Below are 57671 nucleotides of genomic sequence, written 5' to 3' on the forward strand. Positions count from 1 at the left end.
CTTATCTCGCAGAAAGACGCAAAACTCATGGCGCTGTGCGAATCTCAAAAGCTTTCATTAGACGCACTAGTTAATGAACTGACCAAGAAAATATCTATGTTGCCTAAAGGCAATGAAGGTCAGCCAACATTAAGCCATAGCTTAACTGAACTGATCAAAGATGCTTGGATGATTGCCTCTGTAAACTACGGTCACGGTGAGATTGTCAGCTTGCACCTTATTCAAGCGCTGATGCAACAAAACGTGCTCGGCGTAAGTACCCTGCAGCTTGAAACGTTAAGCAGTGTGTCATTAGAGTCTCTGCAAGGTCTGATCAAGAAAACTCCTATTGCACGTAACGCTGCCTCCTCCTCTGCCAGTGGAACTGTCGACACCACACCCGCTGGCAACGACGCATTAAGCAAATACACCGTCAACCTGACTCAACAAGCGATTGACGGTAATATCGACCCAATTTCTGGCCGTAATGCCGAAGTAAGAAAAGCGATTGATATCTTATGTCGTAAACGCCAAAACAACCCGATTATGGTAGGTGAACCTGGTGTAGGTAAAACTGCTGTTGTCGAAGGCTTAGCGCTAAGAATCGCGGCAGATGAAGTCCCGAGTGCGTTGCAAGGTGTACAAATTCACTCTTTAGATCTTGGGTTACTGCAAGCTGGCGCAAGCGTTAAAGGTGAGTTTGAAAACCGCCTCAAAGACGTCATCAACGAAGTGAAAAGCTCCGAAATTCCTATCATCGTTTTCATCGATGAGGCTCATACGCTCATTGGTGCAGGCGGTGCTGCCGGACAAAACGACGCAGCCAACCTTCTCAAACCTGCGCTAGCACGTGGTGAATTCAAAACCATTGCAGCGACAACTTGGGCTGAATACAAAAAGTACTTCGAAAAAGATCCGGCTCTAACACGTCGATTCCAAGTCGTAACCATTGAAGAGCCTAACGCTGAAGATGCAATGCAAATGCTGCGTGGCGTAGCCGCTTCATTGCAAGCTCACCATGGAGCGTTTATCGCTGAATCAGCAATCGAAGCAGCGGTTAACTTATCAATCCGTTACCTACCAAGTCGTCAATTACCCGATAAAGCAATCAGCCTGCTTGATACCGCCAGTGCTCGAATTGCACTGACACAAGGTGCGAAGCCTGAGGTATTGGAAACGCTAGAGCAGACAATTCGTTATCAAGAAAACGAGAAATCCGCGCTTGAGAAAGAAGACGCCTTGTTCTCGAACAGTGCCGAGTTAATCAAAGAACTCACTCTATCAATTGAAGAAAACCAAAAAGCATTGGCTGCTTATTACACGCGTTGGGAGAAAGAGATTGAGTTAGTCGACCAAGTCAAATCTGTTCAGCAAGAGATAACGGAAGAACAAGAGCAAAACGCGGTTGATTCCAACAAACAGAAGCAACTCGATACTCTAAGAATTGAATTAGCGGACTTACAAGGTGAAGAGCCTTTGGTTTATGCCATGGTTGACGACAACACCATCGCGCAAGTGATTGCCAATTGGACAGGTATCCCTGTGGGCAACATGATGAGTGATGAAATCGCTAAGCTGCTTACCTTGGAAGACGAGCTTAATACTCGAGTGATTGGCCAAGATGTCGCGAAGAATGAGCTCGCAAAAGCGATTCGTATATCACGTGCTGGTTTAACCGATAATCGTAAACCCATTGGTGTGTTCTTGATGTGTGGCCCAAGTGGTGTGGGTAAAACCGAGACCGCCATGGCGCTTGCGGAGCAACTTTACGGAGGTAGCAACGACCTTACCGTCATCAACATGACCGAGTTCAAAGAGGAACATAAGATCTCGATGCTACTCGGTTCGCCTGCCGGTTATGTCGGCTTTGGTGAAGGTGGTGTTCTAACAGAAGCTATCCGACGCAATCCTTACTCTGTGCTTCTATTGGATGAGATGGAGAAAGCTCACCCTGGCGTACATGACTTGTTCTATCAAATCTTCGATAAAGGCCATATCAAAGACAGTGAAGGTCGAACCGTCGATTTCAAAAATACCATCATCATCATGACATCGAACGCAGCCGATCAAGCTATCTGTGATGTGTGCGCTAAAACCACAGACCGTATCGACAACGATGAGTTACTTGAAGCAATTCGTCCAGATTTACAGCAGTACTTTAAGCCTGCTTTCTTAGGCAGAACAACGATTGTTCCTTACTACCCGCTAAATGATGAAGAGCTCGCGAAGATCACTGAGATCTCGCTCAATCGAATCAAGAAGAAACTTGCAGAGCAATATCAGGCTTCATTCACTTGGGACGCGGATTTCATTCAGTTCGTGGTTGACCGAAATACCGATCCTACGACGGGTGGACGTGCTGTTGAACAAATCATTAATCGTTCATTGATGCCTAGATTGGCTGAAGAATGTATTGGTCGACTCAGCCGTAGCGAACCGATAACTCAAGTCACTGTTAGCGCGACCAACAACAGTGCCGACTTCGATTTATCTATTAAGTAGGTCTTAACCAATGAACAGCAAAGCCAGCCAAAACTTGACCAAACCTTCATTACTTAACCTGTCTCTTCGGGTTAAGTTGATGTTGGCCATCATGGCGGTTTTGCTGTTTTCCATCACCTTAAATGCTACGTTAAACTATTTCAATTTCGAGAAGAGGCTGACTGAAACCTCAGATTCTATCTATGAGATTGTGTTGGAAGAAACACATAACGATATCAATCAAGCCATCAGTTTGGGCTTACCCCTTTCAGCGATATCCAACATCCAAGGTATGTTGGACCGCCGTTTAAAAATCGTCGACGGCATTACCGCCTTGGTGGTCGTCTCAACTTCAGGTGAACGACTATTTGGTACCGGAGAAGGAAATCAAGAAAATGACCGTCAGCTATCGCTCGATATCACTAACTCCTTTGGTTTAGTTGAGGGCCAAGTTAAGCTCTACTATTCGACAACGCTATTAGAGCAACAGAAAACCTTTATACTCAAGCTCCAGTTTCTCTATTCGGCGATTTGGATACTGCTCTCTTGCCTGTTTGCCTTTATCGCCTTGAAGTACCTATTGGAAGGTATTGTAAGCCGAGTAAAAGGCGCAACTGCAATATTTGAATCCTCTACCGATTCAGATGAGTTACTTCCAACCATTACCCAAGCTCACAAGGCGCTTCAATCCCAAAACTCATTGTCTAAGTTTGAGAAGTTGAAAAACAAGCACTTTCCGGTGTTTATCATCTCACTTGCTATCCTTTTAACGATAATTTCTAACCTAGGGGTTTCGTATCAATCGCTAGACAAGTTTTCCCAACTCTACGAAGTGAAACTAGAACAGAAATCCAACCTAATTGGCGACTCATTAAACCAAATGATCAAAGGGTTACTCGACAAAGGCGTTCCCGACAACAAACTGCATGGCTTAGAAGATGAATTTGCTTTCTTCGTTGACCACCATAGCGAGATTCTGTCGATAAACTTCGAAGGTCAGTCCGGCACTTCCTATCGTTATCCAGCAGAATACGTTGAGCACCCTTCAATTCGAGAATCGACGTTCTCACTCAACAACAGCCATACGATTCAATTAAACGTCACCACAGATAACAATTTGATCATCAATCTACTCAAAGAAAGCGTCATGGACATGATTACTGTCTTGGTCGCCTCTTGCCTTGTGGTGGCCGAAATCATTCTGTTCATGTGTAACTTCATGATCATTTCACCTTGGAACCAAGTAAAGAAAGTCTTCATGTTGGTGAATCGCGACATCGTTAATCATTTGGCAAAGATCTCTACGCGCGATGAAATTGGCAAACTACTCAACCTTACGAATCAAGCCATTACTAAACTGAACCCAAACCAGCCATCTCAAGATATCGACAAACAAGACTTTCGATTCATTCGCTTACCCCTATTTTTATTGGTGTTCTCAGAGGCGTCTTCGCTGGCTTTTTTCCCTAGATTTGTCTCTTCGCTGGAAAACACCACCGGCTGGATTCCTGAAAACCTTGTCACTAGCTTACCCATTTCCCTATTCATGCTTTGCTGGGCTATCTCGCTGCCGTTTGCAGGTTATTGGTCAGACAAAGTAGGCAGAAGACATTCGTTAATGACTGGAGGGCTGATCACTTGTTTTGGTTTAGTCGCGACGGCTTTCATTCAATCTTTAGAATTCTTGCTGATAGCGCGCGCTTTTACGGCAGTCGGCTACGGCATCGTATTCATTTCAGCGCAAGGCTATGTCTCAGATACCACCAATGATTCTAATCGCACTAAAGGCATGGCGACTTTCTTGTCATCATTTTTCTCTGGTTCTTTATGTGGTGCTGCTATCGGAGGCATCTTAGCGGAGAAACTTGGGTACTCAGAAACGTTTATGCTCGCCGGACTATTAGCAACACTCAGTGTGTTACTCGTCTATGTGTTTTTTGAAAAATCAAACACCGGAAACTCAAGCAAGCCAGTTAAGTTAAAAGACTTTAAACTGCTGTTGAGCAATAAGTATTTTGCCTTAATCACGATATTCAGTGCCATACCTGCGAAGATCGTGCTCACTGGTTTCCTCTACTACATCTGCCCTGTTTATCTGCAATTCCTTGGCGAAAGTAGCTCTGTTTCTGGGCGTGTGATTATGGCCTACGGCCTTGCCATCATATTAATTTCACCATTGAGTGCCATTTTGGTCGATAAGCTCAAAAACAAAATGGCCTTTATCTTCATTGGCGGACTACTTTCGTCCCTTGCCTTGCTCAACTTCTATTTTTTCCAAGGCACATTAGGGTTGCTACTTATCGTGATTATTATTGGTATCGCACACGGCATCTGTGTTTCTCCTCAAATACCTTTAGTCATCGACCTACTTTCTGGGCAAGGGATCGAGAAAGGTAAAATCATCGGTATCTTCAGGCTTACAGAGCGTATTGGTAATATCGCAGGGCCAATGCTCGCTGGAGTATGTTTAAGTATCTTCGGTTACGACCAAACCATTCTTATATTTGGCGCGTCACTACTCGCAAGTTCCTTTAGCTTAATTGTCTTTTTCTCAATATTTCTGAAGTCTGATAAACAGAAGCTAGGGGTTCAATCATGAGATTTATAGTGTTCGTCCTTAGCTTTATTTTAATAACTCCACTCTCCTTTGCTAAAAGTGACGAAAAACATGTCATTCTTTTATTATGGCGAGGGGTAACCGATGCCGAACAAGGGTTCATGGATTATTTATCCCAACACGTCGATGTAAGATTTACGATTCTTGATGCCAATAGAGATAAAGCACAGCTCAAACAACACATTCAAGATCTAGAATATAAAGATGCCGATCTCATTTACTCCTTCGGTACGACTATCACCTTGAATTTATTAGGGACTTATACAGAACCCAGCGAATTTAGAATGAATAATTCGACGCCTGTTGTATTCAGTATTGTGACCGACCCTGTGGGTTCTAAGTTGATTGCTGATTTATCTTCAGACGATAGGAATTTCACTGGTGTATCGCACATCGTACCCCATGAAATACAGTTTAAAGCGATAGAAAAACTCAATAACATTTCAAGCCTTGGGGTTATATATAACGCTGACGAAAATAATTCGATTATCACCGCAAATAAAATGATGGAGTTATCGGAAATTTATAACAAGCGTGTTATGTTGTACCCACTAAACATTGATAAAAGCAAGTCAAACAGCGACTTAATTAACCTCACGATAAACAATATGAAACGTGATGGTGTCGATATGGCTTATTTACCACCTGATTCATACATCATCACCCAAGGAGGGGAAGTCGTATCAGGGCTACATTCGAAAGGTATCCCCACATTCTCGGCAACTGAAAGCCCAATAAGAAACCATAAAGCCTTATTTGGTATTGTCAGCCGTTACTACAATGTTGGTCAATTTGCTGGATACAAAGCGAAAAACATATTGAAAGGAACTCAGAAAGCTTCAGACATTCCGATAGAGTCACTTAGCCAATATTCTTATATTGTTAATATCGAAGCCGCACATAAGCTCGACTATTACCCGCCAGTGTCAATATTGAAGATCTCTGAAGTGATAGGACACTCTAATGATGTTAACTAGAGCCTCTACCATCAAATTATCGCTAATCACCCTACTCATCTCGACGTTTTGGTCGGTGAGTGCTTCTGCTCAAGTGAAAATTGGGCCATCGCGCCTAATGCTTACCACACAAGATTGGCCGCCGTACCAAACCTATGAGAACGCTTCGATGCAAGGCATCGCATTAGACAAGGTTAAATGCGCGTTAGGCATGATGGGACAGCCTTATCAGCTGACTATGACCACTTGGTCTGATGCACAATTGCGTGTTCACAGTGGCAGCCAACACGGTTTCTTCGTTGCAACCCAAACCTCAGAACGTGATGAATACGCAACGCTCTCAGCACCTATCGCAAAACAAACCTTGAATTGGTATTTTGGCCCAGGAGTAGAGCCGAAGGTTGATGAATTGTCAAAATTAAACCTTAACTTTTCTGCCAAATTTGGCTCAAACAAATGGTTTTGGCTAAAACGTAATGGATTTAACGTCGTTAAGCAGCCACGAGATGCTAAAGTATTACTAAGACTTTTAAAACAAAGGGAAATTGATGTTGTTTTAGAGGATGAGTTGGTCTTTAAAAGAGAACTGGATAAAGCCTCTCTACCACTCGATTACTTCAATTCGACGAACTTAGATACCAAGGATATGGGGGTCTACTTCTCGAATCGATTCCTTAAAACCTATTCAGGTTTCTTAGACAGTTTTAACTCAGCCATATCCAAGTGCAAGGAGTAGCCATTGTCCATCAGTGTCCACATGATTTCTGTACCTGCTGAAGAGGTCGTTTCCTCTAGAGTTACGTATCTGCCCGAAAGTGGCGGAAGCTTAGGTCGTTCTCCATCATGTGATATTACGCTACCCGATCAAACGAAATGGATCTCAAGAACTCACTGCCAACTTTATCCAACAGATCGTGGTTACGTGATTAAAGACATCAGTAACAATGGCGTTTCGTTGAACGACAAGTCCCTGGCAAAAGAGAAAGAATACGTCATTACCGATGGTGACATCATCAAACTGGGTGGCTACACACTCTTGGTGAGCCTATTGAGTGACCCCAAAATGAGCACGGCCAATAACACCACACAGGATGAAACTTTTATAGAACCTTTCAACTTAAAGCTCGATGACAGCGACACAGACTTTTTAGATGACGCACCACAAGTCGCTCCAGTTAAGAAAACCTCTAACTTCTCTTCGAAGAATGTATTGAGTGACGACCCCTTCTCGTCTGATCCTTTTGAAGACTTAGACGACGACAAAGTTGTACCCAACATTGAAGTGGACGAAATCGCTCATCGCGATAGCAGCTCCCTATCTTCTGCTGAATTAGAATATTTACCGGTTAATGTTGAGAACAATACCCGTATTGAAGAGTCAATAGACAAACTCATTACGTTAACTGAGAAGAATCAGCAGTACTTACAGAACCCACAGCTACAACAAAAAGCACTGTTCGACGCATTAGAACAGACGGTTGATCAGTTCTTGAATGAGTTTGCGCCAAAGCAGCTTGAGAACCAGTTTAGTGAGTATGTAAGTAGCGGCATTTTTACCAACAAAGATAAGAAATATTGGAAGATCTACAGAAAACACTTCCAACACCGCCAAGACAACGGAGATTTCAGACGTCAGTTCAAAGCGCTGTTTATGGAGAACATGCAAAAGCAAAGTGAGGAGAGAGAATGAAACGTCTCATACTCTTATCGCTTTGTTTATTGATCTCAGCATGTTCGTCATCAGATCCAGCTCCTGTTGTCACTCAATACTCGTTGACCGTTAAAGCGGATGCGACAGTCAACCAATACAATGACGACCAAGCCAACCCTGTTGTGGTTAGGCTTTACCAATTGACGGATCAACAACTGTTTAAGCAATTACCGTTTATTGACTTATACAACAATGACCTACAGTTATTGGCAGCTAACTTGGTTTCAAAACAAGTGCTGCCGATTGTACTGCCTAGCTCAGAACAAAAACTGACGTTAGACATCAATAAGAACACTCAATACATTGCAGCATTGGTCGAATTCGCAGATTACCAGAACGGCACAACCAAGACCGTTTTGATGATGCCTTCCGACCCAGAGCAAACCTTATCGTTAACGATTACAGGGAAGAAAGCAGAGTTAGCCGTGATACAGCCTGACTCCAGCTGGTGGCAAATCTTTTAATAAAAAAGCCAAGATATAAAAATAATAGAAAAGGATTTTACGTGGACGCTTTCAAAAAAGTAGTTTGGCAAGAAGGGATGTTTATTGCGCCTCAGCACTTTCAGCAGCAAGACCGCTATGTGCAAAACTACATTCGTCAGAATATTGAAACACTGGCTGGTTTTGCCCCTTTCTTCGGCATCACCGAGTTAGTGCTTAACCACGATCTATTGAAGATCGGTAAGCTGTCGATTCCAAGTTGTTCTGGTGTGTTCCCCGACGGAACCCAATTCAATCTCAAGCAAGAGATCGTAGTCGACATTCCTCAAGGCACCATTGAAACCATCGTTTACCTTGCTCTGCCAATCTCCTTACAAGGCAACAATGATTACAGCGAAGATGGCCAGGAACAAAGCCGTTACATCACTCGTTCAATCAATGTCTTCGACACATCTACCTCTGAAAACGCCAGTGTTGAAGTTGATGTCGCCCAACTTAATATCGGTCTCAAATTCGCTGGTGAAGACACGTCTGGTTTTACCCTAATTCCCGTCGCTAAGATTTTAGAAATTAGTGATTCTGATGAAGTGATGCTCGATAGAGCCTTTATCCCTGCCTGCTTACATTACGGTGCCTCAACTCTCCTTAGCGAAAGAGTCAAAGAAATTCATGCGCTAGTCAGTAACCGAGCTCAAAATCTTCTGAAACGCATCGAAGCTGGCCAAGGACAAAAAAGTCCTCAGTCTATGATGCAAGATTTCTTGTGGCTTCAAACGCTCAACACTTGGCTACCGTGGTTTGAATTAACCATCAGTAACACCAAATACCCGACACATGAACTGTATTCAAAGCTGAAACAGTTTGAAGCTCAAGTCATGGCGTTAACACCGGCGATTCCTAATGAGTGCCAGCCTTTAAAATATGACAAGCTCTACGACAACTTTAACCCACTGTTTTCGAGCCTAAGAAACTTACTCACCCTGGTTCAACAAGACTCGGTTATCGAATTCAAGTGGGATATTTCACTGTTTGAGAAACGCCGTCTACTTCGCACATTAATCAAAGACCCTAGCAGCGTTTATAATCGTCGTTTCGTTCTCAGTGTTAAGTCCGATATCAGCAGCACAGAGCTGAATGAGCTGTTCCCTATTTCAGCCAAGTTAAGCAGTAACAACAAGATTGTTGAATTAGTCAGAAGCTCGCTGTCTGGCATTTCGTTAACGCCACTTCCGATCGCACCGAGTGAGCTCAAACCGATGCAAGGTGTCGCTTATTTTGAAGTCGACACCAAAGACCGAAATTGGTTAGATATGCTCGATACGCGTGATGCGATTGCGCTGCACGTCGATGCTCGCATACCCGCTCTCGAAGTCGTTCTATACGCGTTGAGATAATGGCCATGGATTATTTAGACGAAGAAACACTGGTCATAGATAAAGCATCAAAAGGCTCTGCGAATACAGAGTCTGACCACGCTTTCTCTAAATTGGTTGCGGTGCACTCCACCAGCACCCAAGAAGAGTTTCTGCGTCACTTTGATAAGGCAGAGAATCAACTGATCAACATCAGTAGTGATTTACTGACCAAAACACTCAAGATCTCAACGTTGTCTGAACCTGAAGATTTAACCGTTTTCCGAGAGCAGTTTATTCAGGGCATTAACGACATAAAGGCTCAAGCAACCGAGCTTACCTACCCTATTGCCGTTATCGATAAACTGTGCTTTTTGTACGCTGTAGTCATCGATGAATTCATCATCTACACCGAGTGGGGAGAGAAACGCGGCTGGGAAAATAAAACCTTACTTAGCGAACTGTTTGGCATGCGTAATGGCGGTGAGCTGTTCTTCTCTGTTGCTGAAAAAGCCGCAAGACAACCACACAAACTGATCGATCTGCTGGAGATCATCTACCTCTTCATCAATATTGGGTTCAAAGGCCAATATCGTGAAGGCGGCGCTGAACAGTTAAAAGCATTCGTTCATCAATTAGAACAAACCATCAGTCAATATCGTACCGCCAGTGGCGTTCACTGCCGCACGAAGGTAAAGCTACCTGACGTAAGAAAACCAACAAGACGTAAACGTTACTTCATTACTAGCTTGTTTTTCTTTTGTTTGATAGCAACCAGTATTGGTTTAACAGAGTTCTGGTACAACAAAACCCACGCACAGCGATCGCGTGATTTCACCTTTTTACCAAACTTTAGCCAACGCTACGTTCTTTCTGGAGAAATCAAAGACATTGTCTTCATCAGCCAAGATAATGACTTGGAAAACCCTCCTCGTCACGCGAGTAAAGCTGAGGCAGTAGAAGCCTCAAAAACAACTAACTTCACGCCAAGCTCAGCCAATTGGTTGGTGCAACTCGCGACGTTCTCAAGTAAAAAAAATGCCCAAGCTTTCATCAATAATCTATCTCCGTCAGCTTATGAGCCAATCATCTCACCTTACAAGAAATACTATCGAGTGATATTAAGAGCCAACACTTCAGAAGAAGCGAGAACAACCAAAGCTTGGTACGTAGAAAACGACCAAATAAACGCTATTATTGTTCGCACTTCTGCGCATGACTTAAACAAGGAAGAATCTAACTGATTATGCCGGATGCCAAATCAAACAAGTCAGGCAACGTTAAGAAAACAGTAGGCATTTCTGCCCTAGCCTCTGTCGCCTTTTTTACCGTCGCCTCTAGCGTCATTCTGTTAACACCGCTCAATGCTTATTTGGTTTGGGCGCTGACGACTATCGCCATCGTCTCTACGCTTATCGGCTTCATTTGCTATTGGGTGCTCATCAAACGCAGCGCAAAATCACAAGAAGAGTCTTTAGACAAAGAACTGATTCAGAAAAGACAAAAGCAATTAGCAAATCATTTTAAACGAATGATCAGCGGGCAAAAGCGTAAAACTCGCTTAACCAGCCGCTACGATCAACCGATCTATTTACTATTGAGTCAAAACCCAAACAAAGACAAAAGCATCATCACTCAAATGGGTTACGAAGCCTATAAGCTTGACGACTTCGGTAATGACATTGAATTCCCTGTTCTGTTTTGGGTCAGTGAGCATTCTATTTTAGTGTCGGTGAGTATGGGGGAAGACCAACATCCTGAATATCTAAAAACACTCAGTCAGTCTCTAACGGCATGGCGCCCAAGACAAGCAGCTAATGGCTTGTTGCTCACCACTGACGTCTCGTCACTACTGGAAAACAACGAACAGATAACACAACAAGCCGACGAGCTTAAATCGACAATCAAGACGTTCAATCAAGCTTTTGGTGTCAGCTTACCGATTTATAACGTCATCTCGAATATGGGCAGCATCAGCGACTTTTGTCAGTTCTTCTCTGCTTTTGACGAGTCGAAAAGAGATGAAGTATTCGGTGCTACTGCGCCTTACTCTGCACACGGTGGCATCGATGCGAACTGGTTCAATGATGAATACGATCATTTGATCAGTGAATTGATTGCGAACATGAGCAATGCATTAGCAGGTCAATTGAATCAAGATTATCGAAACTCTATTGCCAGTGCTCCTTTCCAGTTTGGACTATTGAAACAAAACCTTTGGCTGTTCCTCAATCGATTATACCGAGGTGAGCAACTTAGTGACGCACTGCAGTTCAGAGGCTTCTATTTCACTCATGATGGCCAAAGCGCTTCGCAATCCGACTTACTTGCGAGTGCGGTCTCTTATTCTGTAGGACATGAACACTACCAACAGAACGAGCAAATCCCTGTTAATCAGACCTTGTTTGCCCAATACCTCATGACACACGTGATCCTATCGGAACACGAGTTAGTCGGCGTAAACAAACGCAAAGAGAACACCTTGTTGGTTAACCAAGTTCTGTTCACGCTCTCTTGGATTGGTTTACTCGCAGCCGTGTTATTGGTGATTAAGTTCGACTTTGATTTCCAAAATCAACGTGAGACCAGAGCGGATGTAATGCTCGAACGTTATAAAGAAGCAATCTCGGCATCGCCTTACGACATCGAGAACATGGCTGACAATATTCCGAATCTGTTCTCGCTGCAGCGAATCTATAACCTCTACAAGCAGCCCGAGCCTTGGTATAGCTTGCCGTTTATGCCGAACCCTAGCATCAAGGAAGAAGTCGAAGAGGCCTATTTCACTGAGCTACAACAAGTGCTTATCCCTTCGATGGAAAATACGATCGAGAAAGACCTATTTGTGTACGTAAACCTTGAAGACCAATCTCAGACGCTGTCTCTGCTTAATAACTACCGTTTACTTTTCAGCAAAGACAGAACCAATGTCCAAGAGCTTAAAAACTACTACGTTCGTACGCTACAAGACCAAGGAGAGGCAGATAGCGTCAACATTGCTCAGCTAGAAGTACTGTTGAATGACATCTTTGCACGTAACCTGACGCCAATTAAATCGAACCATGATTTAGAGAGCTTAGCCAAGAAAGTCATCACCCAGACGGGCATTGAAACTCTGTTGTATGAACATATCCAAAGTTCTACGACCTACGCAAAGCGTGTCGATATTCGTGGTGAGTTAGGTGAGAACTTTGGTTCAGTACTCCAGTTCTCACCAAGTTACGCCGGCTACTTAGTTCCTTATATCTATACACCGACGGGTTTTAACGAGCTCGATTTATCGGTCAACTCCCCGACTCTTAAATCGGCTTTGCAGTCTTATGAGGGCGTTGCCGGTGCTTACCCTAGCGCACTCGAACTTCATCGAATCAGCCGAGAGTTGAAGCAAACCTACCAGAATGATTACATTAACTATTGGCGCGATTTAGTCCGTAATGTCGAAGTCAAAGAAGTGGCCGACCCTACGCAATTAAAGAATACGTTAACGACCCTGTCGGAAGCCAGTAATAACCCACTAGTCAGTTTGTACTCGACGATAGCTAAGTACACCTATGTAGAACTAGAGATACCAGCCAAGGATGATAAGGAACAAGATCCTGCAAGCATGCCGATTCAAGACCCTGATAAAAAAGAATCCGCTCGTCAGATATCTCTTAGTTTCCAAGCATATAAAAAGCAGGTTTCTGCCAATGACCAAGGTAAGAAGTCCATCGACAACCTACTGACCGCCTTTATTAATGCTAAAAAGTGGGGAGACAAGTTTTACGAGACCAAAGAGCCACAAAAGGTCGCCTTTGAAACACTGTCTGTGACGTTGCAAGCTGGCAATCCGATTGCGTCGCTATCAAGCCTCTCCAACAATCATTTAGCGGTCGCTGAAGAGCTGATTAATAAGGTGGTACACCAGAGTAATGAGACGGTAATGTCACTGGCTCACGACTACCTGAATACTGCGTGGTCGAAAGAAGTGTATCAACCTTACCAACAGCGATTGGCTTCGTTTTATCCGTTCAACCGAAAATCTAAATCAGACGTGAGTGTCGCGGATGTTAAAGCCTTCTTCGTTACTAATGGCATCGTCGATAAATTCTCTCAAACTCGTCTAAACGGATTTATCAAAAACAGTGACGAATCCCCCTACTTACCGGGACTGTTGCCAGGTACAGGGTTATCCATTACACCTGAAGTTTGGACAATGATTGATAAGGCCGCTGATATAAAGAACGCCCTATTCTTAGCTGATCCATCGAACATTCTGATCAATTTCCAACTGAAAGCCGTCGATATGACGCCAAACATCACGGAATTTTCGATCATTTCAGATAAGCCTATCTTTACCTATCGTCATGGCCCAATACTATGGAGCCAACAATCATGGCAAGGTGACGCGAAGTTTATCGAGAAGTTAGGCATTCAACTTAATGCTCAGGATTCTACAATTGGCCAGAACACCGTAAAAGGGACATGGAGTTGGTTCCGCTTGTTTGAGCCAAACGTGAACTTTACCTCTGCACAAGACACTCAGGTTGAGTTTGTATACGGTGACAGCAAAGTAAAACTGACCATCAAAACTCAAGGTCAATCGAACCCATTTGTTCCCGGTTTCTTCTCTGGATTCTCACTGCCAAGTGGGATCTAATAACGCACTTTCAAACAGCTCGTCTTGTCCATCAAGGCGAGCTCAAGCTTCTGGGGATGATATATTCTCAAAAACGGACTTGAACGATGAAAAGCTTCTGCCAGTGTTCAAAGCTCATGGATACACTAACCTCTCTCGTTTAAGTTCACGGGTTTTCAAAGCCCAACACCCTAGTTGGGGGCTGGTTACCATTAAATACGCTCAAGAGCTAAAGCACCGTCACTTTCTAAAACAAGAAGCTGAGTTTCTGTATTCAAATACCAATTTCAATACCGACTCTAATAAAAAAGATATCTGGCCGAACTATTGTGATTACTTTTCTAACCATAAGAGTGACTGTTTAGTTCTTTCTTACATGAATGGTAAAACACTGCTAGAGATACAAGCAGATTCAGATTTGGCGGAATGCTTATCCTCTCACTGGATTAGCGCTTTAGAATCTACAATTAACCAAGTCCACAAGTTAGGTTTCGTCCATGGGGATATTAAGCCATCCAACATCGTATTCAGCCCACAAGGACAAGCTCAACTCATCGACTTTGGCTCTGTTACTAACGTTGGTACTGAACGTGAACAGCTTCGCTTTAACAGTTACACACCTCGGTACTCTAGACAGCACTTGCTCACAAGCAAACTTGACGATTGGTTCTCTCTTGCGGTTACGTTAGAGGAAGTTTTAGATGATGTAGCCCTACCCAGCCGCTATCAAGTTCTCCTGAAACAGCATAGATAAACCAGTCATATCTGTATTTTTATCTTTAGGAATCGAAAAAGCGAATGATCAATCATCCGCTTTTTTGTTCGCTTTAATTCAAGCCAACTTGGCCCATGCTATGAACACAATGAGCTGAGTGATGCAGGTCGCTCTTTTATTCTGTTCATTTGGTTGTTCAAATAGCTTTGTTATTCAGGTATTAGAAGCGATTCCAACCCACCAGCAACGGTTGCGGCTAGTGCTTTGGGGGCGAGGCTTTCTTTCACGCTCTCTTTGATAGTTGTGCCATTAAAGAAGTTCTTAACCTGCTGCTTTCTTACCGCCTTAGAAAATGCTTTCTCATCCGTTCCCGGAATAAAGTTCGGTTCACCACGCGCCGCATTTAACGCTTGTTTCACACCCGGTTTATTACTCTCAAGCGCAATTTCACTGTTGGCAATAAACGCCTTGGCCTCTTCTTGCAATGTGGCATAAGCACTTAAGGTCGACTTCTGGAAAGATAACTTAATCACTGAAGGATCAGTATTCACCTTGCGTCCAAACTTACGCTTAATTCTTCGAGTTAAGCGAGTCCTCATATTAGGCGGTGGTGGCGTTATGTCGGTAATAGAAAGGAAATTGTATGGTGAACTATAGCAAGGCATGCAAACCATGTAGGAAGCGATAACGGGGATCTCTTCCATCTTCATTTTGAACCAATCTCGGAAGAAGTTTGCGCCAATTACGTCTCGCTTCTGATTTAGCATCACGCACTCTTGCTTAAACTTGCGGAACTTACGCTCCATGACCCACTTGTCGTATAAACCGCGGAAAAAGTTGAAGATAGAAAGAACCGCTTTAACAATACTGGTTACCGTAGCGCCAATTCCTGAACTGGCTAAGTTAATCGCAATGACACCACCATGAGCCAGTGCAATCATTGAATCTTCGATCGCAACTGCACGGATCTCACCACGAATTTTATCAATCACATCAGCACCAACACGCGTCGTTGTCATTGAGCTCAGGTGACGGGTTTTGTGGTTGTTAACAGCTTTACCCAACGCCGAGTAAATTCTCGTCGCGGCTTCTTTAATATCATCGATTGCAGGCGCTAAATCAGCAAAGATTCGCTTTACCAAGCTTGGAATCATACTCAATATCTGAGCTTTAATATCATCCATCGCGATACTGGTAATGCTTTTTGCGTAATCGAGGAATTTTTCTTTTATCTGCTCGGTGATGTTTTCAATCATACCAGCAAGGCTTGTTCCACTCCCTGTCACAGCCTCGGTAATGGTGCCTGTTAAGCTGTCTACTTCTGTTGCGGCGGCAACCGCAATCTTAACCTTATCTACTTTAGTCACACCCACCAAATCTGCATTCGCAAATAGCGATAGCATGTCTTTCTGAATGATGGTCAGCCCTGTATTCGGCATCGTACGTTCTCCCTGTAACAAGTCCACGTTAGATTTGAAAAGTTACTTGAACGACTAAGTCCCTCTGAATCATTAGGTCTTAGCAAACTAAACCCTGAACTATTCAACCTTGATCGCACTACTACACGATCCATGTAGTTATTCTTTGTTAAATAAAGGTTAACATATAAAATATCTATTCATAGAAAGGTGTACCATTATTTCCTTTTGGATTCCAAAACCAATAATTAACCCTCCTGAAATCATGCATTTCCACCAAATTCCACTACGCTTTACTAGCATAGAACATAGCAATCTGATTAAATTTTTTAGGGACGAAAAATGAATCAAATTACGACAGATAAACCCATTATTTTGGTTGTTGATGATATCCCAGACAACATCCACACTCTATCTGGGATCCTCAACGACGATTTTAAAATCAAAGCCGCTACATCAGGCGAAAAAGCGTTAAAGATAGCCTCTTCCTCGCCAAAACCTCACCTCATTCTTCTCGACATCATGATGCCTGAAATGGACGGTTACGAAGTCTGCCAAAGGCTAAAAAGCGACCCTGTCACCTCTGATATTCCCGTCGTCTTTGTTACGGCGAAAACAGACGTGATCGATGAACAAAAAGGGTTTGAATTAGGGGCGGTGGACTACATAACCAAACCCGTTAGCCCGCCGATCGTGAAAGCTCGTGTCGCGACACATATTTCTTTGTATGACCAAAACCTTGCACTGTCACGTAAAGTCCGACAAAGAACAGAAGCGCTCGAGATGAGCCGACTTGAGATCATTCGTAAGCTTGGCCGAGCAGCTGAATACAAAGACAATGAAACGGGAATGCACGTCGTTAGAATGAGTTACTACTCAAAGATCCTTGCTCAGCAGTTAGACGTGGGGGAAGAATGGGTTGAGTTACTGTTCCAAGCAGCACCGATGCATGACATTGGAAAAATTGGCATCCCCGACTGCATATTAGGCAAACCCGGAAAGCTTGATGCAGATGAATGGGCAATCATGCAAACACACGTCACCATTGGCGGGGATATCATTGGAGACAACGACTCCAAATTGCTGAAACTCGCTCAAGAGATCGCCCTTTACCACCACGAGAAATGGGATGGTAGTGGCTACCCTCATAAACTGTCTGGCGAAGACATTCCTCTAAGTGCTCGTATTGTTGCCATTGCCGACGTATTCGATGCCCTAACGAGCGAACGCCCGTACAAAAAAGCTTGGTCGATTGAAAAAGCGATTGAGTTAATACAAGAACAAGCTGGCCTTCACTTTGATCCTAACTTAGTTCCGATCTTCATTAGCAAGCTCGATGAGATGCTAACCATCAAAGGCTCTTTTACTGATGAACCAGACCACTAAGTTCGCTGGTACTTTTTAAATACAGGTACTTTATGAATACTGTTTCCAGATTTGCATCTGATTCTAAAAAAATACTCATCTCTTTTATTATTGCCACCATAGTGCTGTTCTCGGTGGCGGTTGCCGCATGGTTCAACCTAAACAATCGCTTCGTCGGCATTGAAGACTACGCGGTAAGTACTCAATTACTTACCTCCCTCGACAAGCTTCGCGTTCACGAACTCTCTTTTAGCAACGAGCGTATACCGCTATCTGCGCAACTCTTTTATAAAGAAGCAGAACTGTCAAAGGAGTTGGTCAGTACCTTTGCGGCTCATAACCAAAATCCGCACGCAGAAATATCGCTCACTGGATATATAAATCAATTCATCAAATACGCTGGCTTGATTGAGTTGAGCGAGAAAGCTCGTGATCGAATGAACCGAAAATCGCTAGCGGCAACAGATCTGCTTACTGAAATGCAAAGCTCTCACAAAGACACGATCAATACGGTTAGCCAAGACGTCAAACAACTTAGAATATTAAGTGAAGGTCAAGCCGATAGAGTAATGAAAATTGGTGGGCTCACAACACTCAGTGCCAAAGTTCAAAACTTAGAAAAGGAGTTTCTGCTGACTGGTTCGCCACAAACATATGCGTTGACCAAGATTGAAATCCAGAAGGTATCAGCATTAATTACTCAGCTTAAAAACGAGGTCACAGATCCGCAAGGCGCGGAGTTACTGCAAACCGTCCAACAAGCTCAGAACCGTTACTACACTAACCTAGTTCAGCTACAAGGCTTGTCGAGCTCAGCAGTACAACTCAAAACATCAATCACTAAGCAAGTATCTCGAAGCGGTATTGAGCTATCACGTGCTTCAACGGCGCTTAACTCACAGCAACAAGGCTTGTTAACCGACCTCAACAAAGAGATAGGGAATGCTCAATCTCGCCTTTCATCTCAGCTTTCAATCGGTGAAAACCTGCTTATCATTCAAACGCTGTTAAGCCAATCCGAGCAGCTTAATCGTGATTTTTCGTTAGCTAAATCAGCTGATCAATCGGTGATATCAGAACAAGTCTTTACTTTGATCGGTGAAATGCAATCTGTGTCACTCGCAGCGGCTGACATACTGACGTTATACGCACCTGAAATGAAAATCACCGCGTTTGATCAGCACGTAACATTTTATGAGGCTGAGTTTTCTAACCTAGCCAGAGCTCAACTGCTTAGCCATCAAGTATTGAAAGAGATGAACGCTAATTTCACTCAACTGCATGACTTGGTTGCCAATGCTTATATGTCCGAAAGTGATAATGTCAAAGACTCTTCAAGCGTCTCATCACACCTTGCTATTGGTGGCTTAATATTCTTTTTGATCATTTTGTTTATGGGCCTGCTAGCCAACAAAGCGCATTCAGCCCTTGAGCACTTTGCAACAAACTTAGCCGTTGCACGTGACGAAGCTGATGCTGCCAATCATGCTAAATCGGATTTCTTAGCCAACATGAGCCATGAAATTCGCACGCCAATGAACGCCATCATCGGCATGAGCTACTTGGCGCTGAAGACCGACTTAACTAAGGCACAACGTAACTACATCCACAAAGTGAAGCTCTCTTCGGACACCCTACTCGGTTTGATCAACGACATTCTCGACTTCTCTAAAATCGAAGCAGGTAAATTAGACATCGAAAACGTCGATTTCCATCTCGAGAACGTACTAGACAACATTACTAACTTGGTTGGCCTACGAGCTTCTGAGCGTGGTTTAGAGCTACTTATCCAAGTCGATAGAGATGTACCAACCAATCTGATTGGTGATCCGCTAAGGCTTGGTCAGATCTTGATTAACCTCAGCAATAATGCCGTTAAATTCACCGAGAAAGGCGAAGTGAAAATTTCTATCTCTGTTGAAGAAAGAGATGGTGACGACATAAAACTGAATTTTGCTGTCTCTGATAGCGGAATAGGTATGACACAAGAACAAGCCGCTAAACTGTTCAATAAGTTCACTCAAGCAGACAGCTCAACCACACGGAAATACGGCGGAACAGGCCTAGGCTTGGCGATCAGTAAGGAGCTTAGCCAGCTCATGGGTGGGGATATTCAAGTCTCGACTGAGCTTGGCAAAGGCTCAACCTTCTCATTTACGATCGCAACTCGCGTTAGTCACTCGATTACCCAAAACCGAGTGGTGGTTCCCGCTTCGATTAATCATCTAAAAGTGCTGGTTGTTGATGACAACTCCAGTGCGCGCTTGATCGTTGGCGATATTCTAGAGTCTCTAAAACTCACTCCAACGTTAAGTGCCTCTGTTGATGAAGCGTTAGTGGAATTGCACACCGCAGATGCTAACAATAAGCCCTTTGATCTGATTATCTCGGATTGGAAAATGCCTAAACGCGACGGTGTTGACCTATTGGAAGCACTCAATCACGGCTTATCTCTAAGTAAAGAGCCGAAAATAATGATGCTCACCGCTTATGGCCGAGAAGAGTTAGCCGAGGCCATTACCAAAAGAGGATTCGAGGTCCCGAGTATTTTAGACAAGCCTATCACCTCTTCTCACCTCTATGACTCCATCGTTTCGCTGTATGGACTTGATTCAGATCGCGTCTCTCGTAGCGAATTGGAGCAACAGAATCAGCTTGCGAATGTTCAACAACTTGCTGGTGCTAACATCTTGTTGGTTGAAGACAACGAGATAAACCAAGAGCTCGCGACAGAGCTGTTAGAAGGCCAGCAGATTAAAGTCACCATTGCTGAGAATGGCCAGCGTGCAATAGAGCTTTATCAACAAGCCATTACTGATGATACCCCTTTCGATGGCATTTTGATGGACTGTCAAATGCCAATCATGGACGGGTATGAAGCAACAGAGCATATCCGCAACGAGATAAAAGACACTCAAACCCCTATCATTGCGATGACAGCAAACGTGATGGAACGAGATAAAGAGAAAGCACTCAACTGTGGGATGAGTGACATTATCGCAAAACCCATTGATGTCGGCTCTATGTTCGCAACCTTGGCAAACTGGGTTTCACCGTCTAACCCCGTGCAGTTCAATGTTTCGTTGCAAGACTCCACCAATACTCTACAAAAAGAAAACAACGCAAAAAAAGAACCCGAGGCGTTACCTGTCATTATGGGTCTTGATACCAAAATGGGATTGATGCGGGCAAGTAACAATCACAAACTCTACATGAAGTTATTGAAACGATTTGTTGAGGCTTACTCTGACGAAGATATCTTAACTACTGAGCTATCAAGCAGTACACAGCAGCGTTACTTACACACCCTTAAAGGTGTTGCAGGAAACCTAGGTGCGAGCGATTTACATAGCTTGTGTGAAAAACTGGAGTCCGAACTTACCGATGACGAACTAAAAGAGAAGGTCATCAAAACCACGATTACGTTAAGCCAACAGATCGCACACTCGCTCGCTCAGTCAGATCAAACCCATAAAGATCCTGAAGAACAACAGGCAAATTCGGATTCCTCGCCTAATCAGCCAAACGTGAAGCTGTACCGTCAATTGCTGGAAGCCGTTGCCAACGATGATACTGAAGCACTCAACATCATTCTTAACATTGAAGATGGTGCAGTGGTGGGTTTATCTCCTTCTGAGTTCAAAAAGTTAGAAAGCGCACTAGAGGAATTCGACTTCGATACCGCCACTGAACGGCTAAAAAGCTCACCACTCGCGAGCTCTTCGTGAAAATGAAAAGACGAGATTTGTTCTAGTTTACAAACAATTAAAGAGAGCCCTAGTGGCTCTCTTTTTTCATCTGTCTCCAACAGTAAGGACATCCTCACCTCTCCGTGATGCGTATTTCGGCTGATGTGACCCCTAGTTTCGTTTTTAATCGACCACCTTTTTAAGCCTCTCTTTTCTCTTCCTTAGTTTTACTCCAAGTGGTCGATTTAAGCCAGTTTTCTCATTGATTCCCCTCGTAACTCGATTCTATGACTTTGATGAACCAACCTATCTAAGATCGCATCAGCGATCGTCGAGTTGTCGATCATCTCGTGCCATTCTTTTACAGGTAGTTGGCTGATAATGATTGTACTGCACTCTTGGTATCTATCTTCTAGCACTTCGAGAAGATTACTTGCATGCTCTTGGCTGAGTTTTTCCATTCCCCAGTCATCGATAACCAACAGTTTTTTCTTAGACAAGCTCAGTAGCAGCTTTTGATAGCTGCCATCAAGGCGGCTACTACTCAGGTCATCAAGTAAACGATTTAGGCGATAATAACGACTTGGGCAGTGTTGCTCACACGCCTGCTCGGCGAGCGCACAAGCAACATAGGTTTTACCTGCACCTGTTGCACCTGTAATCAGGACATTCTGTCGCTTTTGTAAATAAGTGCCTGATAATAACTCTCCCATCATTGCTCTTTTTAAGCCTCGTTCTGGGCGGTAGTCCAGTTGATTACCGCTAGCGCTTAGGCGCAGCTTGGCTTGCCGTTTAAGTCGTTGGATTTTGGTTTGATCTCGGTTCACTATCTCATGATCAAGGATGAGTCCTAACCTTTCTTCAAAGCCAAGTTCAGCATAGGTCGCGGGGTGTATCCTTTGCTGTTCCAGTGCATCAGAAGCATGACTTAGGCGTAGTGATTTTAACTGTTGGATTATTGCGTCCATATTGTTTCTCCTAGTGGTAGTAGTTGGAACCACGAACATTAGTGTGTTTAAGGTTTGGGGTATCAGTGGAAGGCTGAGAGAGAGTGCCTTCTCGATGGTTCTTCAATAAGTTTTTGACGAAGCCAAGGTATGGCTTCTCTGTCACTAAGGCATCTCGGCAAGCTTGTTCTAACCGTGCGTCTGAGTGCTTTTTGGCAAGACTTAGTAACCCAAAGCAACTTCTAAAGGCCAATGCTTCATGCTCTGGGCGTTTGAGCAACATCTGAGTCAGTTCACCTGTGGCTGGCCCAATAGATTTTCCCCAACGGATAAAACGCTCGGGTGTCCATGATTGGTATTGATGGTTGCTTGGCATATGCTCGTAAACGGTAGAGAGACCATATTCTTTTTGGCTTGTGCAGTGGTGAGCAACAATGCTCCCTTTGTGGTAGATACGTATTATTTGATGCGTTGCTTCAAGCTCAACTTGTTGCCCAACAAGTTGGTGCGGCACAGAGTAGAAGTGCTTTTTATATTGAATGTGATAATCAGGGGAGACGGTTGCTCGTTTAGTTTCGATATACACATATGGTTGCGATGGCAGTGGTTTTAACGCTGGACGGTCAACTTTGTTGAACAAGTCATGTCGATTGACACCAAGCTGTTTCATCTCTCGTTGGTTTAAGTCATGCATCAGCTTTCGGATAGCCAGGTTCAGCTCAGCCATTGTATAGAACACTTGGTGGCGAAGGCGCATCATTATCCAGCGCTCTACGATGAGAACTGCGTTCTCAGCTTTGGCTTTATCTTTAGGCTTGTAGGGCCTGGCTGGCATCACAGCAACGCCGTAATGTTGTGCCAGTTTTCGGTAGCTCTCATTGAGGATAGGGCTATGACAGTCTGCTTTCGTTACAGCAGATTTCAGATTATCAGGTACAAGTAGATTCGGAGCACCACCAAAGTGATTAAAGGTATTCACATGAGCCATGAGGAAGTGTTCAAGCCCTTGGCTCTCACTCGCCTCGACATAGGTGTAATTTGACGCTCCTAAAGTGGCGACAAATACCTGAGCATGTCGGCATTCTCCTGTATCTGGATTCACAACAGGGATCGTTGGGCCACAGTAGTCAATGAAGAGCTTGTCACCAGCATGGTGAAGTTGGCGCATACTGCGTTTTTGTGTCTTTAGCCAACGTCTATACAGTTCGCAGAACTGTGTATAGCCATAGGCTTTGTCTTGATGCTGATGACAATACTCTTCCCAAAGCAAAGCTTTAGTCATCCCTTTACGCTTCAATTCTAAGTAGCAGAGAGTGAAATCAGGCATCACTTTATGCTGAGAAGATGAGCGACCATCAAACAAAGCTTGGGTGACTTGATTTTCATGATGAGTCTCTTCCAGTGGCCACGTGAGGCCACTGGATTTAAATCGGGATAGATGCTGGGATACAGTGGAATGAGCAATATTGAGGCAAGCGGCGATCTGTCGATTAGAAAGATTGCACTCGTATCGGAGGCGTAAGATTTCCTTAATTTTATTCATTGGCATTCTCTTTTTCGGCATGATTTATCCTTAGTGCTCTCAACATGAAAGACTCAGGTTAAACCTATTGATTTAAAAGAGAAAAGAGGTTTATTTCGGTAAATCGACCATCGATTTCGGAAACACACCGAAAAGTGGATGATTAAAACCGAAATGAGTGGTTGGTTAAAAACGGATTTGGTGGTCGATTAAAACCGAAATAGGCGGTCGGCTAGCTCCGAAATATGCACCGTGAACTTTATGAACTTTATTCACCCAATGTTCTTTATCCTCAATATCTCCGCATTAAAGACAATTCTTTAACACACCGTTAACTTTAACTTCATCTGCTAAGCAATACCCTACTCGTGTGTTTAGCAGCTGGATATAAAACATAAGTTTCTCTCCATTGAAGAGATCCCCTACATAAGGAACGTGAACCATGTTCAAGGCACTGAAACCTACTCTTGCGGCTTCTATCATCGCAACAACCTTTTCTTTTAACACTTTTGCTGCTGACGTAGAGAAAATCCACTTCCTAATCCCTGGCGGCGCTGGTGGCGGTTGGGATATGACAGCTCGTGGTACGGGTGATGTATTAGTGAAATCCGACATCGTAGAAAATGTCTCTTTCCAAAACTTGTCTGGTGGTGGCGGTGGTAAAGCCATTGCACACCTAATCGAGACGGCTCAACGTCAAGAAGACACGCTGATGGTGAACTCAACACCTATCGTAGTGCGCTCGCTGACCGGTATTTTCCCTCAATCTTTCCGCGACCTAACACCAGTTGCAGCAACTATTGCTGACTATGGCGCAATCGTTGCGTCTGCGGATTCGAAGTACAACACTTGGGAAGACGTAGTAAAAGAATTCGAAAGCAACCCACGTAAAGTGAAAATCGCAGGCGGTTCGGCTCGTGGCAGCATGGATCACCTTGTTGTAGCGGCAGCGTTCAAAGGCGAAGGTTTTGATGCGAAGAAAGTGCGTTACATTGCTTACGATGCAGGTGGTAAAGCAATGGCAGCTCTATTATCTGGCGAAACGCAACTGCTTTCGACAGGCCTTGGTGAAGTACTAGAAATGTCTAAATCAGGCCAAGTAAAAGTATTGGCAGTAACGGCACCAAAACGTCTTGATGCGGCACCAAACATCCCAACACTAACTGAGTACGGCAACGAAACAGTATTTGCTAACTGGCGTGGCTTCTTCGCTGCACCAGGCACTAGCCAAGCAAAAATCGACGAGTGGAATGTAGCACTTGGCAAAATGTACAAAACTGATGAATGGCAAGTGGTTCGTGACCGTAACGGTTGGATTGACAACTACAAAGCTGACAAAGATTTTTACGCCTTCCTAGAAGACCAAGAAAAACAGATGGGCGACCTGATGCGCGAGCTTGGTTTCTTGAAATAACCAGCAACCATAGAGGGTCTATGCGCCCTCTTACTCTTTCCTTGTTTCGCCGTACATGAGTTAACTTCAAACTCCTTTGTTTATTCGTAGACGTATTACTAACGCTTGCCGATTCGTTGTAAACGCAAGTGGCTGATAAACCAGTACCGTAATTCGCTTACCTTTGGTTAGTGATCCCAGACATTCTTCATTAACTCGCTCATGTACGGCTTTTTTACTATTTATACCACCCCAAATGGAGTTGGATATGTCGGACTTACCAACCAAATTTCTGAGTAAGGAATCTTTGCTTTCAAAGGATCGCATCGGAGCCATGATCTTTATGCTGGCGTGCTTGTGCTATGGCTACCAAACCACGCTAATTCCTTTGTTTCCCGGTGACGAGTACGAACCCTTCACTGCAAGAACTTTACCTACCCTATTAACGTTTATCGGCATCGGCCTGTCATTGATCCTACTAATTACAGGACAACCGGACCAGAAGGTTTCATGCGACACAACGCCGTTGAACTGGAAGCTGCTCATTGGCTTTTTAGTGTTAATGGCTTTGTACGGTGTTGGACTGACTTATCTTGGCTTTGTTTTAGCAACCAGCTTCTTCTTGCTCGCTGGCTTTTACCTATTGGGTGAGCGCCGTAAATCTGTTCTATTTGGCGCGTCATTTCCTTTCGTTATCGCGTTCTTTTTGTTATTAACTCAAGGCTTAGATATCTACCTAGAGCCTGGTTTAATCTTCACTCTTTGGTAGGGATAACATTATGTTAGACGGAATTTTACAAGGACTTTCTACCGCTGTGATGCCAATGAACATCATGATGGTCATTGTGGGCTGCTTCGTGGGTACCTTTATCGGGATGCTACCGGGGCTCGGTCCAATTTCAGCAATCGCACTGATGATCCCTATTACTTACGGCCTTGATCCTTCTTCAGGTCTTATTTTGATGGCGGGTGTCTATTATGGCGCGGTATTTGGTGGCTCAACGTCATCAATCTTAATCAATGCTCCGGGGTGTTCCTCTACGGTAGTAACAGCATTCGACGGCTACCCAATGGCGCAAAAAGGCCAAGCTGGTAAAGCCCTTGCCCTTGCAGCCTATTCTTCTTTTACTGGTGGTACGCTTTCTGCAATTATGTTGTTGATCGCCGCACCAGCTCTAGCAAGCGTGTCATTAAGCTTCCAGTCTTCTGACTACTTTGCACTGATGCTATTAGGTTTATCAGCAGTAGCGGCGTTTGCAGGTCCAGGTCAGGTCATCAAGGCTTGGATGATGACTATCTTAGGTTTGATGTTATCAACAGTGGGTATCGACAAAGGTGTCGGTGTAGAACGTTTCACATTTGGTCTAACGGATCTTATGGATGGATTCAGCTTCCTGCTTCTTGCTATGGCAACCTTCGCTTTAGGTGAGACTTTGATGGGCATTTTGAAACCTGAGAAAGACACCAGCGGCGAAGAAAGCCAAAAGATGGCCGATATTGGCAGCATGAAAGTGACCAAAGAAGAGTTCAAAGAAGTCGCACCCGTTTCGATTCGTTCTTCGATCCTTGGTTTCTTTACTGGTGTTCTACCTGGTGCTGGTGCAACGATTGCCGCTTTCTTAAGTTACGGCATGGAGCGTAGCCTCGCGCCAAAAGACAAACAGAAAGAATTTGGTAAAGGCAGTATTCGTGGTCTTGTTGCACCAGAATCAGCAAACAATGCGGCATCAAGTGGTTCATTCGTTCCACTACTGACACTTGGTATTCCGGGGTCTGGTACTACAGCAATCATGTTAGGTGCATTGATTGCTTATGGTATTCAACCGGGCCCTCGCCTGTTTGTTGAACATCCAGATGTATTTTGGTCGGTAATTATCTCTATGTACTTCGGTAACATTGTACTGGTTATCTTAAACCTACCGTTGATCCCATATATCTCTAAACTGCTTGCTGTACCAAGAACAGTACTCCTGCCAATGATTATCTTCTTCTCAATCACTGGCGTGTACTTGGTGTCTTTTAACACGATGGATGTGTTTGTAATGCTCATTGTGGCAATGGCGGCGATAGCGTTAAGGCTGGCCAACTTCCCACTCGCACCGTTACTGCTTGGCTTCATATTAGGTGGTTTGATGGAAGAGAACTTGAGACGCGCACTGATGATCAGTGATGGCGAACTCAGCTTCCTTTGGGAACGCCCTATCACCATGACATTCACTATCTTGGCGGTATTAGTTCTCTCTAGTCCGATTCTTGTGAAGCTGTTCAAGAGCTTTAGAGCAAAACCAGTTGAAGTTTAGGCTCAGAACATCACTTACTTAAACTAAATAAAAGGAGCCTTAGGCTCCTTTTTTCGTATCCGTTATTTCAAAAAAACACAGATCTAAGATGGTAGCAAACTCACAATCCGACTCCTGAAAAACACATATCCCTGATATTAATAACAAAATCAAGTAAGGTGATTCATAATTTAACGCATTGGATTCTAAAACTATGGATTGGTTGATTCTATTCTTGTCAGGCGTAATTGGCGGCGTGCTTAACTCTATTGCAGGAGGAGGCAGCTTCATCACCTTCCCTGCTCTATTGTTTGCTGGCGTGCCTCCTATCGCAGCCAACGCGACCAATACCTTTGCTTCATGCGCAGGTTACATCAGTGGTGCTTATGCACTGCGCCATGAGATCCAATCTGGCACCAAACAACTCAAACTTGTTGTTGGGCTATGTGTAATTGGCGGCGGTATCGGTGCATTTTTACTACTACACACACCAGAAACGCTATTTACTCAATCCGTTCCTTGGTTATTGCTGTTCGCTGCTCTGCTTTTTACCTTTGGTGGCACACTCAATAAATGGCTAAAGAAAGTAACCGCTAAACATAAGCACGCCACCAGCGCAGGCGCGTTCTTTTCCGCCGTATTACTTTTGATCGTGTGTGTTTATGGTGGTTATTTTAATGCAGGCTTAGGCATTGTGACATTGAGTTACTTGGCACTGGCTGGATATACCAATATCAACGTGATGAATGGCATCAAATTGTTGGTATCGGCATGTGCATCACTCGCAGCAATCGTGTTCTTTGTTATGAATGGTTCGATTGATTGGCCGTCAGGCATGGCCGTTTTGTTTGGGACATTGGTCGGTGGTTACTATTCGGCAAAAGTCTCGCGCCGCATTCCTCAACAATATGTTCGTACCACAGTGATCATTGCTAGCTTTTTCATCACCGCTTACTTCTTCTATGCTAACTAGGTTCTATACCAACTAGATTTTATGTTAAGTCGGTTATATGCCAGCTAGGTTTTATGCGAAATAGATTCTATGCCAACGAACTTGCATTCGAACGACTTCGTGCAGTAATCGCAGTTTCCGTTAGCAAAACACAACGTAAATCGTTAAGCGTTGAAAAGGTATCAAAGAAATCTCAAATGCCCCACTGGTTATTTTATGAACTATAAAATAGCCAAGCCCAAATGTGTGAGACGAGCCCTTTAATTAGCAAATTTGATAACAATTTAGACTGTTTTTTAGCCTTTATTTTGCCAAAGGTGGGATAATTCTCCTGTCGAAAGTGAGACTTCATTAGGAGGCGTTATGAACATTAAACTCGGTCATGTCATGTCATCAAGTCGGCTCATTTGCTTTGTCGCTTTTCTTGCTGCCACATTCGCGTGGATTCTAAAAATGCCCGCTCTGTTTTCTGTGTCAGCGCTATTCCTACTGATCAGCGCCATTGTCTATGTCGTTGACCTTTGGAAGAATCAAAGAAAGAATCGCGAAGCTTAAGGCAAACGACTAAAGCGACACACATTAAAAAAGGAGCGCTTAGGCTCCTTTTGTATTTTTCAGTCAAGGCTTCGTCTATCTGACGATGATCGACTTGCGCCTTTACATAGCGACGTTAAAACTAGCGACACCCTTTTACTAGTGACGCCTTTCTATTAACGACGCCCTTTTACTAGCGACGCCTATCTATTAACGACGAAAGTTACGACCGTTGCCGCCACGACGCTCTTTAAATGCAGATGCCGCTTTAGCTTGTGATGCTAGAATCGATTCAACCGTTAATTCCATTGGCTCACGAGGCTCTAACCCGTGACGGAATGTACGTGAACGCGGAGGCATCTGGTATTCAATATCAGAAGCTTTAGGCATGCGCTTGAAACGGTAAAGGTAGAAGTTCTCAACCTTCTCGCGAGCCCACTCTGTTTTCTTCAAATATTTAACGGCACTTGCTACTGTCGGCTTAGTGTTAAAGCAGTTCATGCGCATTGCAGCATCCAAAATTTCCCAACCGTAATGATCCACTAACTCAGTGATCATAGTGTCTAGCTTCAAGCCATGCAGAGGGTTGTTCTGTTGCAGTTCGATTCTTTCTTCTTCAGTCATAACATTACCTTTTCCAAGGCAACTAAAGGCCTTGAATTTACTCTAGAACACCGTCATCACTGACCGCTTCTAGCTCAATCACTTGGGCATTACATCCATTGCCCTTATCTATGCCTTTATGATGGCATAAAGCATGCTCGTGATCCTATTTATCTTTCAATTTAATTTTAAAATGGTCACTTACCATCCTGATGTTGCGTGTAATACAGCCATCCCTCTCCCAACGAAGGTTCTTCTCAGAGATCCAGCAAACTCGCGTAAGTTAACAAAAACCATGATAGAAGCATGAAATATCCCTATTTAAACTAATGAAATTTAAATTTATTAGAACGCAATGTTGCGAATTTACAGCACGGTGCTATGTTAAAAGTGATATAGAAACCTACAAATAACGATATTAAACAATGATATAACTATAAATAAAGGTTGGCTTTGACCATGTTTGACTACTCCAAAATCAGCAGAGTAGCCGCCCAAGATAAAGATATTATCGCCATCGTTGATGATCTCTTTCGGCTAGCTCGCGAACATTACCCCATACTGTCTAGGCTTTCGGTCGTGCTGTGCAGTGAAAATAGAGCATCGAATTACTTTGTATCGGACACTCTGTGCCAAGAAGCAGAACATCGATACGTTGAGCAAGAACTTAAGCCAGAATCGGCTTTGTCTCGAATGGCAGAGTCTTTAGACACTCGAATCGTCAACGACCTCACCACCATTAACCCAACCAAACAAATAGCTCACCTGCTCGATCTCGGCCATCAAAGCAGTTATACGACACCTATTCATCATCAAGAAAGTAATCTTGGGTTTGTATTTATCAATGCTTCATCAACGGGATTTTTTGCTAAGCAAACTATTCAGTGTGATATCGCCTATCTCACTCAAGTCATCTCTAGCCTCTTCGTCCAATGGTTTGAGCGGCAGCGTCACTTTCAATCCTCTTTAGCGATAGCTTTGAACATGGGTCATGCTCGAGATCCAGAAACTAAAGAACACCTTATTCGCATGGGTAAATACAGTGAACAAATTGCTCGCACGCTGTCACACACCAAAAGAGAAATCACACATCAGTTCATTCATCGAATTCGGTTGTATGCGCCCTTTCACGACATCGGAAAATATCGAATTCCAGATAAAGTGTTGTTCAGTAGCGCGCGCTTTAATGAAGAAGAAAGAGCCATCATGAACAATCACACCTTATACGGTGAAGAGATGATCAATGACGTGGTTGCCCTATCTTGCCATACCTCTATGTGTGCTGACGAAATACAGTTCATTAAAAATATCGTGCGTCATCATCACGAGCGATTTGATGGCACAGGGTTACCCGATGCTTTGAGTAACACGGCAATACCACTCGAAGCCCGCATCGTGACATTAGCCGATGTGTTTGATGCGCTAATGAGCAAAAGAGCCTATAAACATGCGTGGACACTCGATGAAGTGATGAAATACATTGAAGCGCACAACGGTTCAATGTTCGACCCAGAATGTGTTGAGGCCCTTAAACAGAACCTAGACGGCTTTATGGCAATTCGGGAGCAATACAACGACGACACACAACCTCATATAATGACGGCTTGAGCCTAAACGTCTTGGTTGTGTAGACCAAAGAAAACGCGAACCAACAAAAAAGGATGCCTATTGGCATCCTTTTTTTTCTAGTTTACAGCTGAAAGAACGAACGTGTTCTTAACTGATTCTAACTAACGATTATACGTCGTAAGTTGTAGAAGCAGTGTCGCCGCCTGTACCAGTCCAGTTTGTGTGGAAGAATTCACCACGTGGACGGTCAGTACGCTCGTAAGTGTGAGCACCGAAGTAGTCACGTTGAGCTTGTAGAAGGTTCGCAGGAAGACGAGCTGTTGTGTAGCCGTCTAGGAACGTTAGTGCAGAAGTCATACATGGCATTGGGATACCAGATTCCATAGACTTAGCTGCAACTTTACGCCAAGCGCCCATGCAGTTGTCTAGGATGCCTTTGAAGTATGCATCTGAACCTAGGAATGCAATCTCTGGGTTCGCTTCGTAAGCATCACGAATGTTGCCTAGGAATGCAGAACGGATGATACAACCGCCACGCCACATAAGTGCAACGTTACCGTAGTTTAGATCCCAGCCGTTTTCGTTCGACGCTTCACGCATTAGCATGAAACCTTGAGCGTAAGAGATGATCTTAGAAGCAAGTAGAGCCTGACGGATTGCATCAACCCACTCTTGCTTGTCGCCTTCAACTGGAGCAACAGTCTTACCGAACAGTTTCTCAGCTTCAACACGTTGGTCTTTAAGTGCAGACAGGCAACGAGAGAATACAGACTCAGTGATTAGAGTCAGTGGGATACCCATGTCTAGCGCGTTGATACCTGTCCATTTGCCCGTACCTTTTTGGCCAGCAGTGTCTAGGATCTTCTCAACTAGCGCTTCACCGTCTTCATCTTTGTAACCAAGGATATCAGCAGTGATTTCTACTAGGTAGCTGTCTAGCTCAGTTTTGTTCCAGTCAGCAAATACAGCCTGCATTTCGTCGTGGTTCATACCTAGGCCATCTTTCATGAACTGGTATGCTTCAGTGATAAGCTGCATGTCACCGTATTCGATGCCATTGTGAACCATCTTAACGAAGTGACCAGCACCGTCGTTACCAACCCAATCACAACAAGGCTCACCTGCGTCAGTTTTCGCTGAGATACCTTGGAAGATAGGCTTAACCGCTTCCCAAGCTTCAGGAGAACCGCCTGGCATGATAGAAGGACCGAAACGAGCGCCTTCTTCACCACCAGAAACACCAGTACCGATGAAGTGGATGCCTTTCTCGCGAAGAGCGGCAACACGACGGTTAGTGTCTGGGAAGTTAGTGTTACCACCATCAATGATGATGTCGCCTTTGTCTAGAAGTGGTACAAGCTTGTCGATGAACGTATCTACAACGTCACCAGCACGAACCATAAGCATCACTTTACGTGGCGCTTCTAGCTTCTCAACTAGCTCTTCTAGAGAATAAGCACCAACAATGTTAGTACCTTTAGCTGGGCCTTCTAGGAACTCGTCTACTTTAGCAGCAGTACGGTTGTGAGCCACAACTTTGAAGCCGTGGTCGTTCATGTTTAGGATAAGGTTCTGACCCATTACTGCTAGGCCAATTACACCGATATCACCTTTCATTATTTTATCTCCTTGCGGCTATTCGCACTTATGCGATAGCACTTGCTGCATTTGAATCTAGGAACCACTCTGTTTCGCCAGTTTTAGACTGGATTTTTGCTGCCGGGTAAGGCAGTTCTGAAGCAGGAGTTGTATGAATTTCTTTAACGATCTCAACTTTACCTGCACCCAGTACTAGGTAGCTGATTCGTTTTGCTGCTTCTAAAACTTTCGCCGTTTTAGAAACACGGATTTGGCCCGACTCTGGGTGAGAAGCTAATACAGATAGGTTCTCATCCTGGTAGTCAGTTGCACCCGGGAATAGTGAAGCTGTGTGGCCGTCTGCGCCAACACCTAGCAGAATCCAATCAAAAACTGGCGTGCCGTTTTCTGTTGGAATCACATCTGCCATTTCTTTCGCGAAACGTTCTGCTTCTGCTTTAGGCTCATCTTCACCACGGATGCGGTGGATGTTCTCTGCAGGCAGGTTTACTTGTGTAAACAACAATGCGTTTGCTTCACCGAAGTTGCTTTCAGCGTCGTCTGGTGCCACGCAACGTTCGTCGCCCCACCAGAAATGAAGGTTATTCCATTGAATGCCTTCTGCGTATGGTGCTTGAGCTAAAAGCTTGAAAAGCATTTTTGGCGTGCTGCCACCCGACAATGAAATGTGAACAGGTTTGCCCTGCTCGCTGTATGCTTTCATTTCGTTTGCTAGGTTTTCAACGACCAATTCTGGCGTTGCAAAGATCTTGTGGTTGATCATAGTTCGCAGTAATCCGTGTCTGTTAGGTTTTTACATGGGAAACGCCATGCGCGGCCATCACGTTGCAGAAGCTCATCGGCTTCTTGCGGGCCCCAAGTACCACAAGCATAGCCAAACAGTGCTTGAGGATCTTGTTTAAAGTCTAAGATTGGTTGAACGTACTTCCAACATGCTTCTACTGCATCGGTACGTGCAAACAGAGTCGCATCACCGTTCAGTGCATCAAGAAGAAGACGCTCATAAGCCGTTAGCATTTGAGTTTCAGGTAAGTCAGAGTAAGAGAAGTTCATTTTCACTTCTTTTGCTTTGAAACCTGCACCTGGCTCTTTCAAACCAAAGCTCATCTGAATACCTTCATCCGGTTGGATACGGATAATCAGTTTGTTCTCTGGTGCATCTTGACCAAATACTGGGTGAGGTGTGTTCTTAAAGTGAATCACGATTTCCGTTACGCGCGTTGGTAAGCGTTTACCCGTACGTACGTAAAAAGGAACCCCATTCCAACGCCAGTTGTTGATGTGTGCTTTAAGACCAATGTACGTTTCAGTACGAGAGTCATCTGCTACACCCGGCTCTTCACGGTAACCAGGCAAGTGCTGGCCACGAACGTCTGATGCCGTGTATTGACCTAGAACCAAATCTTTACGCAGGTCGTCTTCTTCCAGTGGTTTCAGACACTGAAGTACTTTAACCACTTCGTCACGAATTGAATCCGCATTGATTTGTGCAGGTGGCTCCATACCAACCATTGCTAACACTTGTAGCAGGTGGTTTTGGAACATGTCACGAACTGCGCCAGAACCGTCGTAGTATCCGCCACGCTCTTCTACGCCAAGGAACTCAGCACCAGTGATTTCAACGTATTCAATGAAGTTACGGTTCCAGAGTGGTTCAAACATCGCGTTTGAGAAACGAAGCACTAGAAGGTTTTGTACCGTTTCTTTACCAAGGTAATGGTCGATACGGTAGATCTGGTGTTCTTGGAAGTGATGATGGATCTCTTCATCCAGTGCTTGAGCTGATGCTAGATCGTAACCAAATGGCTTCTCAATGATAAGACGACGCCAGCCGTTCTTCTCATCGTTCAGGCCATGCGCAGCAAGGTTTGCTGGGATCACACCGTAAAGGCTTGGCGGGGTTGCCAAGTAGAACAATGTGTTATGGTTTTCGAATTGGTAGTCTTGCTCAAGCTTATCCAGACGTTGGGCTAGACGAGCGTAATCGTCTACATCTGAAGTGTTGATCGCTTGGTAATGCAGATGTTCAATAAATGCATTCAGCGTCTCTGGCTCAGTTTTTTCCATTTCCTGAAGAGACTTCTTCAGCTTCTCACGGTAAGACTCGTCGCTGTACTCAGTACGGCTCACTCCAAGAATCGCAAAGGATTCTGGAAGTTGATTGCTAGCATACAGGTGGTACAAGGCAGGAATTAACTTGCGGTAAGTTAGATCTCCCGACGCACCAAAAATAACGATGCTGCTGTTTTCAGGTATTACCATCATCTTTCCTATAAAAACAAGGTTTTTAGTATTCGCCAAAGGTATCAGCGACATACGAAAATAGATAATAGGTCTTGGCTATTACATCAATAGCGAGAGCCTATTACACTTGAGAATGCGTTTGGTAAACGAGGGTGAATGCTATCACCTCTATTCGGGACAGTATTGTCTATGAGTATTTGATTTACATCAACCACTGTGAAAGCAATCGATTAAATATTGACTCATTTCGAACAAATTCTAATCGATAGCGAAGTTCACAAAGGTAGAAATAGCAGTAAATCGGCATTCTCAAACATTGTAGTAAAGAAAGAATGCCATCTGGTCTGTTGAGTGAGTGGTAGATTGGTCTTAAAAAGTAGACCGTTCTTATTCAACTTGTTTTACAGTTAAAAATTTACGGGGTTGTGTTTGTGTTATCTGTCTTGTGGAAGTCACGTTTGTTGCGCGCGACTACTTTCTCGGCTTGTTGTAGCAACGTTCCGGTCGACCTACAGTGCCATAGTTTAAGTCTGCTACTAACTCGCCGGTAGTAATCAAAAATTCTAGGTAGCGTCTGGCCGTGGTTCGGCTCGCCCCAATACGTTCACCCGCCTCATCTGCGGTAATATCAGCGATGTCGGCTTGTTGAAAAATGGCTCTAATTTTATCAAGCGTTACGCCATCGATCCCTTTCGGTAACGTAGAGACCTTTCGAGAGTCAGCCTTAGCATTCGCTTGCAGCATCTTGTCGACCAAACCTTGGTTAAGATCCGATACACTTTCAAACTCTTGCTGTTGCGACTGATACTTTTTCAGTGCCGCTTCCAAACGAGGAAACATCACAGGTTTGAGTAGATAGTCGACGACTCCACCGCGCATCGCCTGTTGCAGGGTATCGACGTCTCGAGCTGCGGTAATCAAAATCACATCACAGCCCTGATTACTGCCGCGAACGTGGTTCAAAATATCAAGTCCGCATCCGTCTGGCAGATACACATCCAATAAAACTAAATCAGGTTTTAAGATATCTAACTGCATTAACGCTTCAGACTGTGTGGTCGCAATCCCGACCACATCAAAGCCTCCCATCTGTTCTAAATAACGATGGTGAAGCTCTGCAATCGCAATATCATCTTCAATGACCATGACTCTCGTGATTGCGTTCATTTATGCTCTTCCTTTAACCATTGTATTCCTGTCACGTTGATCTTCACTCGATCGCTCCGTGCTCAATTATTATTGTTCTTCTTTCGGCAAATACACCGTCATGCGTGACCCAAAATCAGGGTTATCAATCATTTCTAGTTGCCCTTGATAACGGTCAGCAAGTTGCTTAATAAGATACAAACCAACACCTCGGTTCTGCTTCGCTTTGCTCGATACGCCTTTTTCGGTAAGTGCATTGGTTGCCAAGTGCTTTGGTAGACCACACCCCTTATCTTCGACTTCCACAATGATTTCATTGCCAAAATCGCTGATCGACACATCGATTACGCGGCGAGCTGGTGCAATTTGTCCTTCTTGTTTAATCGCCATCATGGTGGCATCAAAAGCGTTATCGATAAGGTTGCCAAGGATCGTCACGACATCTTCAGCGTTTAACCAAGCTGGCAATGCCTCAAGCCTTGAGCCCTCTTCAACTTTAAGCTCTAAACCAATCTCTCGTGCTCGTTCTGTTTTGCCTAAAAGCATGCCCGCGATCAGTGGATCTTTCACCGTCTCTCTTAAGAACTCAATTAAGCTCTGGTAATGAGCGGTTTCTTGACCAATCAGCTGTTGAACCGAGTCCAACTCACCCATTTGAATCAAGCCACTGATCGTATTGAGCTTGTTTTGATGTTCATGCGTTTGCGAACGAAGTAAGTCTGCATACTCTTTAGTTTGAGAAAGCTGATCGGTTAAATCGTTTATCTCATCTCGTAATCGGAAACTGGACACCGCGCCGACCACTTCACCCGCCACTATAATTGGGCTGCGGTTAGCAATGATTCGCTTATTGTTCAAGTACAGCTCAACGTCGTGATCGGTATCGCCAGTCGATAACAACTGCTCTAAGTCACTGCCCACCAACACATCTGATAGACGTTGTTGATTGAGCGCTTTATCTCTATCTATAGACAAAATATCGCAAGCGCTTTTGTTTATTGAGCGCAAAATACCGTTCTTATCGATACTTAAAATGCCCTCTTTCACGGTACTCATGGTCACATCAAGTTCTACGTATAAGCGGCCAATCTCTTCTGGCTCAAAGCCCAAAATAGCGCGTTGAAAACGACGAGACACATAGCTTGAAATCACCGCATTAACCGCAACCACCAGCAATGCCATAACGATCAAAAAGGCTAAATAAGGTTCAATTCTGTCTTGGAGAGAATCCAGTAGATAACCCACCGAGACCACGCCAATCACATTACCGTTTTGGTCTTTTACGGCAGATTTACCACGGACGGAGAAACCGAGCGATCCTTTAGCCGTCGAAACATAAGACTCACCCAACACCAAAGCCTTCTGATTGTCACCACCACGCATAGGCTTTCCAAGCCTGTCATCGTAAGGGTGTATCAGTCGAATGCCCTTTTCATCACCAACCACAATAAAGGCCGCTCCAATGAGCTTAGTAAGACCTCGGTATTTATCTTGAATCTGAGTAGTAAGAACGTAAGGTTTGCCATCGGACATAGCATTGTTCTTTTGAATAAGTTGGATAACGCGTGGTGATTCAGAAAGAAACTCTGCAACACCCAAAGCCTTCAAACCCATCTCTTGTTCTTGAGATTGTTTGATGTAATAAAAACCTGCTGCTGAAAGAATCAGAAGTTCAACGAGGCCAGTTACCGTCATGATAATCAGTAACCTTTTTCGGAAACTGATATTACTCCATTTCATATAAGACCGTCCCTAGTGCTTAGCGAACAATGTTAACACCAAGTTAATCTTATGGCCTTTTTGCTTGTATGAATTTGTGACTGTTACTCAACTAAATAATTGAGCATGTTATTAATTGATATTGCTTTACGTTATGCAGCCCAATCGATCGCTCATTTTTAGAACGGATTAGCTTAATAAGATAAATAAACGAATAAATATTGAGCTAGATCACTAAGCTTTTAGGTGTTTTTTAGGTTGTTTAAAATAAATACAATTATAATGGTTGCATATGAACAAATTCGTCGATGGTGAGTGATGAGTCGCATTTTCAAAACAGCTTTGTAACCGAGCCAAATCGGTTAACAGGTCAGCAACAATCACTCCAATAATGCACTTGTCAGTATGAGCAGTTTTGAATCACTAGACTTAAACGTTGTGTGGATGGGCAAGCTCTCCTCCCCATTCTCATCTAACGCTAGGTGAAGATGCTCAAGTGTTAATAGGGAATAACACCGAATACGAACCACTGATACCAAGAGTGGCACTGTCGAATTTAAACAGGATAAAAAACATAACGTATAAACATTGTTGAAAAGGAAACCAGGCAATGAAACGCGATAATTTTGGAATCTGCCTTACTAAGGCTATGTTGTTCAGAAACTTACAATCTACTTTTACTCATGTTAGAGCTTATGAGAAGAACGAGACTTCCCCGCTCGATCTAAAAGTGTTGTTAGCTTTCCCGCAAATGTCAGGTAGAGATTTATTACAAACCATGCAAGGTTCAAGACAATTGGTGTGGCGTGCCGACCACCATTGCCCAAGCTTCAAATAGCACCCTTCACTTTGCAATAAACACTTCTATACTGAACGAAAAGAGCACGCTTTGTCGTGCTCTTTTCGTCTCATTAATCTTTAATACCTGCATCACGTACTTTATTACATATAATTAACGAGTTATGAGAGTTTCTGTTCCTGTGAGAGAATCTGTTCAAGACAAACGATGATCCCCCTGTTAACATTAGAGTTAATACTCTAATCTGGTAATGAGTTCAAATGACCAAACCAAAATTCCGATGCCTTGCGATTGCCAGTATTCTTATCGGTACTATCAGTTCGCCTAGTTACGCTGCTCCGCTGACCTTTCCTGAAGCGTGGCAAATATTGCAAGAGAACAACAACTCTCTTGCCGCTCAACAAGCCAATGTTAAGCGTTATCAACATCTTCAAAACGCAACCGGAAGCCTTAATCTTCCTTCTGTGACCTTAGGTGCTAACTACACTCATCTTGATAGTGACGTGACAGTTAGCGGTCAACAACTGTCAGATAGCTTAAGTAATGTCCCAGCTAGTTTGTCTGCTATTGGAGCCGCGTTCCCTGGGGTAGCTTCATCTCTTGGCGGTGTCACCTCAACGATTACCGAACAAGACATCTTCAGTTCTTCCATTCGTGCGGTTTGGCCGATATTTACGGGCGGTCGAATTACCGCAGCACAAAGTGCAGCTGAAGGTAAAAGTGAAGAAGCGCAGAGCCAGCTGTTGATGGAAAGACAAGCTCGCTACGAAGACCTAAGCAAATACTACTTCTCGGTGATCTTAGCGGAAGACGTTGTGAAAACACGTCAAGCCGTTGAAGCAGGGTTAACTCAGCACCGTGATTTCGCGATCAAGCTGGAGCAGCAAGGGCAAATCGCACGAGTAGAGCGTCTACAAGCGGATGCTTCTTTAGATAAAGCCGTTGTTGAGCGTACTAAAGCTCAGAACGACCTCAAGATTGCTCAGTTAGCATTGACTCAAATACTAGGCCAAAGCCAAAGTGTTGAACCCTCAGAACAATTGTTTATCAATAAGAACCTCCCTCATATGGATGTGTTCATTGATCAAACACTCATGACCTACCCCGGCCTTAAGATTCTGGATGCTAAAGAGAAACAAGCAAGCAGCTTAATTAAGGCAGAAAAAGGCAAGTACTACCCAGAGGTTTACCTTTACGGTGATTACAGCCTGTATGAAGACGATTCGCTAGCCAGTGAAATGAAACCAGATTGGTTAGTCGGCATTGGTGTGAACGTACCGCTTATCGATACTTCTGGTCGCTCAGACAAAGTCGCAGCGGCTCACAGCGCGGTGTCACAGGTTAAATTCCTTAAATCTCAAGCTAAGCAAGACTTAACCGTGTTGGTTCAAAAGACTTATCTTGAAGCAAACCAAGCGATTGAAGAGGTTCAAGGCCTCAATTCAAGCCTGTCTTTGGCTGAAGAGAATCTATCGCTTCGTAAAAAGGCGTTCACTCAAGGGCTTTCTAACTCGTTAGAAGTGGTTGATGCAGAGCTTTATCTTGCGAGCATCAAAACTCAACAATCTGCTGCACGATTCAAATACCTAATCTCTCTCAACAAGCTTTTGGCGCTAACCAGCGAAATGAACGCTTATTCGAGTTACTTAACTTCTTCTGTTCCGTCTGGTTTCGATTCAAAAACAGACACCGCTAGCCAGTCAAAAGGATAATTCATGAAACCTATTAAGCCCCTTCTTCTATCTTTAGTTGGTATCGGCATTATTGGCTGGGTCGGATACAGTTTTTACCAAGCGTATCAACCTCAACCGGTTAAGCTTCAAGGCCAGATCGATGCCCAGCAATACAGCATCTCTTCTAAAGTACCAGGCCGAATAGACCAAGTCTTTGTACGTAAAGGCGATTCTGTAGAGAAAGGCGAATTGATCTTCTCTCTTCTTAGCCCTGAAATTGATGCGAAGCTAGAACAAGCAAAAGCAGGACAGAAAGCCGCAGGTGCATTGGCTAAAGAAGCCGAGAATGGCGCGCGTAGTCAACAGATCCAAGCCGCTAAAGACCAATGGTTGAAAGCCAAAGCTGCCGCTGACCTCATGAACAAAACCTACCAACGCGTCAATAACCTTTACAACGACGGTGTGGTTGCCGAGCAAAAACGTGACGAAGCCAAAACACAGTGGCAAGCAGCGAAATACACAGAAAGTGCCGCTTTCCAAATGTACCAATTAGCACAAGAAGGCGCTCGTGATGAAACCAAAGTCGCAGCGGCTCAAAAAGCATTGATGGCAGCCGGTGCCGTGGCAGAAGTAGAAGCGTACGCAAAAGACACTCAGATCCACAGCTGGTTTAGCGGTGAAGTGGCTCAAGTGTTACTGAGCAGCGGTGAGTTAGCCCCACAAGGCTTCCCTGTTGTCACTGTTATCGATACTCAAGACGCATGGGCGGTACTCAACGTTCGCGAAGATATGTTAAAGCATTTCGAGAAAGGCACGCAATTTGAAGCCTACCTCCCTGCTCTAGACAAATCACTGATCTTTAAAGTCACTCATATTGCCGTCATGGGTGATTTTGCGACTTGGCGTTCAACAGATGCAGCACAAGGCTTTGACTTACGTACATTCGAAGTAGAAGCACGCCCTGTCGATACTGACGAAACATTGCGCATGGGTATGAGCCTTGTGGTTGAGCTTTAGGTGACTTATGTCTGCTAACTTTCAACCTAGAGACTCGCAATCTAGAGACTTGCAATCTAAAGTCTCGCAATCACCTGAGCATCATAGAGTGAAGAGTGCCTTGCTTAGGCAGTGGGCGATTGTCCGCAAAGACAAGTGGTTGTTGTCGTGCCTAACTTGGATTCCCTTGCTTCTTGCTGCCAGTATTTGGTTAATTTTTTCACAAGGCATCGCCCGTGATTTACCTGTTGCGGTAGTTGACCTTGAACATAGCCAAATTTCGCAACAGTTCACGCGTTTAGTTGATGCTTCACCGACGCTGCAAGTGAGCCAGAAATACAGTTCGGCGAGCGAAGCCGCTAAGGCAATGATTGAACGCGATATCTACGGCTATGTCGTCATCCCTAGACACTTTGACCGAGATATTTACCTAGGGTTAAACCCGCAAGTTTCCGTGTTCTATAACAGTCAATTTATCTTAATCGGCAAACTGGTGAACTCGGCTCTGTTGCAGGCTCAAGGCACGTTTAACGCGCAACTCGAAGTGGTTAAACAGCTTTCACACGGTGATACCACAGTGCAATCGGCATTGGGGCAAGCGGTCACGGTGCAAAGCCAGATCACGCCATTGTTTAATAAGAACACCAGTTATGCGCAGTTCTTGGTATCAGCCGTTATTCCTGCTTTATGGCAGATCATGATTGTGGTCGGTACGATCTTAGTATTGACTGCAAACGTACGAGCTCGCGGTTTGAAAGCGTGGTTATCGAACTCTCCTATCAAGTCACTGACATCAACATTAACGCCTTATGTTGCACTATTTTTGGCGTTTGGTGTTGCCTTTAGTTTTTGGTTCTATGGCCTATTAGATTGGCCATTCAATGGTAGCTTTACGGCACTGACTATCGCCCAGCTGCTCACTGTCATCAGTTGCATCATCATGGGTTGTTTGTTTTTCTTCTTAACGCTTGACCCAGCTAGAGCCATGAGTTTCGCGGGTGCTTTCACCGCGCCAAGTTTCGCTTTCATGGGAATCACCTTCCCAGTAACCGACATGAACACGGCGGCTCAAGTTTGGAGAAGCTTACTGCCAGTGAGCCACTACATTGAAGTACAGACAGCACAATCCAGCTATGGCGTGAGTGCCGCACACTCGCTAATCAGCCTCTCCTCTATGTTGTGGTACGCAGTTCCTGCTTTCGTGGTGATGTTGTTGATTAAGAAGCACTTGGCGCAAGCAGATCTATCTGCACAAGCGGCTCTATCTGCAAAAGCAGCTATTTCAGCAAAAGCAGCTTTATCTGCAAAAACAACGCCGTCAACACAGCCAGAAGCATCAGAACAACAAGGAGTAAAACAATGAGCTTTACTCAACTGCTCAAGCAAGAACTCTTAGCCGTTCTGCGTAATCCCGTTGTATTGCTCACCGTGTTCGGCGGTGTGGTCTTCTATTCATTCTTATATCCGCTGCCTTACGCAAACCAAGTACCTGAACAATTGAAAGCTTCGGTTGTGAACTTGGACAAGAGTCAAAGCAGCTACCAATTAGAACGAATGGTCGATGCCACGTCTCAAATCGACTTAGTGCGTCGAGATTCTACTATTGAAGATGCGAAACAAGCCGTTCTTGACCAAGAGATTGGCGGGTTTATCGTCATCCCAGAAGATTTCTATAAAGACTTACTTCTTGGTAAAAGCCCAACGCTCTCTTATGCCGGTGATGCCTCTTACTTCTTGGTGTACGGAACCATTGTTGAAGGACTTGCTAAGGCTGGAGGCACGTTAGCCGCGCAAGTTAAGGTCAGTCACTTGTTGGTTGAAGGTGTGCCGTTAGAATCGGCTGCCAAAGGCTACAGCGCGTTCAGCTTGAACCTAAAACCAACCTTCAATAGTCGCATGGGATACATCGATTACGTGGTTCCCGCGGTATTTGTGTTGATCCTGCAACAAACCTTAGCCATGGCTTCTGGTTTGGTTGGCGCAACACAAAACGCTCAATCAACGTTTGGCTATTGGAGCAAAACTTCTCCCGCGAAACTGATGCTTGCTCGCTGTTGTACTTTAGTGGGCATTTATTACTTGTTGTCCATGTACTATTTCGGCGCAAGCTTTTCGATGTATGGAATTAACCTGCTCGCCTCAACAACACAAATTTTGACGTTGCTGTTGCCCTTCTTATTAGCCAGTTGTTTGATCGGGATATTTATTGGTGAGTTAGTACCAAGAAGAGAACTGGTCACTGTAGTGGTGTTAATCAGTTCAATGCCACTGATCTTCTCATCTGGGTTTATCTGGCCCGTTGAAATGATGCCTCAATGGTTAGTCTTGTTGTCGCAGCTCTTCCCAAGTACTCCAGCTATCCAAGGTTTCTTAGCGCTTAATCAAATGGGCGCGTCTTGGCAAGAAATAGCACCTCAATGGACGCTATTATGGGGACAAGTTCTGCTTTGGGGTTCGTTGCTGGCACTCAAGCTCTACCACAAATCGAGTAAAAGCATCGTTATCAATAGTACGAGTACGAACAATAGCAACAATCATTGAGCTGTTTAGCTCATCGAAAACCATTAAAAAGCTCTGATAAAGGGCTTTTTTAATGCCTCAGATCCGATGACATCTTCAATATCGAACGTTTAAAACCGCCAAGAACATATTAGATATTCAAAATCGCCTATTTCCCTATTGGATTCCATTCTCGTTATATTATCCGTCAATCTCACTATTATCTGCCTGTCTCATTATTATCTGTCGCTCACAGGCCCCTTCTTCCATCGCTCTCCAACTTAGATCGCTTTGATTACAAAATCACGACTCAAGGTTTAATAAAAAGCGTTTTAAGCAAGGATAAAAACGCCTACATAACGAAATGCACCAGTTGCTATAGCTGCGACTGCATATGCCATTTACAAGAAAAAAACCGTCGACTTATTCCAAAACAATGACAAAACCCGAACAAATGTAAATTTATTGTAAAAATTTCTTTGTTGGTATTATTTTTATGTATAGGATTATCAGTAGGACTTAGCTGACCGAATGCCATAGTCTTATTGGTCCACATACCAAAAGGATATCCATATAAAACAAGATCAGTACTTATCTTTATTTCGTTTTTAGACTTAGATACAGCCGTTTGTGTTGCCGTCAAATGAAGTAGATAAATCACTAAAATATAAAAATCAAATAGAAAACAAACACAACAGTAGCAAACATAATTTAATAAAAAGACAGGGAAAACCATGAAAAACATACGTGAATTATTTTTTGGGTTTATATTATTGTTTAGTTCCAGTGCATTTGCAGAAGAAGGATCATTTAGCCAAGGTATCAGTAAGATGGTTTTTTCAATGACTACACAGGGTGGTTCGTTGGATTAATCTTTAAAAGTGTTCCGCTTGGTGAAGCAAACTTCCCAATTATTGTTGGTTGGCTCTTGCTCGCTGCGATTATCTTCACTGTTTATTTTGGCTTTGTTCAATTTAAACGTGTTGGTATGGCGATAGACATTATCAAAGGTAAGTATACCGACCCTAATTCCAAAGAAGATGGCGAAGTTTCTCACTTTCAAGCGTTAACAACAGCGCTTTCCGGAACTGTCGGACTGGGTAATATTGCAGGTGTAGGTGCTGCACTCGCGATTGGTGGCCCTGGCGCAACATTCTGGATGATCTTGTGTGGCCTTCTGGGTATGGCCTCTAAGTTCTGTGAGTGTACCCTAGGTGTGAAATACCGAACCATTTTACCTTCAGGTGTCGTTTCGGGTGGTCCAATGTACTACTTGAGCCAAGGCTTGGGTGAAAGAGGTTTAGGCGGACTAGGTAAAGTCCTTGCTATTGGTTTTGCGTTAATGTGTATTTTAGGTGCATTGGGCGGCGGTAACATGTTCCAAGCGAACCAAGCACATGCCATGCTCACTTACGCATTTGATGTACCTAGTGAATACGGTGTTATCACAGGGTTTGTACTCGCTACCTTAGTGTTTTCCGTTATTGTTGGTGGTATGCCTTCTATTGCATCGGTAACAGAAAAAGTTGTTCCTTGGATGGCTGCTCTGTATATCGGTATGGCTCTGATTGTTATCGGTTCTAACCTTGATCAAGTGGGTCCTGCGTTCAGTGCAATCTTTACAGGTGCATTTACCGGTGAAGGTGTGGTTGGTGGATTTATTGGTGCGTTAATCCAAGGTCTGAAACGTGCTACGTTCTCAAACGAAGCCGGTGTAGGTTCAGCAGCAATCGCTCACTCAGCCGTAAAAACAAAAGAACCAATCACGGAAGGTCTTGTATCACTATTAGAACCATTCGTTGATACGGTAATCATTTGTACAATGACAGCATTGGTCATCACTATCGCTGGTTTAAACGTAGGTCCATTCGATGGAACAGGTTTAACAGGTGTGACACTGACTGCTGCATCGTTTACTGAAACTGCAGAAGTGTTTAAATACACACTCGCTCTCGCGGTAATCATGTTTGCGTTTTCAACAATGATTTCTTGGTCGTACTACGGTCTTAAGGCTTGGACTTACCTATTTGGTGAAGGTAAAACAACGGAACTGATTTTCAAAGTGATGTTCTGTGTGTTTGTTGTTATTGGTGCAACGATTCAGTTTGGCGCGGTAATCGACTTCTCTGATGCGGCTATCTTTGCGATGTCTATCTTCAACATTCTTGGTCTGTACTTCTTAATGCCTGTTGTGAAGAAAGAACTGCAATCATTTGTTGCTCGTGTGAAATCAGGCGAAATCAAGACTTACGATAAATAGCTTATCGATTGTCGTTAATAACACTGTTCTAAAAATTTTTGTAATACCCTTTGCTTGAGAAAGCGAGAACAGTACTGCAACATATCTAAAATCCCTATTGGCTATTGCTTAGCTCGTAGGGATTTTTTATGTCTGAATAGTTAGGCTAGTTGCTATCCTCAATGCCTTGCTCACTCTTTTCACTATCGTGTTCAACGTCGACACGACGAACCAACTCTTCTACTTCGATCATCTCTTTTTGCGCTAATGGCGAACAACAATCATCGAAACAATAAGCTATGGTGCAGTTCTCACAAAGATACTCTGGCATCACTCCATTCCTGTCTGTCGTAAAAGCAGTCAAATGCGAGTTGGCAATCGACTGCATGTTCATCCTGAACACCCCTATTATGCAGCGACTCTGAACTGAAAAGATGTATGCAAAGTCATTTAATAGACAACAAGTAACATATCATTATGGATATACGTAACTACTCACAAATATCTAAGTAAACAGTGAAAACACTTAAATAATCATTAATGAGAAAGCACCGGTTCTATGCTCCCGAGAAAACGCAAAACGCCCACATCACGTGTGTGATGTGGGCGTTTCGATATTTACTGTGAAACTAACTTTAGGTTGGCAAAGCCTTCGGCTTATAGACCCATCTCTTCAGTGAGCGTTTTGATCTGCTTGAGATCCATGGTGTGAACTTCAATCATTTGTCTGATATCACTCAGTCGAGAGTTCGCGTTATCTTGCTTCTCACAAGCGTCAGATTTCGCATCCCACGATGTGCCATCTAAGAAAACGTCACACGCCTTTTTCAATGAACCAAGGCTCTGTTCAAGCTCGTCTCTTTCTTTCTCAAGTTTCTCAAGCTCTTGAGATATCTGTAATTCTTTTCGGAAGACTTCACGTGAACGTTCAAAAAGGGTCGATTGCATGTCAGCTTGACGATTCAGCTTTTGATTGTTTTGTTGAGTTTCTTCTAGTGTTTGCTTCTGCTCATTAAGCTGTTGCTCTAATGAATAATTCGCTTTTTCTAAAACGGCAGATTGCTTTTCTAAATCTTTCAGTTCTTTTTGATGCGCTTCCGTCTGTTTCACTAAAGCGGCTTCTACTTTTGCATCGATCTCGGTATCGACCTTTGCCACTTTAGCTTCAACTGACGTCATCAATTCGGTTTTACTATCGCGCAATTCTTGATAACGAGTTTCGAGTACCTGATAAGTGGACTCCCACTTCGAAGCCGTCACTGTTGAACCGATTAAGCCACCCAGAGCTAAACCTATAACCGCAGCAATGCCGATATAAAGCTGACTGCGCTTATCGCGTTCTTCAATAACAACCACTTCATCTTGTTCGCTTTGTCCAGATTGCTGGTTCACTAGCGGGGACTCCCAAAAATATGTTTAACGTTACGCGGTCACTGGCACTGGCACTGGCACTGGCACTGATACCAATACTGGCACTGATACTGATACTGATACTGATACTGTAGGTTCAGTTAAACCTATCGCTCAAGTCAGAAGCACTTGAGCTTTGCTAACACGTTCATCCTATCTGCTCACAGACAGATTTAACGAGTTAACTCCGAAATCATCAGACTGGCAGTATACAAAAGGAAGCTGCTAACGATAACAATCACTACCCATTTTTGCAGTTTTTCGTTTGTCCGGTAACGAAACAGCACAAATGCCAAAGCCAATAAAAAAACAATCGCTATTAATCGAGTCATAACTCCTCCTTGTTTCTCTATTTTATACCATTTAAATAAGCAAGTTACGTCAGAGACTCGTTGTTTGATCATTTAGTTGAACAACATTTGAGCAAACAGATATTTTGTAGCTGACATCACATTTTATATGATCTAGGATACGCCTACAGATTACCTAATTATTTAGGTAATTGTTCCGATGAAGACTGCAGGAGAGTGGTTTTTAACTAAATTTTAACATTTAGTTAGATTAACCCGCCGAAGAAGTAAATCTTTCAGGCGCTTTATGCTGGAGAAATCCAGAAAAGTGAGGACTGTCGTTGGAGGAACCTCTGGAGAGAACCGTTAGATCGGTCGCCGAAGGAGCAAGCTTAGTGCCCGTTACTTATCTATAAGTGATTCGCTAAGTGAAACTCTCAGGCAAAAGGACAGAGGAGTGGAAAGCAACAGCCTTAATTAACAAAAGAATTCTATCTAGAAATCCGTATGTATTAAGTAGTGCTATCGATCCCTGTGATCTGCACTGCCTTCCCTCTTCTCCTTAAATTTTTAATTTATTAAGGGGAAACTATGAACCATCTACAAGCTACACTTCAAACCATCAACCAATTCGTTTGGGGACCACCGCTACTTATCCTATTAGTTGGCACCGGTGTTTACTTCACTTTTCGTTTAGGCTTACTCCAGTTTAGACACCTTCCAACTGCGCTAAAAATGGTGTTCAGCAAAGACAAATCCGGCACGGGTGACGTATCAAGCTTCGCCGCTTTGTGTACTGCACTTTCCGCAACAATTGGTACAGGTAATATCGTAGGTGTAGCGACCGCAATCAAGATTGGTGGCCCTGGTGCCCTATTCTGGATGTGGCTTGCCGCTGTCTTTGGTATGGCGACCAAATACGCAGAATGTCTACTTGCTGTTAAATACCGTAGAACCGATAGCAATGGCGAAATGGTTGGCGGCCCAATGTATTACTTGCAATACGGTGTCGGTTCAAGAGTTTTAGCGGTGATGTTCGCTGTGTTCGCTTTGGGGGTTGCCTGCTTCGGTATTGGTACCTTCCCACAAGTTAACGCTATCTTAGACGCAACTGAAATTTCATTTGGTGCTTCTCGTGAAATGTCTGCTGTCGTTCTTACGATATTGGTGGCAGTGGTCACCCTTGGTGGCATTCAATCTATCGCTAAGGTCGCAGGAAAAGTCGTGCCTACCATGGCAATCATGTATATCGTCGCGTGTTTAAGCGTGCTGGTTTCAAATGCAGACCAACTACTCAATGCCATTACCCTTGTTGTGACCTCTGCGTTTACCAACACGGCAGCAACCGGTGGTTTCTTTGGTGCGAGCATCATGCTTGCTATCCAATCAGGTATCGCTCGTGGTGTATTCTCGAACGAATCAGGCCTAGGTAGCGCACCAATGGCGGCAGCAGCAGCAAAAACAGACTCGTGCGTGAAGCAAGGGCTTGTCTCTATGACCGGTACCTTCTTCGATACCATCATCATCTGTACGATGACAGGTTTGGCGCTTATCTTAACGGGCGCTTGGCAAACTGACCTTTCTGGTGCTGCGATGACCACTCATGCATTCGCTGTCGGTTTGAATGCAGACACGCTTGGCCCTATGCTGGTTTCTGTTGGCTTAATCTTCTTTGCATTTACCACGATTTTAGGTTGGAACTACTACGGTGAGCGCTGTGTTGTTTTCTTACTGGGTACTAAAGCGGTTCTGCCTTACAAGATCATCTTCATTGCGTTGGTTGCTTCTGGTGCATTCTTAAAGCTCGATATGATCTGGCTGATGGCTGATATCGTGAACGGCCTAATGGCAATTCCAAACCTAATCGGCCTGATCTTGCTACGTCGCGTCGTCATCGAAGAAACAAAGCTCTTCTTCAAACCTTTAACTTCTTCAAGTGATTGTGAAACCGTTAAAGCGTAACCTGAATTGGTTGAATACAGCCCGCATTAAAATGCGGGCTTTTTTATATTTATTCAAACATTAAACTGAAAAAATCATGACCAACACTTATACCCTTACATATAAAATGATATTAATTAGGCCGCTGTGCGAATTAAAACACCTGATAAAACGCTAATAAAAAAGCCACTAATAAAACCAACACCTTAATTAGATATTACTTATATTTAACAGATTATGTATAAATGTCCGTGTTTTTGTCATAAACGAGTAAATAGCATTTTGTTTCAACCACACAAAAAAACACCAGAATAAAACATGTGACTTTAATTCATATAATAGTCAGTTTATAGTCATCTACATTGTTGAGAGAATTATAATAAAAATAAAACGTTGGCTATATGATCAGATTCGACCCAATTAAAAACCGTATTTATAACGACGAACGTTCTATTAAAATAGGATATCGTGAGACTCGCGTTTTAGAGTTATTACTTAAAAACTCACCTGAGATTGTGAACAAGCAAGAGATCATTAGTTTCGCATGGGGAAGCGAATTCATTGGTGATACATCACTTGCGAAATGCATTAGTTTACTCCGCCAAGGATTCGTTAAGCTCGGCATCAAAGAGACGCCAATCGTGACGGTGCCAAAGGTTGGTTACCGGCTTATCGATGATTACGTCTTTATCGAGTCGCAACCACAAAGCGGAACCACAATTCCGCTGACTCCAGTGAGCGATCAAGTTCCACTCGATAACAGCGGTATTGCGGCCTCTATTGCAAGTAGCCATGCACCTATACCTAAACCAACTTCGCCTGGTCACCAGCAAATCAGATCACACAAAAATAGACTGTGTTACTTCACAACCGGTTGTTTGCTATTGGCATCAGCGCTATTGGCTTTTGCTAAGGTGCACGACAGAAGCCTTGGCGATATCAACTCAGTCAACCGACTCAATGAGCAGTGGGTTGGTCAGGTTCAAGTGTTCCAAGAGTCTGAAATGGCGATGAGTCCTGAACTAGAAGCCATTCTCTATAAATATCAATGTGATTGCGTGGCATACATCAGCGAAGAACCAGACTACTCTGAGCTTTCAATACTCAATAAAGAAACACGCCAGTCCGTCAATATCTTTTACACCCCCACGCAATTAGATCGTGCGAGTAGCGAGATAGCGTTATTCCTAGAGAGAGGCCAATTATGATGCCATTTGTTGCTCTATTTTCCGCGTTAGCTCTATTGGTTGGTATATGGAGTATTCCTAACTCTCCACCGCAAGAAGAGCACCGTTACCAACATAGCGTGGTAGACCTCATACTCGATGGGAATGTGTTACGTACCGATGGGCTCACCAAAATAAGTAACAACAAGGTTCTGCACCTGATGTCGGTTCAAGATGACAACATGCCCGACCCGATTGTTCTACGGTTTAGAGGTGAGGCAGGCCCTTCTCAATCACTGTTCTTTTCTATATCTGGCACCATTGATTTAGTCTCAGTACAAAAAATAAATAAAACAATGAATGACAGCTTATTGTCACCCTACCTACTCATCAACAATGATCCATTAACGTTGAAGGTTGATGTCTTAAGTTCAAATGATTTATTTGCCATTATTCGAACGTGTAATACTGGCCGAACACAACTACTGGCTAAACGATAATTTATTGTTGTTTGGCCACCAGCTGAATTTATCGACGTTTAATTAACGCCATCCTGAATATTACACATAAAAAACGGATGGTTATTTTTATGACTATATCAATAAGCATCCCTCACTTTTAAACATTCGATTAATCGGATGTTTAAAACAACTGATTACATTTAAAAACCTAAGCTAAATTTAAAAAACCAAACTAAATTTATATCGTTATTGTTAATTCACATATCAAGTTAAAGCTGTAGGCCATGTGAATAATATGCCTCTTATTGTACTTAATCATTCACCTCACACGCGATTAAACAATCGCCAAAATAATTTGACGTTAAAGTCGCGATAATTGCGTCTCATTTTTCTAAAAACGGTTTGATCCCCATCAAACAATTCACTTCCAGTTGCATACAATTTCACCATAAAAACACTTCTAGCAATACAACCCATTGAATTAAAGAGGTAATTTAATTCAACCCTTTTCAGTATCTATCTATTTATCAACATGAAAAAGTGAATTGGTCTTGTTAACTGCACGGCGCACAAAACATTATCAAAATAGAAAAATTACAAACGAGGGAATTGTTAATGATTAATATAAACAGAAGTCTCTTAGCAACCGCAGTGTTGTCTGTTCTATCTACCGGTGTAAACGCAAAGGTTTATCCAGACCAAATAGTGTTTGACCAACTTGGTGAAGATGTATGTCGCTCTGGTTATCGCCCTTTAGACCGTTATGAGGCGCAAGAACAAAAGAATGCTTTGGTCGCTCGTATGGGCACTTGGCAGATCACTGGGCTGAAAGGAAACTGGGTGATCATGGGGCCTGGTTATCATGGCGAAATTAAAAAATCGAGCAGCGGGTCAACGTTCTGTTACCCGAACAATGACCAATCTGAAATTCCAAACTACTCTGCCAAAGCCGTCACAGAAGGCAGCGAGATCGACGTTGAATATGACTTGGTGAACAACCGCAATGATTTTGTACGCCCTCTTAGCTACCTAGCTCATAACTTAGGTTATGCATGGGTTGGCGGTAACAACAGTCAGTATGTTGGTGAGGACATGACGATTAAACGCTCAGGTAACTCTTGGGTAATACAGGGCAACAACAGTGGTTCTTGTGATGGTTATCGCTGTAACGAAAAGACTAAGATCACCGTCGACAACTTCACCTACACCGTTAACGACAATAACTTTTGGCACGGCGATGTCGTCGAGTCCGATCGTGAACTGGTTAAGACCGTTTATGCAACGGCAAGAAACAGAAGTAACATCGCGCAACAAGTCGTTGTCGATCTGAAAGTCGATGAGTCTACAAATTGGTCGAAAACGAATAGCTATGGTTTCTCTGAAAGTGTTCAAACAGAGAATACATTCAAGTGGCCTTTAGTTGGCGAGACTAAGCTAACCATTAAGTTAGAAGCGAACCAGAGCTTTGCTGAAACCAACGGAAACTCCACTAGCGAGCAAGTCACACTTCAAGCTCGTCCTATGGTTCCAGCGAATTCAGAGCTGCCGATTCGAGTTGAGTTGTATCGTTCAACCATCTCTTATCCTTACCGATTCAACGCCGACATCAGTTACGATGTTGAATTTAACGGCTTCCTTCGTTGGAGTGGTAACGCATGGCACACCCACCCAGACAACCGCCCTTACAAAGCTCACACCTTCACTATGGGCCGCAGTAGCAATGAATCAGCCGATATTCGTTACCAATGGGATCACCGATACATTCCAGGCGAAACGAAATGGTGGGACTGGGGTTGGGCGATCAAAGAAGCCGGTTTATCGAGCATGCAGTACGCGACTGGAGGAAGCTTACGCCCATTCCACTCTTACGTATCTGGTGATTTTAACGCTGAATCTCAATTTGCAGGCACCATTGAAATTGGCCAAGCAACACCAATTACCAACAGTGTTCGTAGCAAAAGAAGTGTTGATTCACTCAATGAAACCACTGAGCGCATTGGCGATATCGAAGTTACCACCAACTTTAATGCAGATGAGTTGAGTGACTTAGGTTTCGAAGGCGCAGAGATGAACATTAGCGTTGTTGAATAACGCAGTGGCTCACATCTGACACTCGATTTACCAGTAACAAAAAAGCCCACGGCAGTGTTTATATACAAACCTAGCGTGGGCTTTCTTCTTTTTAATTCAATTGTGTAGAGCCTTTAGGACGACTCCCAATAACCTATACCCAAAAACGGTTCAGATTATACTGGCTCTTCCATCAGAAGCTTAACGCCAAGCCCAACTAATACCATGCCAGTCACACCTTCCATCCACTTCATAAAACTCGCGTTCTTAAGTAAGTTTTTAGCGGAGTTCAGAGCCCCAGCCAAACTACATTGCCACACCATAGCAATCATAAAGTGCACTGAAGCCATCAGCATGGATTGTAATAACGGTGAACCTTCAGGGTTTACGAATTGAGGCAGAAAGGCCAAATAGAAAACCGCTGTTTTCGGGTTCAGTACATTAGATAGGAAGCCTTCACGCAGAGAACGCTTAGCACTGTATGCTTGCTTAGCTTGATCCCCGACCTGCATCCCGCCGCCATTTTTCATCAAAGCTCGTAAACTGCTTAAGCCAAGCCAAATCAGGTAAACCGCACCCACCATTTTGACGGCTTGAAAGAGTTCAGCTGATTGAGCAAGAATCGCGGAGATCCCCACAGCAGAGAAAAAGGCATGCACATAAAGGCCGCCACAAATACCTAAGCTGGTCATAACACCGTCAGCTAAGCCGGAGCGGCTAGTATTGCGAATCACCAATGCCGTATCTAAACCCGGCGTTAGCGTTAAAATAGTGATGGCAATTAAAAATGCCTCAAAGTTCAAAATATCCATATCATTGTCATTCTTGTTCAGCGATCTATCATCAATACCGTGTATCTGAACAATTCGCAAGCAACAATTGCCATCTGCTATACAAGTCACTGATTTTGTGCACAATGGAACAGTTTAATTTGTTAAGAAATAGTAAATTCAAGGCATCGTACCGCTTCCTGCTTTTATCGCTAGATCTTCGACTACGAAGTACAGCGCATTAAAAAGCAAAGCCATAATCAAAGTACATGAGAGATGAACCTTAACCGAAAGGATTTTAAGGATCATTTAAAGAAACCAAATTAAGAGTAGTCAAATGAGCGCATTCAAAAAACTAGTCGAACACTCTCAAAAATGTTCACGCTTTCAACACCTAGCCTCTATTTGTGGTTGGGACCAAGCTTCAATGATGCCTGCAGGTGGTAACCAAGCACGTAGCGAAGCCATGGCCGAACTCTCTGTTCATATTCACGGCTTAATGACTCAGCCACAACTTGGCGATTGGATTTCAGACGCTGAAAACGAAGCGCTAAATAGCGAGCAACAATCGTCTCTGCGTGAAATTAAACGCCAATGGCAACAAGCCAACCTACTTCCTGAAAAGCTGGTTGAAGCTAAATCTCTAGCTGGCTCAAAGTGTGAGCATGCATGGCGCAGCCAACGTGGTAACAATGATTGGGTTGGGTTCGAAAAGAACTGGTGTGAAGTGGTTGAGCTATCTCGTGAAGAAGCACAGATCCGCGCCGATGCGGCAAACTTAACACCTTATGATGCCATGCTTGATATCTATGAACCGGGCACAAGCTCTGCTTCACTTGATGTCTTGTTTGCCGACGTTAAGACATGGCTACCAAGCCTGATTGACGAAGTGATCGAAAAGCAATCGAGCGAGCAATTTAACGCGCCATCAGGTATCTACTCGACTGAAAAACAGAAAGCACTTGGCTTAGAAGTCATGAAGCTGCTTCAGTTCGATTTTGAACACGGCCGATTAGATGAAAGTGTTCACCCATTCTGTGGTGGCGTACCTTCAGATGTGCGTATTACGACTCGCTACGACGAAGCTGAATTCGTTCAATCATTAATGGGCATTGTCCACGAAACTGGGCACGCACGTTATGAGCAAGGTTTACCAAAACATCTAGCAGGCCAACCAGCAGGTGAAGCTCGCTCTATGGGTATCCATGAATCTCAATCTTTGTTCTTCGAGATGCAAGTTGGCCGCAGCGACCCGTTCATAGGGCACTTAGCAAACCTAGCTGGCAAGCAGTTTTCTGGTTCTGAGTTTGAGCAAAAGAACTTCCAGAAGATCTACACTCGCGTGAAGAAAGACTTCATCCGTGTCGATGCCGATGAACTGACCTACCCTGCACACGTTATCTTACGTTACGAAATTGAACGTGACTTGATCAACGGCAACATCAAACACACCGATGTTCCAGAATTGTGGAACACCAAGATGCAGTCATATCTTGGTTTAAGCACTCAAGGCAACTTCACTAATGGCTGTATGCAAGACATCCACTGGACAGACGGCGCATTCGGTTACTTCCCATCTTACACATTAGGTGCGATGTACGCGGCTCAGTTCATGGCTTCAATGAAGAAAACGGTGGATGTGAACTCAGTGATTGAAAGTGGTGACCTATCACCTATCTTCACTTGGTTAGAGTCGAATATTTGGAGCAAAGGCAGCTTACTAACCACCGATGATTTGGTGAAAGGCGCAACGGGTGAAACCCTGAATGCACAGTACTTTAAAGATCATCTAAGAAGCCGTTACCTATAATCATCCTAAAGAGCAGCACTTTCGCTGCTCTTTTTTTGCCCGTCATATGAGCGATTCGAATTTACTCACTTCGTATTTTCTTGCTCCATATACACTCACCCTTTGAATAATCAGAGCACTCGTTAATCACCTGACGAAAAACCAAAGCATCGAAATGTGAAATGTAAGTTTGCACTGATGCGCTCAACAGCTATGCCACCAGCGATTGATAAATAGTCATATCGGCGTATAGTTGCCTTTTTTAAAATACAACAAGAGGATATTAATACCTGTGTTAATTACGCCGCCTTAAACGTTCCATCCCCCCTATAGCTCTCACTGCTAACCGAAGCTCAATACTAGTCTTTAGTATCATGCTCACTCTTTGCGCTTGTTAATTATCCGCCTATCTTAGGCTGCTTTTTCGCGCCAAAATTTTATCAAAGAAGCACTCATCCGCACCCCAGATCCATTTCTGGTGCGTTTTGCCGTGCCCAAATTGAGAATTCAATGTACCAAAATATCAAACTTGATTGGATGTCGAACATCCGTGGAGACCTACTTGCTGGTCTCGTTGTAGCACTTGCTTTAATTCCTGAAGCCATCGCCTTTTCTATCATCGCTGGCGTTGACCCTAAAGTTGGCTTGTATGCCTCTTTTAGTATATCTGTTGTGATTGCTTTCACCGGAGGGCGCTCGGGGATGGTTTCTGCGGCCACTGGTGCCATGGCATTATTAATGGTCACCTTAGTCAAAGAACATGGCCTAGAATATTTATTGGCTGTGACCGTACTGACTGGTGTCCTGCAAATTTTGGCTGGATATTTGAAGCTTGGGAGCCTTATGCGGTTTGTCTCACGCTCTGTTGTGACTGGCTTTGTAAATGCCCTCGCCATCTTAATCTTCCTTGCTCAATTGCCTGAGCTCACCAACGTAACTTGGCATGTTTATGCGATGACCGCTGGCGGCCTAGGCATCATTTACCTGTTCCCTTACCTGCCTGTTATTGGCAAATTAATCCCTTCACCTTTGGTGTGTATCATCATTCTAACTGCCATCGCAATGTGGTTCGATATTGATATTCGCACTGTCGGCGACATGGGGAACTTACCTGATACGTTGCCTATCTTCCTATGGCCTGATGTACCTCTCAACTTAGAAACCTTGTCTATCATTTTCCCCTATGCCGTTGGACTTTCTGTAGTAGGTTTATTGGAATCAATGATGACAGCGACGATTGTTGACGACCTTACCGACACCAGCAGTGATAAGAACCGAGAGTGTAAAGGACAAGGCATTGCCAACATCTTTACTGGCTTCTTAGGCGGTATGGCGGGTTGTGCGATGATCGGGCAATCGATGATCAATATTAAATCAGGTGGTCGCGGCCGATTGTCGACACTATCAGCCGGTGTATTCTTGCTAATTATGGTCGTTTTTCTTGGCCCATGGTTAAAGCAGATCCCTATGGCAGCACTGGTTGCTGTGATGATCATGGTCGCGATCGGAACGTTCTCTTGGGGCTCTATTCGAGACCTAAAGAAGCACCCTTTATCGACTAATATTGTGATGCTTGCTACGGTCATTATTGTTGTAGTTACCCACAACTTAGCCATTGGCGTACTTGTTGGCGTGCTGCTGGCCTCACTGTTCTTCGCTAACAAGATCAGTCGAATGATGGTCATCAAAAATGACAGCACAGAGCAAAACAGCCGTA

General features: G+C 43.8%; 42 protein-coding genes, 1 pseudogene and 1 riboswitch (2 of these 44 cut by a window edge). Of the genes and pseudogenes, 30 read left to right on the forward strand and 13 right to left on the reverse strand.

Going from position 1 to position 57671, the window contains the following annotated elements; genetic code table 11:
• The 10 genes in view from tssH to QUF19_RS09440 are tightly spaced (at most 41 nt apart) and all read left to right on the forward strand, a layout consistent with a single transcriptional unit that may run on beyond the window.
• Nucleotides 1-2481, forward strand: the 3' portion of a protein-coding gene (gene tssH, locus QUF19_RS09395) for a type VI secretion system ATPase TssH (RefSeq protein ID WP_286291939.1). 132 nt of this gene lie to the left of the window's left edge; the window shows 2481 of its 2613 coding nt (coding positions 133-2613); the start codon falls outside the window, past its left edge; it ends in the stop codon at nt 2479-2481.
• 10 nt (nt 2482-2491) lie between these two features.
• Nucleotides 2492-5059 (forward strand): MFS transporter, encoded by a 2568-nt coding sequence (locus QUF19_RS09400; RefSeq protein WP_286291940.1) that lies wholly within the window; start codon nt 2492-2494, stop codon nt 5057-5059.
• Complete coding sequence (locus QUF19_RS09405) at nt 5056-6054, forward strand: ABC transporter substrate-binding protein (protein WP_102277935.1); 999 nt, start codon at nt 5056-5058, stop codon at nt 6052-6054. The genes QUF19_RS09400 and QUF19_RS09405 overlap by 4 nt, the downstream gene beginning before the upstream one ends.
• Nucleotides 6041-6769, forward strand: a complete 729-nt coding sequence (locus tag QUF19_RS09410; protein ID WP_286291943.1) for a transporter substrate-binding domain-containing protein — start codon at nt 6041-6043, stop codon at nt 6767-6769. Before QUF19_RS09405 ends, QUF19_RS09410 begins: the two co-directional genes overlap by 14 nt.
• A gap of 3 nt (nt 6770-6772) precedes the next feature.
• The gene (locus QUF19_RS09415) at nt 6773-7723 is read left to right on the forward strand and encodes an FHA domain-containing protein (RefSeq protein WP_286291945.1); all 951 of its coding nucleotides are present in this window, start codon (nt 6773-6775) and stop codon (nt 7721-7723) included.
• Nucleotides 7720-8208: a type VI secretion system lipoprotein TssJ gene (gene tssJ, locus QUF19_RS09420; RefSeq protein WP_286291947.1), complete on the forward strand. Its 489-nt coding sequence runs from the start codon at nt 7720-7722 to the stop codon at nt 8206-8208. The genes QUF19_RS09415 and tssJ overlap by 4 nt, the downstream gene beginning before the upstream one ends.
• 41 nt (nt 8209-8249) lie before the next feature.
• Nucleotides 8250-9581: a type VI secretion system baseplate subunit TssK gene (gene tssK, locus QUF19_RS09425; protein ID WP_286291949.1), complete on the forward strand. Its 1332-nt coding sequence runs from the start codon at nt 8250-8252 to the stop codon at nt 9579-9581.
• A gap of 5 nt (nt 9582-9586) precedes the next feature.
• Nucleotides 9587-10783, forward strand: a complete 1197-nt coding sequence (gene icmH, locus QUF19_RS09430; protein WP_286291952.1) for a type IVB secretion system protein IcmH/DotU — start codon at nt 9587-9589, stop codon at nt 10781-10783.
• Nucleotides 10784-10785: 2 nt separating this feature from the next.
• Nucleotides 10786-14178 (forward strand): type VI secretion system membrane subunit TssM, encoded by a 3393-nt coding sequence (gene tssM, locus QUF19_RS09435; RefSeq protein WP_286291954.1) that lies wholly within the window; start codon nt 10786-10788, stop codon nt 14176-14178.
• Nucleotides 14168-14911 (forward strand): protein kinase domain-containing protein, encoded by a 744-nt coding sequence (locus QUF19_RS09440; protein WP_286291956.1) that lies wholly within the window; start codon nt 14168-14170, stop codon nt 14909-14911. The genes tssM and QUF19_RS09440 overlap by 11 nt, the downstream gene beginning before the upstream one ends.
• Nucleotides 14912-15081: 170 nt before the next feature.
• On the opposite strand, the gene QUF19_RS09445 is transcribed toward QUF19_RS09440, so the two are convergent.
• Nucleotides 15082-16311 (reverse strand): hypothetical protein, encoded by a 1230-nt coding sequence (locus tag QUF19_RS09445; RefSeq protein WP_286291959.1) that lies wholly within the window; start codon nt 16309-16311, stop codon nt 15082-15084.
• Nucleotides 16312-16632: 321 nt separating this feature from the next.
• Between QUF19_RS09445 and QUF19_RS09450 the strand changes: the two genes are divergently transcribed.
• Nucleotides 16633-17676, forward strand: coding sequence for a response regulator (locus QUF19_RS09450; RefSeq protein ID WP_286291961.1), 1044 nt, complete (start codon nt 16633-16635; stop codon nt 17674-17676).
• 32 nt (nt 17677-17708) lie between these two features.
• Nucleotides 17709-21383 carry a response regulator gene (locus QUF19_RS09455; RefSeq protein ID WP_286291964.1) on the forward strand — a complete coding sequence of 1225 codons (3675 nt, stop codon included), beginning with the start codon at nt 17709-17711 and terminating at the stop codon, nt 21381-21383.
• Between the two features lie 206 nt (nt 21384-21589).
• On the opposite strand, the gene istB is transcribed toward QUF19_RS09455, so the two are convergent.
• Nucleotides 21590-22312, reverse strand: coding sequence for an IS21-like element helper ATPase IstB (istB, locus tag QUF19_RS09460; RefSeq protein WP_286291966.1), 723 nt, complete (start codon nt 22310-22312; stop codon nt 21590-21592).
• A 10-nt stretch (nt 22313-22322) separates the two neighbouring features.
• Nucleotides 22323-23855, reverse strand: a complete 1533-nt coding sequence (gene istA, locus QUF19_RS09465; RefSeq protein ID WP_286291968.1) for an IS21 family transposase — start codon at nt 23853-23855, stop codon at nt 22323-22325.
• A gap of 400 nt (nt 23856-24255) precedes the next feature.
• Here istA and QUF19_RS09470 point away from each other — a divergent pair, with 400 nt between their 5' ends.
• The 5 genes from QUF19_RS09470 (at nt 24256) to QUF19_RS09490 (ending at nt 28992) form a co-directional block, all read left to right on the forward strand.
• Nucleotides 24256-25227 carry a tripartite tricarboxylate transporter substrate binding protein gene (locus QUF19_RS09470; RefSeq protein WP_286291970.1) on the forward strand — a complete coding sequence of 324 codons (972 nt, stop codon included), beginning with the start codon at nt 24256-24258 and terminating at the stop codon, nt 25225-25227.
• A 247-nt stretch (nt 25228-25474) separates the two neighbouring features.
• Nucleotides 25475-25975, forward strand: coding sequence for a tripartite tricarboxylate transporter TctB family protein (locus QUF19_RS09475; protein ID WP_065104016.1), 501 nt, complete (start codon nt 25475-25477; stop codon nt 25973-25975).
• Nucleotides 25976-25985: 10 nt separating this feature from the next.
• Nucleotides 25986-27506: a tripartite tricarboxylate transporter permease gene (locus tag QUF19_RS09480; protein WP_009846586.1), complete on the forward strand. Its 1521-nt coding sequence runs from the start codon at nt 25986-25988 to the stop codon at nt 27504-27506.
• 193 nt (nt 27507-27699) lie between these two features.
• A complete protein-coding gene (locus QUF19_RS09485) occupies nt 27700-28458 on the forward strand; it encodes a sulfite exporter TauE/SafE family protein (protein ID WP_286291992.1) in 759 nt (252 codons plus the stop codon).
• Nucleotides 28459-28800: 342 nt separating this feature from the next.
• Nucleotides 28801-28992 (forward strand): hypothetical protein, encoded by a 192-nt coding sequence (locus QUF19_RS09490; protein ID WP_004733590.1) that lies wholly within the window; start codon nt 28801-28803, stop codon nt 28990-28992.
• A gap of 189 nt (nt 28993-29181) precedes the next feature.
• On the opposite strand, the gene QUF19_RS09495 is transcribed toward QUF19_RS09490, so the two are convergent.
• Complete coding sequence (locus QUF19_RS09495; protein WP_004733589.1) at nt 29182-29595, reverse strand: VF530 family protein; 414 nt, start codon at nt 29593-29595, stop codon at nt 29182-29184.
• Between the two features lie 426 nt (nt 29596-30021).
• On the opposite strand from QUF19_RS09495, the gene QUF19_RS09500 reads away from it, so the two are divergent.
• The gene (locus QUF19_RS09500) at nt 30022-31182 is read left to right on the forward strand and encodes an HD-GYP domain-containing protein (RefSeq protein ID WP_286292051.1); all 1161 of its coding nucleotides are present in this window, start codon (nt 30022-30024) and stop codon (nt 31180-31182) included.
• Nucleotides 31183-31311: 129 nt separating this feature from the next.
• On the opposite strand, the gene gnd is transcribed toward QUF19_RS09500, so the two are convergent.
• The 5 genes from gnd to QUF19_RS09525 form a co-directional block, all read right to left on the reverse strand.
• The gene (gene gnd / locus QUF19_RS09505; protein WP_004733587.1) at nt 31312-32760 is read right to left on the reverse strand and encodes a decarboxylating NADP(+)-dependent phosphogluconate dehydrogenase; all 1449 of its coding nucleotides are present in this window, start codon (nt 32758-32760) and stop codon (nt 31312-31314) included.
• A gap of 28 nt (nt 32761-32788) precedes the next feature.
• Nucleotides 32789-33505 carry a 6-phosphogluconolactonase gene (gene pgl / locus QUF19_RS09510; RefSeq protein WP_017108181.1) on the reverse strand — a complete coding sequence of 239 codons (717 nt, stop codon included), beginning with the start codon at nt 33503-33505 and terminating at the stop codon, nt 32789-32791.
• On the reverse strand, nt 33502-35004 hold the full coding sequence (zwf, locus tag QUF19_RS09515) for a glucose-6-phosphate dehydrogenase (RefSeq protein ID WP_029226035.1): 1503 nt from the start codon (nt 35002-35004) through the stop codon (nt 33502-33504). Before zwf ends, pgl begins: the two co-directional genes overlap by 4 nt.
• Nucleotides 35005-35457: 453 nt before the next feature.
• The gene (locus QUF19_RS09520; protein ID WP_017108183.1) at nt 35458-36153 is read right to left on the reverse strand and encodes a response regulator; all 696 of its coding nucleotides are present in this window, start codon (nt 36151-36153) and stop codon (nt 35458-35460) included.
• 69 nt (nt 36154-36222) lie between these two features.
• The gene (locus QUF19_RS09525; RefSeq protein WP_434784907.1) at nt 36223-37872 is read right to left on the reverse strand and encodes an ATP-binding protein; all 1650 of its coding nucleotides are present in this window, start codon (nt 37870-37872) and stop codon (nt 36223-36225) included.
• A gap of 589 nt (nt 37873-38461) precedes the next feature.
• On the opposite strand from QUF19_RS09525, the gene QUF19_RS09530 reads away from it, so the two are divergent.
• The 6 genes and pseudogenes from QUF19_RS09530 to QUF19_RS09555 all read left to right on the forward strand — a co-directional run bounded on the left by QUF19_RS09530 (nt 38462) and on the right by QUF19_RS09555 (nt 46078).
• On the forward strand, nt 38462-38689 hold the full coding sequence (locus tag QUF19_RS09530) for a hypothetical protein (RefSeq protein WP_102435127.1): 228 nt from the start codon (nt 38462-38464) through the stop codon (nt 38687-38689).
• A gap of 221 nt (nt 38690-38910) precedes the next feature.
• Complete coding sequence (locus QUF19_RS09535) at nt 38911-40362, forward strand: TolC family protein (protein ID WP_286292082.1); 1452 nt, start codon at nt 38911-38913, stop codon at nt 40360-40362.
• Between the two features lie 3 nt (nt 40363-40365).
• Complete coding sequence (locus QUF19_RS09540; RefSeq protein WP_286292086.1) at nt 40366-41340, forward strand: HlyD family secretion protein; 975 nt, start codon at nt 40366-40368, stop codon at nt 41338-41340.
• A gap of 7 nt (nt 41341-41347) precedes the next feature.
• The gene (locus tag QUF19_RS09545; RefSeq protein ID WP_286292087.1) at nt 41348-42682 is read left to right on the forward strand and encodes an ABC transporter permease; all 1335 of its coding nucleotides are present in this window, start codon (nt 41348-41350) and stop codon (nt 42680-42682) included.
• The gene (locus QUF19_RS09550) at nt 42679-43860 is read left to right on the forward strand and encodes an ABC transporter permease (RefSeq protein ID WP_286292090.1); all 1182 of its coding nucleotides are present in this window, start codon (nt 42679-42681) and stop codon (nt 43858-43860) included. Before QUF19_RS09545 ends, QUF19_RS09550 begins: the two co-directional genes overlap by 4 nt.
• Nucleotides 43861-44552: 692 nt before the next feature.
• Nucleotides 44553-46078: pseudogene (locus tag QUF19_RS09555) on the forward strand (alanine/glycine:cation symporter family protein).
• Between the two features lie 145 nt (nt 46079-46223).
• On the opposite strand, the gene QUF19_RS09560 reads toward QUF19_RS09555, so the two are convergent.
• The 3 genes from QUF19_RS09560 to QUF19_RS09570 form a co-directional block, all read right to left on the reverse strand.
• Nucleotides 46224-46451 (reverse strand): hypothetical protein, encoded by a 228-nt coding sequence (locus tag QUF19_RS09560; protein WP_286298920.1) that lies wholly within the window; start codon nt 46449-46451, stop codon nt 46224-46226.
• A 263-nt stretch (nt 46452-46714) separates the two neighbouring features.
• Nucleotides 46715-47449, reverse strand: a complete 735-nt coding sequence (locus QUF19_RS09565) for a chromosome partitioning protein ParA (RefSeq protein WP_286292092.1) — start codon at nt 47447-47449, stop codon at nt 46715-46717.
• A gap of 191 nt (nt 47450-47640) precedes the next feature.
• Nucleotides 47641-47799, reverse strand: coding sequence for a hypothetical protein (locus QUF19_RS09570; protein WP_004733573.1), 159 nt, complete (start codon nt 47797-47799; stop codon nt 47641-47643).
• Nucleotides 47800-48100: 301 nt separating this feature from the next.
• Nucleotides 48101-48220, forward strand: a riboswitch (glycine riboswitch).
• 128 nt (nt 48221-48348) lie between these two features.
• Here QUF19_RS09570 and QUF19_RS09575 point away from each other — a divergent pair.
• The 4 genes from QUF19_RS09575 (at nt 48349) to QUF19_RS09590 (ending at nt 53416) form a co-directional block, all read left to right on the forward strand.
• Nucleotides 48349-49719 (forward strand): alanine/glycine:cation symporter family protein, encoded by a 1371-nt coding sequence (locus QUF19_RS09575; RefSeq protein ID WP_286292096.1) that lies wholly within the window; start codon nt 48349-48351, stop codon nt 49717-49719.
• A gap of 380 nt (nt 49720-50099) precedes the next feature.
• On the forward strand, nt 50100-50906 hold the full coding sequence (locus tag QUF19_RS09580) for a winged helix-turn-helix domain-containing protein (protein ID WP_286292099.1): 807 nt from the start codon (nt 50100-50102) through the stop codon (nt 50904-50906).
• Nucleotides 50903-51364 carry a hypothetical protein gene (locus QUF19_RS09585; protein WP_102277954.1) on the forward strand — a complete coding sequence of 154 codons (462 nt, stop codon included), beginning with the start codon at nt 50903-50905 and terminating at the stop codon, nt 51362-51364. The genes QUF19_RS09580 and QUF19_RS09585 overlap by 4 nt, the downstream gene beginning before the upstream one ends.
• A 576-nt stretch (nt 51365-51940) precedes the next feature.
• Nucleotides 51941-53416, forward strand: coding sequence for an aerolysin family beta-barrel pore-forming toxin (locus QUF19_RS09590; RefSeq protein ID WP_286292107.1), 1476 nt, complete (start codon nt 51941-51943; stop codon nt 53414-53416).
• Nucleotides 53417-53571: 155 nt separating this feature from the next.
• Here the strand turns inward: QUF19_RS09590 and QUF19_RS09595 are convergent, their stop codons facing one another.
• Nucleotides 53572-54207: a LysE family translocator gene (locus QUF19_RS09595; protein ID WP_286292112.1), complete on the reverse strand. Its 636-nt coding sequence runs from the start codon at nt 54205-54207 to the stop codon at nt 53572-53574.
• Between the two features lie 295 nt (nt 54208-54502).
• Here QUF19_RS09595 and QUF19_RS09600 point away from each other — a divergent pair, with 295 nt between their 5' ends.
• Together QUF19_RS09600 and QUF19_RS09605 are read left to right on the forward strand one after the other, a co-directional pair.
• The gene (locus tag QUF19_RS09600; protein ID WP_286292115.1) at nt 54503-55975 is read left to right on the forward strand and encodes a carboxypeptidase M32; all 1473 of its coding nucleotides are present in this window, start codon (nt 54503-54505) and stop codon (nt 55973-55975) included.
• Nucleotides 55976-56464: 489 nt separating this feature from the next.
• Nucleotides 56465-57671, forward strand: partial view of a SulP family inorganic anion transporter gene (locus QUF19_RS09605; protein ID WP_286292117.1) — the 5' portion only. It continues 281 nt past the right edge of the window; 1207 of the gene's 1488 nt are visible here — the first part of the coding sequence; its start codon is at nt 56465-56467; its stop codon lies off the right edge, out of view.

This window comes from Vibrio sp. FE10, assembly GCF_030297155.1.
Classification (GTDB): domain Bacteria; phylum Pseudomonadota; class Gammaproteobacteria; order Enterobacterales; family Vibrionaceae; genus Vibrio; species Vibrio apostichopi.

Bases quoted from the DNA above. Each gene is read 5' to 3' on its own strand.
- QUF19_RS09545 (WP_286292087.1), top strand. From the start codon at position 41,348: ATGTCTGCTAACTTTCAACCTAGAGACTCGCAATCTAGAGACTTGCAA.
- pgl (WP_017108181.1), bottom strand. From the start codon at position 33,505: ATGATCAACCACAAGATCTTTGCAACGCCAGAATTGGTCGTTGAAAAC.
- gnd (WP_004733587.1), bottom strand. From the start codon at position 32,760: ATGAAAGGTGATATCGGTGTAATTGGCCTAGCAGTAATGGGTCAGAAC.
- QUF19_RS09585 (WP_102277954.1), top strand. From the start codon at position 50,903: ATGATGCCATTTGTTGCTCTATTTTCCGCGTTAGCTCTATTGGTTGGT.
- QUF19_RS09525 (WP_434784907.1), bottom strand. From the start codon at position 37,872: ATGAAATGGAGTAATATCAGTTTCCGAAAAAGGTTACTGATTATCATG.
- QUF19_RS09600 (WP_286292115.1), top strand. From the start codon at position 54,503: ATGAGCGCATTCAAAAAACTAGTCGAACACTCTCAAAAATGTTCACGC.
- tssJ (WP_286291947.1), top strand. From the start codon at position 7,720: ATGAAACGTCTCATACTCTTATCGCTTTGTTTATTGATCTCAGCATGT.
- istB (WP_286291966.1), bottom strand. From the start codon at position 22,312: ATGGACGCAATAATCCAACAGTTAAAATCACTACGCCTAAGTCATGCT.
- QUF19_RS09575 (WP_286292096.1), top strand. From the start codon at position 48,349: ATGAACCATCTACAAGCTACACTTCAAACCATCAACCAATTCGTTTGG.
- QUF19_RS09405 (WP_102277935.1), top strand. From the start codon at position 5,056: ATGAGATTTATAGTGTTCGTCCTTAGCTTTATTTTAATAACTCCACTC.
- QUF19_RS09570 (WP_004733573.1), bottom strand. From the start codon at position 47,799: ATGACTCGATTAATAGCGATTGTTTTTTTATTGGCTTTGGCATTTGTG.
- zwf (WP_029226035.1), bottom strand. From the start codon at position 35,004: ATGGTAATACCTGAAAACAGCAGCATCGTTATTTTTGGTGCGTCGGGA.
- QUF19_RS09410 (WP_286291943.1), top strand. From the start codon at position 6,041: ATGATGTTAACTAGAGCCTCTACCATCAAATTATCGCTAATCACCCTA.
- QUF19_RS09580 (WP_286292099.1), top strand. From the start codon at position 50,100: ATGATCAGATTCGACCCAATTAAAAACCGTATTTATAACGACGAACGT.
- QUF19_RS09560 (WP_286298920.1), bottom strand. From the start codon at position 46,451: ATGAACATGCAGTCGATTGCCAACTCGCATTTGACTGCTTTTACGACA.
- QUF19_RS09530 (WP_102435127.1), top strand. From the start codon at position 38,462: ATGAAACGCGATAATTTTGGAATCTGCCTTACTAAGGCTATGTTGTTC.
- istA (WP_286291968.1), bottom strand. From the start codon at position 23,855: ATGCCGAAAAAGAGAATGCCAATGAATAAAATTAAGGAAATCTTACGC.
- QUF19_RS09490 (WP_004733590.1), top strand. From the start codon at position 28,801: ATGAACATTAAACTCGGTCATGTCATGTCATCAAGTCGGCTCATTTGC.
- QUF19_RS09595 (WP_286292112.1), bottom strand. From the start codon at position 54,207: ATGGATATTTTGAACTTTGAGGCATTTTTAATTGCCATCACTATTTTA.
- QUF19_RS09475 (WP_065104016.1), top strand. From the start codon at position 25,475: ATGTCGGACTTACCAACCAAATTTCTGAGTAAGGAATCTTTGCTTTCA.
- QUF19_RS09590 (WP_286292107.1), top strand. From the start codon at position 51,941: ATGATTAATATAAACAGAAGTCTCTTAGCAACCGCAGTGTTGTCTGTT.
- QUF19_RS09540 (WP_286292086.1), top strand. From the start codon at position 40,366: ATGAAACCTATTAAGCCCCTTCTTCTATCTTTAGTTGGTATCGGCATT.
- QUF19_RS09450 (WP_286291961.1), top strand. From the start codon at position 16,633: ATGAATCAAATTACGACAGATAAACCCATTATTTTGGTTGTTGATGAT.
- tssM (WP_286291954.1), top strand. From the start codon at position 10,786: ATGCCGGATGCCAAATCAAACAAGTCAGGCAACGTTAAGAAAACAGTA.
- icmH (WP_286291952.1), top strand. From the start codon at position 9,587: ATGGATTATTTAGACGAAGAAACACTGGTCATAGATAAAGCATCAAAA.
- QUF19_RS09520 (WP_017108183.1), bottom strand. From the start codon at position 36,153: ATGAACGCAATCACGAGAGTCATGGTCATTGAAGATGATATTGCGATT.
- QUF19_RS09445 (WP_286291959.1), bottom strand. From the start codon at position 16,311: ATGCCGAATACAGGGCTGACCATCATTCAGAAAGACATGCTATCGCTA.
- QUF19_RS09495 (WP_004733589.1), bottom strand. From the start codon at position 29,595: ATGACTGAAGAAGAAAGAATCGAACTGCAACAGAACAACCCTCTGCAT.
- QUF19_RS09480 (WP_009846586.1), top strand. From the start codon at position 25,986: ATGTTAGACGGAATTTTACAAGGACTTTCTACCGCTGTGATGCCAATG.
- QUF19_RS09535 (WP_286292082.1), top strand. From the start codon at position 38,911: ATGACCAAACCAAAATTCCGATGCCTTGCGATTGCCAGTATTCTTATC.
- QUF19_RS09455 (WP_286291964.1), top strand. From the start codon at position 17,709: ATGAATACTGTTTCCAGATTTGCATCTGATTCTAAAAAAATACTCATC.
- QUF19_RS09485 (WP_286291992.1), top strand. From the start codon at position 27,700: ATGGATTGGTTGATTCTATTCTTGTCAGGCGTAATTGGCGGCGTGCTT.
- QUF19_RS09550 (WP_286292090.1), top strand. From the start codon at position 42,679: ATGAGCTTTACTCAACTGCTCAAGCAAGAACTCTTAGCCGTTCTGCGT.
- QUF19_RS09400 (WP_286291940.1), top strand. From the start codon at position 2,492: ATGAACAGCAAAGCCAGCCAAAACTTGACCAAACCTTCATTACTTAAC.
- QUF19_RS09470 (WP_286291970.1), top strand. From the start codon at position 24,256: ATGTTCAAGGCACTGAAACCTACTCTTGCGGCTTCTATCATCGCAACA.